At 60.9% G+C, this 54925-nt stretch carries 51 protein-coding genes and 2 pseudogenes; 32 read left to right on the forward strand and 21 right to left on the reverse strand.

Annotated features, from left to right (window positions below; all coding sequences use genetic code 11):
- From nusB to ACIPL2_RS14970, 7 genes are all read left to right on the forward strand, one after another.
- A partial coding sequence (nusB, locus tag ACIPL2_RS14940) for a transcription antitermination factor NusB (protein WP_401357555.1) occupies positions 1–466 on the forward strand: 466 nt, incomplete at its 5' end.
- A 174-nt stretch (positions 467–640) separates the two neighbouring features.
- The gene (thiL, locus tag ACIPL2_RS14945; protein WP_401357557.1) at positions 641–1606 is read left to right on the forward strand and encodes a thiamine-phosphate kinase; all 966 of its coding nucleotides are present in this window, start codon (positions 641–643) and stop codon (positions 1604–1606) included.
- Positions 1603–2106, forward strand: a complete 504-nt coding sequence (locus ACIPL2_RS14950) for a phosphatidylglycerophosphatase A (RefSeq protein WP_401357559.1) — start codon at positions 1603–1605, stop codon at positions 2104–2106. The genes thiL and ACIPL2_RS14950 overlap by 4 nt, the downstream gene beginning before the upstream one ends.
- A gap of 22 nt (positions 2107–2128) precedes the next feature.
- Positions 2129–2866, forward strand: coding sequence for a substrate-binding periplasmic protein (locus tag ACIPL2_RS14955; RefSeq protein ID WP_401357561.1), 738 nt, complete (start codon positions 2129–2131; stop codon positions 2864–2866).
- A gap of 232 nt (positions 2867–3098) precedes the next feature.
- Positions 3099–3716, forward strand: coding sequence for a GTP cyclohydrolase II (ribA, locus tag ACIPL2_RS14960; RefSeq protein WP_045057501.1), 618 nt, complete (start codon positions 3099–3101; stop codon positions 3714–3716).
- Positions 3713–4132: an MFS transporter gene (locus tag ACIPL2_RS14965; RefSeq protein WP_401357563.1), complete on the forward strand. Its 420-nt coding sequence runs from the start codon at positions 3713–3715 to the stop codon at positions 4130–4132. Before ribA ends, ACIPL2_RS14965 begins: the two co-directional genes overlap by 4 nt.
- Complete coding sequence (locus ACIPL2_RS14970; protein ID WP_401357565.1) at positions 4132–4932, forward strand: cobalamin-binding protein; 801 nt, start codon at positions 4132–4134, stop codon at positions 4930–4932. Before ACIPL2_RS14965 ends, ACIPL2_RS14970 begins: the two co-directional genes overlap by 1 nt.
- 127 nt (positions 4933–5059) lie before the next feature.
- Here the strand turns inward: ACIPL2_RS14970 and ACIPL2_RS14975 are convergent.
- Positions 5060–6154 (reverse strand): annotated as a pseudogene (locus ACIPL2_RS14975) (TonB-dependent receptor domain-containing protein); the annotation flags it as partial.
- Here ACIPL2_RS14975 and ACIPL2_RS14980 point away from each other — a divergent pair.
- Positions 6153–6890 (forward strand): annotated as a pseudogene (locus ACIPL2_RS14980) (TonB-dependent receptor); the annotation flags it as partial. The pseudogenes ACIPL2_RS14975 and ACIPL2_RS14980 overlap by 2 nt on opposite strands.
- 127 nt (positions 6891–7017) lie before the next feature.
- Here ACIPL2_RS14980 and dxs read toward each other — a convergent pair.
- From dxs to ACIPL2_RS15000, 4 genes are all read right to left on the reverse strand, one after another.
- Positions 7018–8916, reverse strand: a complete 1899-nt coding sequence (dxs, locus tag ACIPL2_RS14985) for a 1-deoxy-D-xylulose-5-phosphate synthase (protein ID WP_401357567.1) — start codon at positions 8914–8916, stop codon at positions 7018–7020.
- A gap of 92 nt (positions 8917–9008) precedes the next feature.
- Positions 9009–9896: a (2E,6E)-farnesyl diphosphate synthase gene (gene ispA, locus ACIPL2_RS14990; RefSeq protein ID WP_401357569.1), complete on the reverse strand. Its 888-nt coding sequence runs from the start codon at positions 9894–9896 to the stop codon at positions 9009–9011.
- Positions 9893–10135 (reverse strand): exodeoxyribonuclease VII small subunit, encoded by a 243-nt coding sequence (locus ACIPL2_RS14995; RefSeq protein ID WP_007894317.1) that lies wholly within the window; start codon positions 10133–10135, stop codon positions 9893–9895. Before ACIPL2_RS14995 ends, ispA begins: the two co-directional genes overlap by 4 nt.
- Before the next feature lie 95 nt (positions 10136–10230).
- Positions 10231–11400, reverse strand: coding sequence for a Fic family protein (locus ACIPL2_RS15000; RefSeq protein ID WP_401357571.1), 1170 nt, complete (start codon positions 11398–11400; stop codon positions 10231–10233).
- Between the two features lie 277 nt (positions 11401–11677).
- Between ACIPL2_RS15000 and ACIPL2_RS15005 the strand changes: the two genes are divergently transcribed.
- From ACIPL2_RS15005 to ACIPL2_RS15030, 6 genes are read left to right on the forward strand one after another with little or no spacing between them, the layout of a single operon-like run.
- The gene (locus ACIPL2_RS15005) at positions 11678–12469 is read left to right on the forward strand and encodes a YfaP family protein (RefSeq protein WP_401357573.1); all 792 of its coding nucleotides are present in this window, start codon (positions 11678–11680) and stop codon (positions 12467–12469) included.
- A 37-nt stretch (positions 12470–12506) separates the two neighbouring features.
- Positions 12507–14219: a DUF2138 domain-containing protein gene (locus ACIPL2_RS15010; RefSeq protein ID WP_401357575.1), complete on the forward strand. Its 1713-nt coding sequence runs from the start codon at positions 12507–12509 to the stop codon at positions 14217–14219.
- Positions 14204–14854: a DUF1175 domain-containing protein gene (locus ACIPL2_RS15015; protein ID WP_401357577.1), complete on the forward strand. Its 651-nt coding sequence runs from the start codon at positions 14204–14206 to the stop codon at positions 14852–14854. The genes ACIPL2_RS15010 and ACIPL2_RS15015 overlap by 16 nt, the downstream gene beginning before the upstream one ends.
- On the forward strand, positions 14851–19407 hold the full coding sequence (locus ACIPL2_RS15020) for an alpha-2-macroglobulin family protein (RefSeq protein ID WP_401357715.1): 4557 nt from the start codon (positions 14851–14853) through the stop codon (positions 19405–19407). The genes ACIPL2_RS15015 and ACIPL2_RS15020 overlap by 4 nt, the downstream gene beginning before the upstream one ends.
- A gap of 1 nt (position 19408) precedes the next feature.
- A complete protein-coding gene (locus tag ACIPL2_RS15025) occupies positions 19409–21028 on the forward strand; it encodes a DUF2300 domain-containing protein (protein ID WP_401357578.1) in 1620 nt (539 codons plus the stop codon).
- Positions 21029–21031: 3 nt separating this feature from the next.
- Positions 21032–21838 carry a YfaP family protein gene (locus ACIPL2_RS15030; protein ID WP_401357579.1) on the forward strand — a complete coding sequence of 269 codons (807 nt, stop codon included), beginning with the start codon at positions 21032–21034 and terminating at the stop codon, positions 21836–21838.
- A gap of 71 nt (positions 21839–21909) precedes the next feature.
- Here ACIPL2_RS15030 and ACIPL2_RS15035 read toward each other — a convergent pair whose 3' ends face one another.
- The 11 genes from ACIPL2_RS15035 to ACIPL2_RS15085 all read right to left on the reverse strand — a co-directional run bounded on the left by ACIPL2_RS15035 (position 21910) and on the right by ACIPL2_RS15085 (position 32333).
- Positions 21910–22212: a type II toxin-antitoxin system RelE/ParE family toxin gene (locus tag ACIPL2_RS15035; RefSeq protein ID WP_401357581.1), complete on the reverse strand. Its 303-nt coding sequence runs from the start codon at positions 22210–22212 to the stop codon at positions 21910–21912.
- Positions 22202–22441, reverse strand: coding sequence for a type II toxin-antitoxin system RelB/DinJ family antitoxin (locus tag ACIPL2_RS15040; protein ID WP_054616768.1), 240 nt, complete (start codon positions 22439–22441; stop codon positions 22202–22204). The genes ACIPL2_RS15035 and ACIPL2_RS15040 overlap by 11 nt, the downstream gene beginning before the upstream one ends.
- A 474-nt stretch (positions 22442–22915) precedes the next feature.
- Complete coding sequence (locus ACIPL2_RS15045) at positions 22916–23668, reverse strand: S24 family peptidase (protein ID WP_401357583.1); 753 nt, start codon at positions 23666–23668, stop codon at positions 22916–22918.
- Positions 23669–23889: 221 nt separating this feature from the next.
- Positions 23890–24417 (reverse strand): inorganic diphosphatase, encoded by a 528-nt coding sequence (ppa, locus tag ACIPL2_RS15050; RefSeq protein WP_028620880.1) that lies wholly within the window; start codon positions 24415–24417, stop codon positions 23890–23892.
- Positions 24418–24690: 273 nt separating this feature from the next.
- Positions 24691–25503, reverse strand: a complete 813-nt coding sequence (locus tag ACIPL2_RS15055) for a zinc-dependent peptidase (protein WP_401357585.1) — start codon at positions 25501–25503, stop codon at positions 24691–24693.
- Positions 25504–25509: 6 nt separating this feature from the next.
- On the reverse strand, positions 25510–26166 hold the full coding sequence (locus ACIPL2_RS15060) for a DedA family protein (RefSeq protein WP_401357587.1): 657 nt from the start codon (positions 26164–26166) through the stop codon (positions 25510–25512).
- Positions 26167–26442: 276 nt separating this feature from the next.
- Complete coding sequence (locus ACIPL2_RS15065; protein ID WP_401357589.1) at positions 26443–26904, reverse strand: GNAT family N-acetyltransferase; 462 nt, start codon at positions 26902–26904, stop codon at positions 26443–26445.
- Positions 26905–27016: 112 nt separating this feature from the next.
- Positions 27017–27841, reverse strand: a complete 825-nt coding sequence (eutC, locus tag ACIPL2_RS15070; protein WP_401357591.1) for an ethanolamine ammonia-lyase subunit EutC — start codon at positions 27839–27841, stop codon at positions 27017–27019.
- 8 nt (positions 27842–27849) lie between these two features.
- Positions 27850–29244 (reverse strand): ethanolamine ammonia-lyase subunit EutB, encoded by a 1395-nt coding sequence (locus tag ACIPL2_RS15075; protein WP_401357592.1) that lies wholly within the window; start codon positions 29242–29244, stop codon positions 27850–27852.
- A gap of 98 nt (positions 29245–29342) precedes the next feature.
- The gene (gene eutH / locus ACIPL2_RS15080; RefSeq protein WP_401357593.1) at positions 29343–30623 is read right to left on the reverse strand and encodes an ethanolamine utilization protein EutH; all 1281 of its coding nucleotides are present in this window, start codon (positions 30621–30623) and stop codon (positions 29343–29345) included.
- A gap of 189 nt (positions 30624–30812) precedes the next feature.
- Positions 30813–32333 carry an aldehyde dehydrogenase family protein gene (locus ACIPL2_RS15085; RefSeq protein ID WP_046055564.1) on the reverse strand — a complete coding sequence of 507 codons (1521 nt, stop codon included), beginning with the start codon at positions 32331–32333 and terminating at the stop codon, positions 30813–30815.
- Positions 32334–32653: 320 nt separating this feature from the next.
- Here ACIPL2_RS15085 and ACIPL2_RS15090 point away from each other — a divergent pair, with 320 nt between their 5' ends.
- The 4 genes from ACIPL2_RS15090 to ACIPL2_RS15105 all read left to right on the forward strand — a co-directional run bounded on the left by ACIPL2_RS15090 (position 32654) and on the right by ACIPL2_RS15105 (position 37008).
- A complete protein-coding gene (locus ACIPL2_RS15090) occupies positions 32654–34567 on the forward strand; it encodes a sigma-54-dependent Fis family transcriptional regulator (RefSeq protein WP_401357595.1) in 1914 nt (637 codons plus the stop codon).
- Positions 34568–34752: 185 nt separating this feature from the next.
- A complete protein-coding gene (gene mpl / locus ACIPL2_RS15095) occupies positions 34753–36102 on the forward strand; it encodes a UDP-N-acetylmuramate:L-alanyl-gamma-D-glutamyl-meso-diaminopimelate ligase (RefSeq protein WP_401357597.1) in 1350 nt (449 codons plus the stop codon).
- Positions 36099–36731 (forward strand): flavin prenyltransferase UbiX, encoded by a 633-nt coding sequence (ubiX, locus tag ACIPL2_RS15100; RefSeq protein WP_401357598.1) that lies wholly within the window; start codon positions 36099–36101, stop codon positions 36729–36731. The genes mpl and ubiX overlap by 4 nt, the downstream gene beginning before the upstream one ends.
- Positions 36724–37008, forward strand: a complete 285-nt coding sequence (locus ACIPL2_RS15105) for a YceK/YidQ family lipoprotein (protein WP_401357600.1) — start codon at positions 36724–36726, stop codon at positions 37006–37008. The genes ubiX and ACIPL2_RS15105 overlap by 8 nt, the downstream gene beginning before the upstream one ends.
- A 145-nt stretch (positions 37009–37153) precedes the next feature.
- Here the strand turns inward: ACIPL2_RS15105 and ACIPL2_RS15110 are convergent, their stop codons facing one another.
- The 3 genes from ACIPL2_RS15110 to ACIPL2_RS15120 all read right to left on the reverse strand — a co-directional run bounded on the left by ACIPL2_RS15110 (position 37154) and on the right by ACIPL2_RS15120 (position 40100).
- Complete coding sequence (locus ACIPL2_RS15110) at positions 37154–37795, reverse strand: oxidoreductase (RefSeq protein WP_401357602.1); 642 nt, start codon at positions 37793–37795, stop codon at positions 37154–37156.
- A 27-nt stretch (positions 37796–37822) separates the two neighbouring features.
- Entirely contained in the window at positions 37823–39541 is a 1719-nt protein-coding gene (locus ACIPL2_RS15115) for a C13 family peptidase (RefSeq protein ID WP_401357604.1), read from the reverse strand.
- A 103-nt stretch (positions 39542–39644) separates the two neighbouring features.
- The gene (locus ACIPL2_RS15120) at positions 39645–40100 is read right to left on the reverse strand and encodes a MaoC family dehydratase (RefSeq protein WP_401357605.1); all 456 of its coding nucleotides are present in this window, start codon (positions 40098–40100) and stop codon (positions 39645–39647) included.
- Positions 40101–40300: 200 nt separating this feature from the next.
- Here ACIPL2_RS15120 and ACIPL2_RS15125 point away from each other — a divergent pair, with 200 nt between their 5' ends.
- From ACIPL2_RS15125 to ACIPL2_RS15135, 3 genes are read left to right on the forward strand one after another with little or no spacing between them, the layout of a single operon-like run.
- Positions 40301–40663: a CidA/LrgA family protein gene (locus ACIPL2_RS15125; protein WP_059402109.1), complete on the forward strand. Its 363-nt coding sequence runs from the start codon at positions 40301–40303 to the stop codon at positions 40661–40663.
- Entirely contained in the window at positions 40660–41376 is a 717-nt protein-coding gene (locus ACIPL2_RS15130; RefSeq protein ID WP_401357607.1) for an LrgB family protein, read from the forward strand. Before ACIPL2_RS15125 ends, ACIPL2_RS15130 begins: the two co-directional genes overlap by 4 nt.
- Before the next feature lie 10 nt (positions 41377–41386).
- A complete protein-coding gene (locus ACIPL2_RS15135; RefSeq protein WP_008152802.1) occupies positions 41387–41977 on the forward strand; it encodes an LON peptidase substrate-binding domain-containing protein in 591 nt (196 codons plus the stop codon).
- A gap of 167 nt (positions 41978–42144) precedes the next feature.
- On the opposite strand, the gene ACIPL2_RS15140 is transcribed toward ACIPL2_RS15135, so the two are convergent.
- Both ACIPL2_RS15140 and ACIPL2_RS15145 read right to left on the reverse strand, forming a co-directional pair.
- Complete coding sequence (locus ACIPL2_RS15140; RefSeq protein WP_401357609.1) at positions 42145–43461, reverse strand: bifunctional DedA family/phosphatase PAP2 family protein; 1317 nt, start codon at positions 43459–43461, stop codon at positions 42145–42147.
- Positions 43462–43655: 194 nt separating this feature from the next.
- Positions 43656–44354, reverse strand: coding sequence for a DNA-3-methyladenine glycosylase (locus ACIPL2_RS15145; protein WP_401357610.1), 699 nt, complete (start codon positions 44352–44354; stop codon positions 43656–43658).
- Positions 44355–44531: 177 nt separating this feature from the next.
- Here ACIPL2_RS15145 and ACIPL2_RS15150 point away from each other — a divergent pair, with 177 nt between their 5' ends.
- The 11 genes from ACIPL2_RS15150 to lipB form a co-directional block, all read left to right on the forward strand.
- A complete protein-coding gene (locus ACIPL2_RS15150; RefSeq protein WP_401357611.1) occupies positions 44532–45803 on the forward strand; it encodes a glutamate-5-semialdehyde dehydrogenase in 1272 nt (423 codons plus the stop codon).
- Position 45804: 1 nt separating this feature from the next.
- Positions 45805–46494 (forward strand): nicotinate-nucleotide adenylyltransferase, encoded by a 690-nt coding sequence (gene nadD / locus ACIPL2_RS15155; protein ID WP_401357613.1) that lies wholly within the window; start codon positions 45805–45807, stop codon positions 46492–46494.
- A gap of 73 nt (positions 46495–46567) precedes the next feature.
- Positions 46568–47062, forward strand: coding sequence for a ribosome silencing factor (gene rsfS, locus ACIPL2_RS15160; protein ID WP_401357614.1), 495 nt, complete (start codon positions 46568–46570; stop codon positions 47060–47062).
- A 9-nt stretch (positions 47063–47071) separates the two neighbouring features.
- Positions 47072–47539 (forward strand): 23S rRNA (pseudouridine(1915)-N(3))-methyltransferase RlmH, encoded by a 468-nt coding sequence (gene rlmH, locus ACIPL2_RS15165; protein WP_007937439.1) that lies wholly within the window; start codon positions 47072–47074, stop codon positions 47537–47539.
- A 10-nt stretch (positions 47540–47549) separates the two neighbouring features.
- Positions 47550–49445 carry a penicillin-binding protein 2 gene (mrdA, locus tag ACIPL2_RS15170; RefSeq protein WP_401357615.1) on the forward strand — a complete coding sequence of 632 codons (1896 nt, stop codon included), beginning with the start codon at positions 47550–47552 and terminating at the stop codon, positions 49443–49445.
- A 31-nt stretch (positions 49446–49476) separates the two neighbouring features.
- Complete coding sequence (rodA, locus tag ACIPL2_RS15175) at positions 49477–50580, forward strand: rod shape-determining protein RodA (protein ID WP_046055582.1); 1104 nt, start codon at positions 49477–49479, stop codon at positions 50578–50580.
- A 17-nt stretch (positions 50581–50597) separates the two neighbouring features.
- The gene (gene mltB, locus ACIPL2_RS15180; RefSeq protein ID WP_401357616.1) at positions 50598–51608 is read left to right on the forward strand and encodes a lytic murein transglycosylase B; all 1011 of its coding nucleotides are present in this window, start codon (positions 50598–50600) and stop codon (positions 51606–51608) included.
- A complete protein-coding gene (locus ACIPL2_RS15185) occupies positions 51608–52618 on the forward strand; it encodes a septal ring lytic transglycosylase RlpA family protein (RefSeq protein ID WP_401357617.1) in 1011 nt (336 codons plus the stop codon). The genes mltB and ACIPL2_RS15185 overlap by 1 nt, the downstream gene beginning before the upstream one ends.
- Positions 52619–52799: 181 nt before the next feature.
- Positions 52800–53957, forward strand: coding sequence for a D-alanyl-D-alanine carboxypeptidase family protein (locus ACIPL2_RS15190; protein WP_059402098.1), 1158 nt, complete (start codon positions 52800–52802; stop codon positions 53955–53957).
- A gap of 80 nt (positions 53958–54037) precedes the next feature.
- Positions 54038–54313 (forward strand): DUF493 domain-containing protein, encoded by a 276-nt coding sequence (locus tag ACIPL2_RS15195; protein WP_008152827.1) that lies wholly within the window; start codon positions 54038–54040, stop codon positions 54311–54313.
- Positions 54313–54925 (forward strand): lipoyl(octanoyl) transferase LipB (gene lipB, locus ACIPL2_RS15200; RefSeq protein ID WP_401357618.1); only part of this gene is annotated, 613 nt, incomplete at its 3' end. The genes ACIPL2_RS15195 and lipB, both read left to right, overlap by 1 nt.

Consider the following 54925-nt stretch of genomic DNA (forward strand, 5'->3'; position numbering starts at 1 on the left):
CGATCCAAAGCCTGCGGATGCCGGCAAGCCATCGAAAAGCGTCAAGCGTCGCGAAGCCCGTCAGCTCGCGACCCAGGCGCTGTACCAATGGCACATGGCCAAGCAGTCGCTGAACGAGATCGAAGCGCAGTTTCGGGTCGATAACGATTTCAGCGATGTCGATGCTGCCTACTTCCACGACATCCTGCACGGCGTTCCGGCCCACAAGCCTGAGATCGACGCTGCACTGACGCCGTGCCTGGACATCACCATCGAAGAGCTCGACCCGGTTGAACTGGCGGTTCTGCGCCTGTCCACCTGGGAACTGCTCAAGCGCGTCGACGTGCCGTACCGCGTTGTGATCAACGAAGGTATCGAGTTGGCCAAGGTCTTCGGTTCCACCGACGGCCACAAGTTCGTCAACGGTGTACTCGACAAACTGGCCCCGCGTCTGCGTGAAGCTGAAGTGAAGGCGTTCAAGCGCTGATTGGCGCTTGCAGTGTCCTGTCTCGCCGATACGTTCGTTTTTTAGCGAGTGGCTGGTGTTGCCAGACAAGGCGCCGCGACAAGTCATAGCTGGCTATGGCGAGGAGCGGCAACGCAGTATGGCGACACCAGACGCCGCTAAAAAATGAACAGTATTGGTGAGACAGGACACCCAATGGGCGAGTTTGAGCTGATCCGCAATTTCTTCGCCGCCGCGCCTTGTGCGCAGGGCGGCGAAGGCGTTGCCCTCGGAATCGGCGATGACTGCGCCTTGCTGGCTGTTCCTCCCGGGGAGCAGTTGGCGATTTCCACCGACACGCTGGTTGCCGGTGTGCATTTCGCCGATCCCTGCGACCCGTTTCTGCTCGGTCAGCGCTCGCTGGCCGTGGCGGTCAGCGATCTGGCTGCCATGGGCGCCACCCCCATCGCCTTTACCCTTGCCCTGACCTTGCCGACGGTGACCGCCGATTGGCTGAATGCCTATGCCCGTGGTTTGAACGTGATGGCGCAGAGCTGTGGCGTGGCGCTGGTGGGCGGTGATACCACCCGTGGGCCGTTGAGCCTGACGATGACCGTATTGGGGCGCGTCCCTGCTGGCAAAGCGTTGACGCGTAGCGGCGCACAGCCGGGCGACTTGCTGTGTGTCGGCGGCGAGTTGGGCAATGCGGCCGGCGCTTTGCCGCTGGTGCTGGGTCAACGCACCGCGGATGCGGCCATCGGCGATCCGCTGCTGCGGCATTACTGGTCGCCGCAACCGCAGCTGGGTCTGGGCATGGCATTGCGCGGCAAGGCGACCTCGGCGCTGGACATCTCTGACGGCTTGCTCGCCGACTGCGGGCATATCGCCCTCGCGTCGCAGGTCGGCATTCAGATTGAACAGGGCAGGTTGCCGCTGTCGAATGCGTTAGTCGCTTTCCTTGGTCAATCCGGCGCCGAAGCGGCCGCGTTGAGCGGCGGTGACGATTACGTTCTGGCCTTCACCTTGCCGCCCGGCGAGTTACCGGCGTTGCTGGCGGACGGTTGGCCGATCCAGGTGGTCGGGCGTGTGGTCACGGGGCAGGGCGTGGTTCTGCTGGATGCTTCAGGGCAAGACATCACCCCGCAAACCCGGGGTTATCAACATTTTCGGGAGACACCGTGACAGATCATCCCAACCAGGTTCCGGCGGAATTCGTACCGCCGTCGGTCTGGCGCAATCCCTGGCATTTCCTGGCGTTCGGCTTCGGCTCGGGGACCTTGCCAAAAGCACCGGGCACCTGGGGTTCGTTGGTTGCGCTACCCTTTATTCCGTTGTGGCAGATGTTGCCCGACTGGGGTTATTGGCTGATGCTCGGCGTCACCATGCTGTTCGGTTTCTGGTTGTGCGGCAAAGTGGCCGACGATTTGCGGGTACACGACCACGAAGGCATCGTCTGGGACGAAATGGTCGGCATGTGGATCACCCTGTGGCTGGTGCCGGAAGGTTGGTACTGGTTACTGGCCGGGTTCCTGATGTTCCGCTTCTTCGACATTCTCAAGCCGTGGCCCATTCACTGGATCGACCGGCATGTGCACGGCGGGGTCGGGATCATGCTCGATGACGTGTTGGCCGGGGTGTTCGCGTGGCTGGGGATGCAGGGATTGGTGTGGTTTTTCGCATGATGGGCATAGCAGGAGGCTAGGGATGGCTCGGCGCTGGTTGATGGGGATGGTTCTCGCGCTGTTTTGTTCACTCGCCCAGGCGGGAGAGGCTGCGCCGACTCCGTCAGTGATTCATCTGGCCAGCGAAGAGTGGGAAGACTACACCGCTGCCGATGGCCATGGATTGGGCTGGGACGTGTTGCGGGAAGTCTTCGAGCCCGTGGGTGTCAAAGTGGACTTCCGTATCGAACCGTACACGCGCTCCATCGGCCTGGCACAGCGCGGCGAAGTGGACGCCTGTGTTGGCGGTTATCGTGATGAAGTCAGCGATCTGCTGTATCCGCGCTGGAATTACGATACCGATCACATTTATGCCTTGGGCCTGGCGACTAATCCGGCACCGACCGCGCAAACCCTGGGCAACTATCGACTGGCCTGGGTTCGTGGTTACAAGTTCGAGGCTTATTTGCCGAACGTGCAGCGCTTCAACGAAGTGGTGCGGCGCACCGGGATTCTGTCGATGCTGACCCACAACCGTGCGGACTACTACATCGATGCGCTGACCGAGGTGGATTACATTGTCCGCCGGGCCAAGGATCCGACCCAGTTCCGTCGCACCCATATCGCGGAATTACCGCTGTATTTGTGTTTCGCCAATACGCCCAAGGCCCGCGCATTGATGGCGCTGTACGACCAGCGTATGGAACTGCTGGTGAAAAGCGGCCGGTTGAAGCCGATCTTCGAACGCTGGAAACAACCTTATCCGTTCGACACCCACTGACCACGGTCAATGTGGGAGCGGGCTTGCTCGCGAAGGCGGTGTATCTATCGACATAGATGCCTGCTGACACACCGCCTTCGCGAGCAAGCCCGCTCCCACAGGGGTGGTGCGCGGACAGCGATCTAACTTTTTGATCGTTATGCCCCATAATTCAGCCTAAGCGTCTGTCGGAACCTGCTGTTACAATGCCGCGTCTGCGAATCTCCAGTACTTATTGATCAGGAGCACACCGGTGCCTGTCGTTTTTGTCGCCGCTTCCAAGCTGCCAACGCCTTTTGCGCAATTCACCATGCACGGCTTTCTCGATGAAGAAAACGGGCGCGAGCACGTTGTGCTGAGCCTGGGTGAATTCGACGATGGTGCCCCGGTACTCGGCCGGTTGCACTCCGAATGCCTGACCGGCGACGCCTTGTTCAGCCAGCGTTGCGACTGCGGTTCGCAGCTCGAGGCCGCCTTGCAGGCCATCGCCCGTGAAGGCCGTGGCGTCTTGCTTTACTTGCGTCAGGAAGGCCGTGGCATTGGCCTGCTGAACAAGATCCGCGCCTATGAATTGCAGGATGGCGGCGCCGATACCGTCGAAGCCAACGAGCGTCTGGGCTTCGCCGCTGACCAGCGCGACTACGCCATGTGCCTGCCGATGCTCGAGCATCTGGGCGTGAAATCCCTGCGTCTGATGACCAACAACCCGCGCAAGGTCAAAGCCTTGACCGACATGGGCATCGTCGTTGCCGAGCGCGTGCCGCTGCACACTGGCCACAATCCGCACAACAAACTCTACCTGGCGACCAAGGCCAGCAAGCTCGACCACATGATGGGCAACGAGCATCAGGGCGAGGCAGACCGGGCGTGACCCGCGGTCAGGTGCGGCGGCGGCTGTTGGTCAACTGGTGGCAATACCTGGCGCTGGCCTTGTTGCCGCTGTTCGTGATCAACGGCGTATTTGGCCAGAGCGAAGCGATTCTGCCGGTGCTGGCGATGCCGTTGTTCATCGCCGGTGTGGCATCGATGTTTGTCAGCCTGAAGTTTTTCGGCGGCTACAAGCACGCGCTGATCGCGACGCAAAAAGCCCTCGACACCCCTGAAGAACCTGGCGCCTGGATCGATTTGGCCGCCAAACGCCGCACCGCGTTCCTCGTCGCTGCTCTGCCAGCCTGGGTGGGTGCGCTGGCGGTATTCGTCGGCCTGGAAGCGGTGCCGCTGGTGCTGCTGGGCTTGTCGACCCTGGTGCTGTTCTACCTCTACCGTATCCCGCGTCAACTCGGCTGATGCCTCGCGCCTGGCTGGCGGTTTTGTTGCTGGCCGTCAGCGGCTCGGCGTTGGCGGTCGAGCGTGTTGTCAGCCTCGCGCCGTCTCTCTCTGAAATCGTCGTTGAGCTGGGTTCCGCCGACCTGCTGGTGGGCGTGCTGGATGCTGGCGAACGTCCGATCGAACTCAAAGACCTTCCTTCCGTTGGCCGTTATGGCCAGTTGGACATGGAGCAATTGCTCAGCCTGAAACCCGATTTGCTGCTGCTGTGGCCCGGCAGTGTGGGTCCGGCCCAGCGTGAACAACTCAAGCGCTTGAACATTCCCACCTACGTTGCCGAACCTCACAATCTTGAACAACTCACCGCGCAGATCGAGGCGATCGCCGCGCAACTCGGCAGGCCTGAGCGCGGTGTTCCATTGGCTACTGACTTGCGTCAGCGACTGGATTCACTGCGCCAGCGCTATCGACGGAATGAGCCGTTGCGGGTGTTTTATCAGGTCTGGGATCGGCCGTTGTACACCGTCGGCGGCGGGCAGATCATCAGCGATGCGCTTGAAGTGTGCGGGGCGCGCAATGTGTTTGCCGACCAGACACTGCCCGCCCCGCAAGTCAGCGTGGAGGCGGTGTTGCAGCGTAATCCCGAGGTGATTCTGGCCAGTGATCAGGCACAGCTCGATGCGTGGAAGGCTTGGCCACAGGTGGCCGCCGTGGTGCAGGGGCAGTTGCTATTGGTGACGGATAAAGGCCTGGAGCGGCCGAGTGGGCAGATGATTGAGGCGACGGCCAAGCTCTGCCGATTGATCGCGCCCGACCGTTGAGACCGAGGTGCGGCCTTCGCGAGCAAGCCCGCTCCCACATTTGACCGGCGTTGCCTGGATGAACGCGGTCAAATGTGGGAACGGGCTTGCTCGCGAAGAGGCCAGCCCAAACACTACAAAACCCGGATCAGATTTCAGGCGTCCAGGTCACCCCAAACATCCACGCCCGACCTTCCTCGCGATACCCAAACTGACTGCCGTCATGGCTGTACAACGCCCGGCTGTACCCCTTGTCCAGCAGGTTATCGACCTTCAGCTCAAGCTTAATCTCGCGATTCAATTCCCAACTGCTGCGTAGTCCCAGCAGCGCATACCCGCCCAACGGCTGCTGATTGTTCTCGTCGTCATAGCTGCTGCTCACCGCTTGCCAACTGGCTCCAAGCCCCAGGCGATCGAACTGCCGATCCAGGTCAAGGCTCAAGGTCCGCCGCGCACGACGCGCCAGGGTATGGCCGCTGTCGCGATCCCGTGGGTCGATGATCGCCACCCCAAGGTTGCTCTGCCAGCCGAACAATTCCTGCTTCAACGCCGCTTCGAAACCGTTGATGCGTGCCGACGCGACGTTCTGCGGCCGTGAGTTGCTGCCGAAAATAATCGCGTCTTCCAGGTCCGTGCGATACAGCGACGCTTCCAGGCGGCTGCTGTCGGTCAATTGGCTGCGCCATTGCAGCTCATAGCTTTTCGAGGTTTCAGGCTTGAGGTCCGGGTTACTGAAATCGGGGTAATACAGGTCGTTGAAGGTCGGCGCGCGAAAGCCTTCGCTGTAGGTCAGCAGCACGTCGTTGTTCGGGTTCAACGGCAGGGTAAAGGTGCCGCTCCAACTGTTCTGCCCGCCGAACTGCTGGTTCTGATCGCGGCGCAGGCCCAGCTCCGTGGAAAAACTATCCGCCTGGTAGCGATGCTGAACAAATGCCGCGCGGTTCCAGCGGCTGTCTTCATCAAACGGCGTGCTGCTGTTTATCCGGTCTTCGTACCAGTCGCCGCCGAGGATCAGGCTGTTGCGTTCATTCAGAGTCAGGTCGTTCTGCCAGTTCACCGAATCGCGATACGTATTGAACACGCTGCGCTCATCGCTGAGCTGGTCGAGGGTCTTTTCGCGGTTCTCGCTGTGACCGAATTCAATGCGGGTTTTCCAGCGTTCATTCACCCGCGCATCGACGTAACTGCTGACGCTGCTCACATCGAATTCGCTGTAAGGCTGCTGCTGGACCGACTCGAAAGTGGCTGACACTTTTGAACGCGATCAAGCCCTGAAGCTTCCCGACGTGCTGATCAGCGCCAACCGCCAGGTTGAAGCGCGCAACGACAGCAGCGCCGCCAACACCGTGTTCACCCGCGACGACATCGACCGCCTGCAGCCGAACAGCGTCACTGACCTGCTGCGTCGCGTGCCGGGTGTGCAAGTCGGGCAAACCGGTGGGCGCGGCAGCCTGCCGGGGGTTTACATCCGTGGCACCAAGTCGGCGCAGAGCCTGGTGCTGGTGGATGGTCAACGGATCGGCAATTCCACCTCCGGCGACAGCAACCTGCAACACATCAACATTGAACAGGTCGAGCGCGTGGAAGTGCTGCGCGGCTCCCGTTCGGTGATTTACGGCAGCGATGCGATTGGTGGGGTGATCCAGATTTTCACCCGGCGTGGCGATGAACCGGGCCTGCAACCGCGCCTGCACGTGGGTTTCGGCAGCAACCAGACGTGGGAACGCAGCCTCGGGTTGTCCGGCGGTGATGAAAAAACCCGCTTCAATCTCGGCGCCAGCCTCGATGAAACCGCCGGGATCAACCGCACCCACGCGTCCTATCCCAGTGACGGCGATCACGACGAATACCGCAATAAATCGCTGAGCCTGAGCGTAAGTCACGCCCTCAGCGACGACATCGAAATCGGCGCCAACCTGCTGGATAATCGCGGCAAAAGCGCATTCGACAACCCGTTCGGTCGCTTCGACATGGACTCAAGTTTTTGAAAGGCACACAAATCAAATGTGGGAGCGGGCTTGCTCGCGAAAGCGGTGTGTCAGTCAATATTGATACCGACTGACACACCGCTTTCGCGAGCAAGCCCGCTCCCACAGGGTTTTGCGTTTAAATATTCAGGAGTTGCAGACGCTGACGAATCGACGCCTTGATCCCGGCCTCATCCAACCCGCACTCAGCCAGCATTTGCGCCGGCTTGGCGTGTTCGACGTAGCTGTCCGGCAAGCCCAGGTGCAGCATCGACTTGAGGATGTTCTCGCGAGCCAGGAACTCGCTGACCGCGCCACCGGCGCCGCCCATGATCGCGTTCTCTTCGAGGGTCACCAGCAACTCGTGGCTGCCAGCGATGTCGCGAACCAGTGCTTCATCGAGGGGTTTGACGAAGCGCATGTCGACCACGGTCGCGTCCAGTTTCTCGGCGACTTTCAGCGCCTCGGCCAGTTGCACGCCGAACACCAGCAGAGCGACTTTAATGCCCTCACGGCGAACGATGCCTTTGCCGATTTCGATCGGGTCGAGGTTTTTCTCGATGACCGCGTTCGGCCCCGAGCCTCGCGGGTAACGCACCGCCGCCGGACCGTTGAACAGGTGGCCGGTGGTGAGCATTTTGCGCAGTTCGTTTTCGTCGCTCGGGGTCATCACCAGCATGCCCGGGATGCACCGCAAGAACGACAGGTCGAAGCTGCCCGCATGCGTCGGGCCGTCCTCGCCCACCAGACCGGCGCGGTCGATGGCGAACAATACATCGAGGTTTTGCACCGCGACGTCATGGATCAGTTGGTCGTAACCGCGTTGCAAGAACGTCGAGTAAATCGCCACCACCGGTTTTGCGCCTTCGCAGGCCATGCCGGCAGCGAGGGTCACGGCGTGTTGCTCGGCAATTGCCACGTCGAAATAGCGCAGCGGGAAGCGCTCGCTGAAGGCCACCAGGTCGGAGCCTTCCTTCATGGCCGGGGTGATCCCGACAAGGCGCGAATCAGCAGCGGCCATGTCGCACAGCCATTCACCGAACACTGCGGAATACTTCGGCCCGCCCGTCTTTTTCGGCGCGGCGGCCGGGGCGTCCAGGGGTTCGAGCTTGGTGATCGCGTGGTAACCGATCGGGTCGACTTCCGCCGGAGCGAAGCCTTTGCCTTTCTTGGTGACGACGTGCAGGAACTGCGGGCCCTTCAGATCGCGCATGTTGCGCAGGGTGGCGATCAGGGTCGGCAGGTCGTGGCCATCGATCGGGCCGATATAGTTCCAGCCCAGCTCTTCGAACAGCGTGCCGGGAACCAGCATGCCTTTGGCGTATTCTTCGGTGCGACGGGCGATTTCCCAAGCGCCGGGCAAGCGCGACAGGACCTTTTTGCTGCCTTCACGCATGCTCGCGTAAGTGCGGCTGGACAGAATCTTCGCCAGGTAATTCGACAGCCCGCCGACATTGCGCGAGATCGACATGTCGTTGTCGTTGAGGATCACCAACATGTTGGCGTTCACTTCCGGCGCATGGTTCAGCGCCTCGAACGCCATGCCGGCGGTCAACGCGCCGTCGCCGATCACCGCGATCGCCTTGCGATCACTGTTCTGCAGGCGGGCGGCAATCGCCATGCCCAGCGCTGCGCTGATCGAGGTGCTGGAGTGGCCGACGCCAAAGGTGTCGTACTCGCTCTCGGAACGACGCGGGAAGGCGGCAACACCGTCCTTCTGGCGCAGGGTGCTCATGCGCTCGCGACGTCCGGTGAGGATTTTATGCGGATAGGCCTGATGACCCACGTCCCACACCAGCCGGTCGTCCGGGGTGTCGAAGACGTAATGCAACGCGATGGTCAGTTCGATGACGCCCAGGCCTGCACCGAAATGCCCACCGGTCTGACCGACCGTGTAGAGCAATTCCAGGCGCAACTCATCGGCCAGGGTTTCCAGCTCGGCTTCGCCTAACCGGCGCAGGCCGTCCGGCGTGTTGGCACGGTCGAGCAGGGGCGTGGTCGGGCGCTTGCGGGGAATCTCATGAAACGTCGTGGGCATCAGGCGAATCGTTATAGGTATAAAAGATGCGGCAGTTTACCTGATGCATCGTCCCCTGCCCACGCGTTGGTTTTAACTTGGCGGATACGCCATCAGCTGCGCCGGTCGACGATATAGCGGGCCAGGTCGCGTAACGGCTCGGCGGCCGCGTCAAACGGTCGCAGGGCGTGCAGGGCCTGATCGCGCAGTTCCAGGGCGTAAGCCTTGGCCGCGTCGAGGCCAAGCAGGGCCGGGTAAGTCGGCTTGTCGCGCGCGATGTCCGCGCCCTGGCGCTTGCCGAGGGTTTCGGTATCGCTTTCGACGTCGAGAATGTCGTCCTGTACCTGGAACGCCAGGCCGATGGCCAGGGCGTACGTCTGCAAGGACTTCAGTTCGTCTTTTTCGGCACGGCCACTGGCCAGGGCGCCGAGCTTGACGCTGGCCTCGATCAGCGCGCCGGTCTTGTGCCGGTGCATGTACTCAAGTGCTTTTTGATCGAGCTTCAAACCGACCGAGCCGAGGTCGATGGCCTGGCCGCCGACCATGCCGGCCGGACCTGCCGCCAACGCCAGGGCGCTGACCATCTGCAAGCGGATTTCTGCGTCCAGGGTACTCAGGCGCGGGTCGAGCAGGGCGCTGAACGCCAGACTCTGCAAGCCGTCACCGGCGAGAATCGCGCAGGCTTCATCGAATTTTTTGTGCGTCGTCGGCTGGCCGCGACGCAGATCGTCGTCGTCCATCGCCGGCAAATCGTCGTGCACCAGCGAATAAGCGTGGATCAGCTCCACCGCACAGGCTGCGCCGTTGGCTTGTTCCGCCTGGCCGCCCAGCGCTTCGCACGCCGCGTAGGCCAGCAGCGGACGCACGCGTTTGCCGCCATTCATCACGCTGTAGCGCATAGCCTCGTACAACCGCGCGAGCTCAGGGCCCGGCGCGATGAACAGGCTTTCCAGTGCAGCGTTGACGCGGGCCTGGCTGGTCGCCGAATACGCTGCAATCATTCTGGCTGATCCGCGTCGAAGGGTTCCTCGGCGAGCTCGCCATCACGCTCGAGCAGCACCTGAACCTTTTGCTCGGCCTGGGCCAGCGCCGCCTGGCAATCACGGGTCAGACCGATGCCTTGCTCGAAAGCGGTCAGCGAGTCTTCCAGCGACAGTTCGCCATTCTCCAGACGCTCTACCAGCGTTTGCAGGTCAGCGAGGGATTGTTCGAAATCCAGTGCAGCTTTTTTGCGGGCCATGGCGGCGATTTCCGGTTGACGTTAAACCGGCGCGACACTAGCAGACATGGGGGTTATGGGCAAATGAACAGGGTGTTTCGGCCATTGCAGCTGCGTTACGGCTTCGGGCTTTCGGCGTCCTGCCATTTTGCATCTTCGGGATAGCTGACTTGGTACCGAGTACTGCGTCCGCCACCGGGTAAGCGTTTCAGGCAGCCTTTTTCCAGCAATTCAGCTAGATGACGAGTCGCGGTGGCTTTGGATACTTTCGCCACTGACTGATATTGCGCCGCGCTGATTCCGTCTTCGAAACCGCGTTCCCCGCCATCGAGCAAGCGGTTCAGCACTTTTATCTGCTCGGTCGACAGGTCGGACGCCCGATGCGCCTGCCAGAAACGCGCCTTATCTAACACCGACTCGATTCGCGTCATGGCTTGCATCAAGCTGCGCAACAAGGTTTGCAGGAACCACTCCAGCCAGTCAGTGATATCTGCGGTCGCCTTCTGGCTGGTTTCCAGCACCCGGTAATAGCCAGAACGGTCCTCGAGAATGCTCGCTGACATGGCGTAAAAACGGATTGACTGTGCCTCGCCCTGAGCCAGCGCCAGGTCGGTAATGGTGCGCGTCAGGCGACCATTGCCGTCGTCGAAGGGGTGCAGGGTGACGAACCAGAAGTGCGCAATGCCGGCCCGCAGCAACGGATCGAGGCCAGCCTGATTTCGACTGGCTTCAAACCAGTTGAGAAAGGTCTCGAGTTGTCGCTCAAGGCCTTGGCGGGGCGGAGCTTCGAAGTGCACGGTAGGTCTGTCGAGTCGTCCGGAAACCACTTGCATCGGCTCGTCGCCGCGCAATGCGCCAACCCGGATCGAGCGGGAAGCAAGGTCAGTGTGCTGATCAGGAAATAGCCATTCATGCCATTCCAGCAGCCGCTCCAGCGTCAGTGGTTCAGCGAAATGTTGAGTGGCATCGAGCATCAGTTGCGCCAGCCCTTCACTGCGCTGGTTGACGTTTTCGCCATCGTCCAGCTCCAGCCCCAATCGCCGTGCCAATGAAGAACGAACCGAACCGACATTCAACTGCTCCCCCTCAATCGCCGACGAGGTCACGATGTTCTGCAGCAGCGCATCCAGCTCGCTTTGCGCACTCAGTGAACTCCCCACCGAACGGGCCATGCCCATGAGTTGGCCCTGCGCCCGTACGCACTCGCGCAGCAGTGGCGCCAAACGCTCGGCTTGCCAGTTGAAGTTCGGCCAATCAGGCCGCTGCCAGATCCAGTGAGGCGCCATAAATACAGTGCTCTTGAGTGAGTGAGCCGAATAAAAATGCTATTCGGCTCATTGGGTGAGCCGAATATGACGCTTATTCGGCTCACCGTCCACCGCATCGCCGTGATGCCTACCGCAAATCGCGAAGCCTGCGATTGTTAATAAACCGCCAACTGGCTACCCTTCGCGCCTCTACGACCCCATAGTCACGGGTCTTTCAGACGAAACGCAGTTTTTGCATCTGTAACGCGCCGAGGATCGGGCGCAAGGTTTCGTCAGGCATGGCAGGAGGCGTCACATGCGTTCATTTCTTCTAGTGCTGATGGGGCTGGTCTGCGCGGCTGCGGCGTGGGCCGAGCCGTCGGCCGAGTTGTCGGAACCGGTGGGCGGTTGGCGTTACTCAGGCCTGCTCGACCGCAGTGAAAACCCGCAAGTCGCCTATCCCACGCCGCCCATCGACCGTGGCGTGCAGCGCAACCGCACGATGATCGAAGGTCAGCTCAAAGCCATCGGCACGCAACGCGGGCCGCACACGCTGGCGGTCAATGGCAACCCTTTGAATTTGTACACCGACGACCAAGGGCGTTTTGCCCGGCCGTATGCGTTCGGCGCCGGTTCCAATAGCGTCGAAGTGCGCAGTGCCGAAGGCCAGTCGCTCAAGCGCGTTCAATTCTATGAAGCCAACAACCTGCGCACCCCGGCGCGGATCCGCGTCGTGCTGGGTTGGGACGACCCGAAAGCCGAACTCGACCTGCACATCATTACGCCTGACGGCCAGCACGCGTTTTTCGCCCACACGGCGTTGACCAACGGCGGCGGTCTGGACCCGGATGGCGTCGATGGCCCCGGCCCGGAAATGTTCACCATGACCGCGCCGATGCATGGCACCTATCTGGTTTACGTGAACTATTGGGGCAACTTCGGCAGCGAAGGCTATAACTTCGATGAGACCAGCAACCAGAACGAGGTGATCACCTCGCAGATCAACCTGGTGCTCAACGAAAACACCGTCGACGAAAAACGCGAGACCTTCATCGTGCCCCTGCGCGCGATCGGTGACCTGCTGCTGGTCAAGACTTTCAACTATTGAACATCCCGCTCCACGGATGACATCGGGTTTTGTGAACATGAGCGATAACACTGTTTCTCCGGCCGCCGAAACGCCTGCAGCCAAAACTCCTCGCCGCTGGCCGGTGCTGCTGGTCGGGCTGGTCCTGGTGGCCGGCGTCGCTGGCGGGTTGGGGTGGTTCCTGCACAAACCCAAGGCGCCGCCAGCGGAATTGGCCAGCGACAAGCTGGGCATGAGCCGCCCGGACGGTCTGCTGGAAACCCATTCCTTGAGTCAATTGCCCAAGGACTTGCTGGCCGTGCCGTTCCTCAAGGAAACCCTGACCGAGGATTTCGTCTTCTATTACGAAACCCATGCGGATCGCCTCGGCTTGATCGGCAGCCTGCGACGGATCATTTACGAACATGACCTGAAATTGCAGGACAGCCTGATCGAGCAGCTTTTCGATCAACCAGCGGACGTGGCGCTGTGGCGTGGGGCAGATGGTCGCCTGAAAGACTTTTTGTTGGTGATGGATCGCGGCGGTCTGGCCAAAGTGCTGGAACCGTTGGCGAAAGTGGCGCTGGATGATTCGCAGCTGAGCAAAGTCGCCGATATGAAAGTCGGTGCCGACGACGTAGCGCTTTACCAACTGAGCTACAACGCCAGCAAGGCGCTGCTGTTCGCCTCCCATGGCGACAAACTGGTGGTGCTGTCCAATCCGTCGAAACTCTACGACCCGGAAAGTGGTTCTTTAGAAGAGCCTGGTAGCGTCTCGACCAAAGCCATCGCGGCACTGCTCAACGGCGACAAACTGTTCCCTGAGGCCTTCGGTCTGCCACCGCGCGCGCCCGAGGTGAAGCAACGCCTGTCGGTCAACTCCAGCGTCCTGGCCATGGGTTACCAGCGTTTCATCCCGAATTTCGCCGGCCTGCGTTTTGACATGGACGACAAGGGCTGGCACAGCTTTCTCGCCATGGATGAACTGGAGAACCAACCGGACTTCGACTTCAAACCGATCTGGCAAGCCATGCCGATGGGCGCCAGCGCCTGTGTCGCCTTGCCGCTGCCCGCCGAACAGCAAAAACCCTTGCTGGTAAAACTTGGCGCCGAAGAAAAAGTGGCCCAGGCCCTGACCGAACACATGGCCGGTGCCGCTGGCCTGTGCTGGTACGCCGATTCGCGGCTGTACACGCCGTTGCTGGTGGCCAGCCTGAACGACAAGGACAGCGCCAGACTCGACGGTGACCTGGGCACGCTGTTCGGCTCGATGGTCGGCGCCTATGAAGGCAACGTCGAAGAACATGCATTTCCGGTGGTCGAGAAACAGGAAGGTGAAACCCATCAATGGCAACGTCAGGTCAGCTCCAACTTCGGTCCATACAACGCCAAGGACGCCGAGAACCCGGACGCGATCACCGGCAAGGCGTTCATGAAAGTGAGCCTGGCGCGCCACGGTTCCACGCTGCTGTTCTCCCTCGACGACAAACTGCTCGACAAGGCCCTCGGCACCCTTGATAAACGCTTCCCGCCCATGGCGGATGTGGTGCCCAAAGACCTGTTGATGCCGGTCTACTTCGGCCCGGATTCCATGGCGCAGCTGATGCAGCAGGAAACCCTCGACAGCCTGCCGCAAGACATGGAACCGGTGTTCTACAACGCCGCGCAAACCTACTTGATCCCCAAACTGCGCAAGCTCGGCGGTTACGGCAAATACGCGCTGACCTTGCCCGAAGGCAGCGAACCCGACGGCCATTGGCAGTGGCTGCCGCTGGAATGGAAAGCCCTGTGACCGCACTCATCCGAGGCCTTGGCTTGCTGGCAATGCTGCTCGGCAGCCGGGCATTTGCCACTGACGCGCCGCCGCTTGATGTGCAGCAATCCCAGGTGTTCCGCGCCTGGTTCGTGCGCATTGCCCAGGAGCAGCTGACCCAAGGCCCGAGCCCGCGCTGGTATCAGCAGGACTGCGCCGGCCTGGTGCGTTTTGCCGCCAACGAAGCGCTGAAAGTCCATGACGACAAATGGCTGCGCAGCAACGGCCTGTCCAATCGCTACCTGCCGCCGGAACTGCAACTGAGCGACGCCCAGCGCGGCCTCGCCCAGCAATGGCAGCAGGGCGGCGGCAAGGTCGGGCCGTACGTCAACGCGATCAAACTGATCCAGTTCAACAGTCATTTGGTTGGCCGCGACTTGGCGCAAGCCCGCCCCGGCGACCTGATGTTTTTCGATCAGGGCGACGACCAGCACTTGATGATCTGGATGGGCCGCTACATCGCCTATCACACCGGCACCACCACCCCCACCGACAACGGCATGCGTTCCGCGAGCCTGCAGCAACTCATGACATGGAAGGACACCCGATGGATACCCGACGCAGCCAACCCCAACTTCATCGGCGTCTATCGACTGAATTTTCTCTCCCAATGATCGGTGCCCGCATGCTGCGTTTTCTATCTGTGCTGTTGGTGTTGGTGCTGCCTTTTTCGCTGGTCAACGCCGAAGACACCGTCGAGCCGAGCGGCTACACGCCGGTGGCCGGTGAAAGTTTTTTCCTGCTGGCCGACAGCAGTTTTGCCAGTGATGAGCAGGCGATGGTGCGCCTCGAAGCACCGGGCCGTGACTATCGGCGCTTTCGCATGGAGCCTTACGGCGGCGCGGACATTCGCGTGTATCGCATCGATAAACCACTGGATTTCCTCAAGCGCCAGAAGAACCTGCACCGCGTGGTCAGCGACGGCCAATTCAAGGGCGAAGGCCTGTCGAACACCCTCGCGTACCTGTGGGACAACTGGTATCGCAAATCCCGTCGGGTGATGCAGCGGGCGTTTTCCTACGAGTCGCGTAAACACGTCACCGAGGAAGTGCCGGAACTGAAGATGGGCACGGCCATCGCCGCGCCAACGCCCTACGACGCACAACCGCAATTTGCCTTGATTCCGGGCCTGCCAATGGTCAGCCAATTCCGTTATCCACTGTGGGAAGCCAAACCGATCCAGCCGCCCGCCGGCGTTAACCTGGCCGGTTCTTCCAGCGAGTTCGTCAGCGTTGCACCGGGCAACGTGTACATCCCGTTGGGTAACCTGAAGCCGGGTCTGTACCTGGTGGAAGCGCTGATCGGTAAGTACCGGGCGACGACCATGGTGTTCGTCTCCAACACCGTGGCCGTGAGCAAGATTGCCGGTGATGAACTGGTGGTCTGGGCCGCGCGCAAACACCAGGGCAGTTCGGTGCCGAAGGTCAATGTGCTGTGGACTGACGGCCTCGGCGTGATGAGCAGCGGAGCTACCGACATCGATGGTTTGCTGCGCCTGAAACACGTCAGCCCCGAGCGTTCGTTCGTGATTGGCGAGGACGAAGAGGGCGGGGTTTTTGTCTCCGAAAACTTCTATTACGACAGCGAAATCTACGACACCAAACTCTATGCCTTCACCGATCGGCCGCTGTATCGGCCGGGGGATTGGGTATCGCTGAAAATCGTCGGTCGCGAGTTCAAGAATGCCCGTGATTCGGTGTTGCCGACCGCTGCCGACGTCAACGTGACCGTGCTCGATGCCACGGGCACCGCGCTGCAATCGCTGGCGCTGAAACTCGATTCCAAGGCCGGCACCCAAGGCCGTTTCCAGTTGCCGGACAACGCAATGGCGGGCGGCTATGAGCTGCGTTTCAGCTACAAGGATCAGGCCTACAGCAGCGCGTTCCGCGTTGCCGAATACATCAAGCCGCACTTCGAGATTTCGCTGAACCTGGCCAAGCAGGATTACCGCACTGGTGAGCCGGTCAAGGGCAGCCTGGTGTTGCTGTACCCGGACGGTAAACCGGTGGCGAACGCCAAGTTGAGCCTGAGCCTGCGTGCCCAGCAACTGTCGATGGTCGACAACGAGCTGCAATACCTCGGGCAGTTCCCGGTAGAGTTGACCAGCACTGAATTGACTACCGATTCGAAGGGTAACGCAACGCTCGACCTGCCGGCCGCCGACAAACCAAGTCGCTACATGCTCACCGTTTTTGCCAGCGATGGCGCGGCGTATCGGGTCAAGACCACCAAGGAAATCCTCATCGACCGTGGTGCCGCGAATTTCCGTCTGAGCGCGCCGCAACGGTTCAGTGCCGTTGGCGATAAGGTTGCGTTCAGCTACGCCAACGAAGATGGCAGCGAGCCGGTTACGCCGAGCAGCTATGGCTGGGTTCGACTGGAAGACCAGACGACGGGCGAGGGCAAACTTGCAGCCACCGATAAAGGTTTTACCCTGGCCTTCGAGCGGCCGGGCACTTACAACCTGACGCTGAAGGATGATCATGGTCGAGCGCTGGGTGCGACGGGGCATTCGGTCACCGGCGACGGCGTCAAAGCCGTGCCCGGCACCGTGGAAATCGTCCTTGATAAACCCGAGTACAAGGCCGGCGATGAAGCCCTCGCATTGATCACTTTTCCTGAGCCGGTCAGTGATGCATTGCTATCGCTGGAGCGGGACAAGGTCGAGGCCACCGCGCTGCTGTCCAAGGGCGGCGACTGGCTGACGATGGAAAAACTCAGCGAGACCCAATACCGCGCGCGGATCCCGGTGAAGGACAGCTTCGCGCCGAACCTGACCTTCTCCGTGCTCTACACCAAGGGCGGTCAGTACAGCTTCCAGAACGCGGGCATCAAGGTGATCGCGCCGCAGATCGACGTGGCCATCGCTACCGATAAAGAGTCATACCAGCCGGGCGATACCGTGTCGGTTGACCTGACCACTCAGTTCGCCGGCAAGCCGATCCCGGCGCACCTGACGGTCAGTGTGGTCGACGAAATGGTCTACGCGCTGCAGCCGGAAGTCGCACCGACCATCGACCAGTTTTTCTACCACCCACGTCGCAACAACGTGCGCACCAGCGCCAGTCTTTCGTTCATCAGCTACGACGTGGCGTTGCCGGGCAGCCCAGGCGCGCCGGGCAAAGCCAACCGCAGCGAGCGCGGCGTGAAAGTGCTGGAGCGCCCGCGTCGAGAAGACGTCGACACCGCCGCCTGGCAGCCTGAACTGGTGACCGACGCCAACGGCAAAACCCGCTTCACCTTCAAGATGCCCGACTCGCTGACCCGCTGGCGCATCACTGCCCGGGCCATCGCCGATGACGGTCAGGTCGGACAGAAAAAGCAATTCGTGCGCTCGGAAAAGCCGCTGTACCTGAAGTGGAGCGGCCCGACCAAATTCCGTGCGGGCGACAAACCCGATCTCGGTGTGTTCGCTTTCAGTCAGGCCGAAACGCCGGTGAAAGCCGAGCTGGTGATTCACTACGCGGGTGCCGAGCAACGCGTGCCGGTGACGCTGAACAACGGCATCAACTACCTCGCACTGCCGGGGTTCGCCCTGACCAATGGTGAATGGGCCGCCGAGCTGGTGCAGGACGGCAAAACGGCTGACGCCTTGGCCGTGCGCCTGACTGCGACCGGTGATGGCTGGCAGGTGACGCAGAGTCAAAGCCTGGACGTGGCCAGCGGTGATACGCCGCTGACGTTGCCGGCGGATGCCACGGACATTCGCCTGCGTCTGGATGACAGTCCGCAAGCGTTATTCCGTTCGGCACTCGATGATTTGCTGAGTTATCCGTACGGCGGCGTCGAACAAACCGCCAGTCGATTGCTGCCGTTGAGCATCGCGTACCCGACGCTGTCATCGAATCCGCAGATCCGCGATCGCCTGCGCCTGATCATGCAGAACAGTCGTCTGCGGTTGGTGCAAATGGCCGGGCCGTCGGCGAGTTTCACTTGGTGGGGCATGGACGGCGAGCCTGACGCGTTCCTTACCGCTTACGCCTATTACGCCGACTGGCACGCCAGCAAAGCACTGCAACTGAGCCTGCCGCCGGAGCATTGGCAGCGGGTGCTGGAGGTGTATGCAAAGCAAGCCAAGAACACGCCGTTGTTGCAGCGAGCGCTGATTCTGTCGTTCGCCAAACAGATGCAATTGCCGGTCAATACCTTGCTCAGCGGTTTGATGGACGACCTGGCGAAAGCAGGCGAGGGCAATGCTGCGAATCTGATGGAGGACGGTGAAGACAGTATGGTCATGAGTGATCCGGATTCGGCGTTGGGGCTGGCGGCGGCGCGTGCGTTGACGGCCTCGTTGGCTCACCAGTCCAAAGTGACTTTGCCGGATGCCGTCAACCGTCAATTGCCCGATGCGCAGCAACGTTTGGCCGTCAGTTCCCAGCCGTTCGCCGAAGCGTTGAACCTGTCGCTGCAACCCTTCGATCAGGCTCACGCGACAGCATTGTTGCAGCGTCTGCTGCCACAGCAATCGACGCTGGAACGCGCGTTGGCGCTGACTTGGCTGCAACGCAGCATCGAACAGGCTTCGCCGACCATCGCCCTGGCACCGGGTGAAGGCTGGAAGAAACAGTACGGTGATACCGGCGAGACGTATTGGACGTGGCAGGGCGTGACGCCTGTACCGGCAGCCTTGTCGCTGACGGGGACGCAAGAACGCCCGCTTCGCGCCGCGCTGAGCTACCAGACCCAGCAACCGCCAGTCGAACCGATGGCCGTGACCATCACCCGGCGCCTGTCGCGTCTGGTGCCGGGCGACGAAGCGTTCACCTTCAAACTCGAAGCGGTCGGCAGCAAGCCGTTGTCCAGCGACAGCCTCTATCTGGATGAAGTGATCATCACCAGCAAAGCGGCGAAACCGCTGCGCTACGGCATGCTTGAAGTGCCGCTGCCACCGGGTGCCGACGTCGAGCGCACCACGTGGGGCATCAAACTCATGGGCAAGGCTGGCACTGAACCGAGTGCGCTGGAGAAGGCCCGCTTCGAACCGGGGCAAATGGCTTATGCGATTCCAGTGGATGCCTTGAGCGGCGAACTGCGCTTGCGGCATCTGGTGCGCTTCTCGCAGAAAGGTCAGTTCAACGTGCCGCCAGTGCGCTTCACGCAGGTCTACGCGCCACAGCATCAGGCTCAGGAACAGAAACCGGCCCTCGGCCAGGTCACGGTCAACTGACATGACCCGACCTCTGGTCTGGTTACTGCTGTGCTTGATCCCTGCGCTGGCCTCAGCGCAGGACGAGCCGTTGCGCCTGGGCTTCAAGGGTGAACTGATTGCCTTGAGTCGGACGCAAGTGCTGTCTCGCGAGCCATTGCCTGCCGATTTGCAGACGCCGCTGGGCAGTCTGTGGAAGTTGTTCGTCTATGGCTGGCTGGTGGATACCGGCGCGCGTGAGCCGGCGTATGAATGCCGCGGGCAGTCGAAAGAGGAAGTTTATTGCTGCACGGCGGGCGGCAAGATTGAGCGCGATCAGGCGTTGGTGAAGTCTTGCGGGTTGTATTTTGAGCCGGCGCGGTTGGGCATTGCAGAGGCGGATTGGCGTCAGTATTGGCAGGCACGACAGGCGCCGGAGTGGCTGCTGGACTTGGCGTCGCTGCAGCCTGCTACACGAGTTTCCGTGACCGAGTTGCTTAAGGTGTTGGCCATGATGCCGTCGCAACAGCAGACACGGCGGGTGCTGCTGGATGTGATGTTGAACGCGGCCGACGGCAATGTCGTGGGAGAACTCGGTGGCCGGCTGCGGGTGAAAACCTGGAGCTGGTTGGACGATCAGGATCCTACGGCGCGACAGGGCGGATTCGCCGGCTGGACGGCGGACGGTACGCCGATCTGGGCCGGTGGGCGCGGGACCAGTCAAAGGGTGCTTCGTCATTACGGCGCAGCGTTGGCTTCCGTACTGCCGGTTGATTGGCCTTTGGATGCGGGACGCTGTGTCGAGGTGGGTCTGTTTTCACGCTATCCGATTGCACGTGTTTTGGCCGGGGATCGAGTTGTTTCTTCCGGACCGATGCAGGGCGACTACCGCGTCGAATTCACCAACGGCAACCAACTCGATATCCACAGCGACGGCGAATTGTTTTTACTCGAAGACAAACTTGTCGCCCGCCTGGACCGCGAAGAATACGTTGCACGCGTCCTCCAGCGCGAAGCCAAATCCGAACCCGTCGAAGCCGCCAAAGCCCTGGCCATCGCCGTCCGCACCTACCTTCTGCAAAACGCCAGCCGCCACGGCGACTGCCTGAGCATCGACGACAGCAGCAGCCGCCAACGCGTCGCGCCGCGTCCAGCCTCCGCCGAATCACGCAACATCGCTGCGTGGACCAGCGACCTGGTTATGGCCGGCAGCACCGTCACCTACCACTCCGACCAACCCGGCCCGGACAAACTCTCCTGGCAGCAAGCCGTCGAACAAGCCGACGCCGGCCAACGCTACGACGCGATCCTGCTGCACGCCTACCCACGCGCCAGCCTCAGCCGCTGGGACAACCCGGTCGCTTCCTGCGAAGCATTGCCCGCCGCCCAGGACTGGCTGCAAACCCAACGCCGCAGTTGGCGCCAACGCCTCGAAAGCGAAACCGGCTACAACGACGTCAGCACCTTCGCCGTCTGCCGCCTGGCCTTCGGCCGCCCCTACGTCGACCGCGAACGCCAACGCCTCTACGTGCGCGGCGTGCTGTCCCTGCAAGACCGCCTCGACCTGACCCACGAATACCTGCACCTGGCCTTCGAAGCACACCCCAACGGCCAGGACGAAACCTACATCGAAGGGCTCGCCCGCCACCTCTTGCTGGAATAGGCCATGAAACTCCGTTATCCACAGGTCTTCCTGTTCCTCTGCACCGTTTGCACATGGCCGACGACGTACGCCGCCGTCAACCTTGACACCCCTGTCGGAGGCTGGCGTACCGGCGCGGTCGAAGGCGAAGGCGAAAACTTCCGCCAGACCGTGAACTACCCGGCCTCTTCGGTGAATACACCGGCAGGACAGGCCAACACCGCGCGCATCTCCGGACAAATCAAAACCACACCCAAATCCACCGAGCCCGGCCGATTGATCGTCAACGGCGTAAGCATGCCACTGAAAATCGACCCCGCCGGCCGCTTCGATCGCCCGTTCTCATTCCCGAACGGCAGCAACAGCGTCGAAGTCCGCAGCCCCGATGGCCAACAACGGCATCGCACGCAATTCCTCAATGCCAGCGGCGGAGCGACACCCGCCAAGTTGCGGGTGCTGCTGTCCTGGGATAGTGACGGCACTGATCTGGATCTGCACCTCATCACCCCGGATGGCGCCCACATCTGGTACGGCGACCGCGTCGCGCCGAATGGTGCGGCACTGGATGTCGACGTGACCACTGGCTACGGCCCAGAAATCTTCGCCATGCCTGCGCCGATCAAAGGGCAGTATCTGGTGTACGTGAACTACTTCGGCGGTGGGTATCGCAGTGATGAGGAAGGCCAAGAGGACGCGGTTCAGCCGTTGACGACGGCGCAGGTGACGGTGATTACGGAGGAGGGGACGCCGAACGAGAAGATGGAGACGTTTCTGGTGCCGATGCGGGCGGTGGGGGAGTTGACGTTGGTTAAGGGGTTTAGTTATCCGTGAGGGGGAGATGTCGCAACGGCACTGCCACTAATCGCTCTTGATTTGTCGTAGCAGTGCTGCAACTAATCGAATTAGTCAGCAGGTAGATGACCGATTCGGTCCTGTGCATCTTGGTATACGACTTCACGCTCGCGCTTTCCGATAGCAACCACGAAAACGACGACCTCGTGATCCAGAACCTGATAGATCAGTCGGTAGCCGGCGCTTCGGAGTTTCAACTTGTAGCAATCCGGCAGTTGACGAAGCCGATTGGCTTCAATGCGAGGATTCTCGAGTACTTCAGCAAGTTTCTTCTTGAACTGTTGGCGCAACGTATCGCCCAGTTTGTTCCACTCTTTCAGTGCGCGACGATCAAATTCAAGGCTATAGGTCATCCAGACTTACCTTGACTCGCTGAGGTGCGGCAAGACGTTCGGTGACCACAGCGATGAGAGCTTCATCCTCTTCGCTGAGTAATGCAGCTTTAAAAGGCAGCTTGCCGCGCTCTGCGACGTACTGAAGGGTTTGGCGCAGCAGCTCGGAAGGCGTTACCCCGAGTTTTTCCAGCTCGGCGAATGAGCGCTGCTTCAGGTCATCGTCGATGCGGATGTTGATGGAAGCCATGATGAAATACCTGTAATGACGTTTGTCGTTACGTTAGCAATGGCTCCCTTGCATGGCAACACCGGCTCAGCATTTTCAGACGATGGGTATGGTTTCTTCCAGGCATTAAAAAGCCGGCTTGTGGCCGGCTTCTCGGGGACTGGCTTGGTTCATTTTTGGTAAACCGCGCCAGCCTTCAAAACGTACACCCGGATCTTGCGTCCGGCTGTGGGACTTGGCGAGAACGTGATCTGCCTTGTCGGTGCGATCTGAGCCTTGGGAAGGGTCGATGCGCAAATGTGGGGCGCAGCATACTGATTTTTTTGAGGAATTCCCAGTGTGGTGTGCGCAATAGAGCCATAGGGTTGCTTTGGACTGAACGCAAACCGGGGTTCTGATGGTGAATGTTCAATCACCTTCGCGGGCAAGCCCACTCCCACAGGGTTTGTGCGATGCCCGTGAGAGTGGTTTGTCCGGGTAGAAAGCGGTGTGGTGCTACAGGAATGGGATGGGTGGCCTGCGTTTGTTGAGGGTTGACCACCAGAACACCCAGCCCAATACCCTGATGTTTTGTTCTTCGATTTGCGCGGCTCTGAAAATTTCATCCGGGTATTCGGCGCTGTTGTGGCTGCGCATGCGTATTGCGTTGCCCGGTACTCGATGCAGGTATTTGATCCGCAGCATTCCGTCATGCTCGATCGCGTAGATTTCCCCATCGACAATTTGCGTTAGCCCGCGGTCGATGGCGAGGATGGAGCCGTCTTCGATCTTTTCGCTCATGCTGTTGCCGATCATGCGCGCGCAGATGGCGTCGGCGTGGTTGATTTCCAGAGAGTCGAGATCACTACGCAGCAAGCGTATGGATTGGCCGGGGTCTTTGATGACATGGGTTTTGTTGGCGCCGGGTGTGATGACTGTTTCTTTGAAGAAGGGCAGTTCGACATCGGTCGGCTCAATCACCCTGTAGGTGCCGCGGATCGATTCGGCGTCGAAGGTGTTGCCGGACTCGTCGCGCAGACGCAAGTCTTTAGCGTCTTTCGGGCCTTCGCCGATTTTCAGCCATTCAGTGTTGACGGACAGTCTTCTGGCAACATCTTCCATGCGGTAGTCAGGGACTCCGCGGGTATACCAGTTATGGACAGTCTGAGGGTCGGAAACACCCAGGAATTCGGCAAATCTCGTTGTCGTGATATTTAACTCTTTCAGGAGCATTCTGAATCGTGGGCCGCAGGTTTTATTCTTTTTCATAAACACGAGTCTAGCCGTGCGGCATATGGCTTTTATTCAACAAATCGTTCAAATCTGGCGTGAAATTTAAGTCCTGATGTAAGACGTCTTTTGTAAAAATTAAACAAGGAAAAACCGGTTTGTCCGCCAGTTAAATGTGCTGTTGAGCTTGATATTCAGACGCCCACAAAAAAACCCGGATCAACCGGGGTTTTTCTTGAAGCTGATCGCTGCCGCGGCTATCAGCCTTTGTAAGCAGCAACCGACTTCATGATCTCGGTGCGAGCGGCTTCTGCGTCGCCCCAACCTTCGATCTTCACCCATTTGCCTTTTTCGAGGTCTTTGTAGTTCTCGAAGAAGTGCTTGATCTGCTCCAGCAGCAGCGGCGGCAGATCGGTGTATTCCTTCACGTCGACGTACAGCTGGGACAGCTTGTCGTGTGGGACTGCGATGACTTTGGCATCGCCGCCGCCGTCGTCGGTCATGTGCAGGATGCCGACCGGACGAGCGCGGATCACCGAGCCTGGCGCAACCGGGTAAGGGGTCACGACCAGCACGTCGAGGGGATCACCGTCGTCAGCCAGGGTGTTCGGGATGAAACCGTAGTTGGCCGGGTAAAACATCGGGGTGGCCATGAAACGGTCAACGAACAGGCAATCGCTGTCTTTGTCGATTTCGTATTTGATCGGAGCGTGGTTGGCCGGGATCTCGATCGCGACGTAGATGTCGTTCGGCAGGTCTTTGCCAGCCGGAATCTTGCTGTAGCTCATTGGGCGGTGCCCCCGTTAGTTGACCAAAAACACTTGGCCGGATTGACCAAAAAGTGGCGGCGATTATAGGCATATTCCGCCACCGTTGCTATGTGCCAGAGGTCGTAGAGACCCTGGCGTCCTGTCTTACCGATACTGTTGCTTTTTGACGGCGTCCGTTGCGGCCATGCTGCGTTGCCGCTCCTCGCCATAGCCAGCTATGACTCGTCGCGCCGCCTTGCCTGACCACAACGGCCACTCGTCAAAAGAGCAACGTATCGGTAAGACAGGACACTAGTCGTGTGCCTGATAGACCGGGTTCTCTGCCAGAAGTTGCTGCAACCGGGCCAACGGATCCTGTCGGTAAAACAGCTTCAGCTGCTCGTAGACCTGAGGATACGCCTCGTGCAGCAAATCCGGGGCGCTGAAGAAGTATTCGCTGGTGACCGCGAAAAACTCGGCGGGGTTTTCCGCCGCGTAGGGATCGATGGCGGTTTCAGCGTCTGGATTGCGCTCCAGTTGCCGGTCGAGGTCGTCGTAGGCTTCTTGCATGATCTTGGCCCAGTCGCTGACGCGCATGTCGGCGTGCAGCGGCGGCAGGCCGTTGGCGTCGCCGTTGAGCATGTCGAGTTTGTGTGCGAGTTCGTGGATCACCAGGTTGTAGCCTTCCCAGCCTCCGCTGGCCATCACACCGGGCCAGGCGAGGATGATCGGACCTTGCTGCCAGGCTTCGCCGCTGTGTTCGCCGTCCCACTCGTGCTCGACGCCGCTGGCGTCGCGATGACGCTGGGGGCTGAGGAAGTCGTCGGGGTAGAGGACGATTTCGTGGAAACCCTGATACCAGTTCAGATCGCCCAGATGCAGCAACGGCAATTGGGCCTGGGCGGCGAGCAGCAGGCGTTGCTCCTGGTGGAGTTCAACGCCGCGCAAGGCCGTCAGGTGTTTGTCTTGCAGAAACAGCACGCTGGCTTCGCGCAACCACTGGTCTTCGGCATCGCTGATACCGTCGAGAAAACTCAAGTGATGGCGCACCCGCTGCCACATGTCGTCGGCAATCGGGTGCTTGGCCAAGGTGCGCTGGCGTCGCCAGGCGCTAAGGGACCACATTGTGAATCAGCGCGGGTGGGCTTTTGATGCGGCGTTGCCGAAGCGGCTGCGGACGATGCCGATGATCATCGGTACCAGCGACAGCAGGATGATGCCAACCACCAGCAACGACAGGTTCTGCTTGATGAACGGAACGTTGCCGAAGAAGTAACCGAGAGTCACCAGGCCACCGACCCACAGGATGGTGCCGAGGACGCTGAAGGCGAAGAACCGCGGATAAGGCATTTTCCCCACACCAGCGACGAACGGTGCAAAGGTGCGGATGATCGGCAGGAAACGCGCGAGGGTCACGGTTTTGCCGCCATGCTTGTCGTAGAAGTCGTGGGTTTGCTGCAGATAGTCGCGGCGGAAGATTTTCGAGTTCGGGTTGCTGAACAGTTTTTCGCCCGCCGTTCGTCCGATCACGTAGTTGGTGCTGTCGCCGAGAATCGCCGCCAGCATCAGCAGGCCGCCCAGCAGCACCGGGTCCATGCCGCCGCCGGCCGCTACGGCGCCCGCGATAAACAGGAGGGAATCGCCGGGCAGGAACGGCATCACCACCAGGCCGGTTTCGCAGAAGATCACCAGGAACAGAATGGCGTAGATCCATGGCCCGTAGTTGTTTACCAGCAAGTCGAGGTAAACATCGAGATGCAGGATAAGGTCGAGCGGGTTGAAATCCATGGGGGGCACCTGTGGTGATGGCCCGACTCAGCAGGCCGTGCGGATGACTTCATATAAGACTACAGACGGATGTAGTTTTTCTTACAAGCCGGGAAGATCGGCATTATACGGACTGAAACGTGAAAAGCGTGTCGAGTTTGTAGCGGGGGATTTCGCGCAAAACTGCAGGCGCGAGCTTGCTCGCGATGTGCCTGATAACGCTGCGGGGTGCCAGGCTGCAGCGTTATCCTTGGCGAACATCGCGAGCAAGCTCGCTCCTACAGGTATGCGGTGTGGTCAGAGTTCGTCGCTGATCGGCAGTACGTAGTTCTTGAACTCGGTGTCTTCCTTGAATCCGATGGACTCGTAGGTTTTCTGCGCGACTTCGTTGTTGCTGCTGGTGGAAACCCGCATGCGCACGGCATTGGTTTCCTTGGCCATTTTCTTCGCGGTGCGAATCAGATTGTCGGCCACCAACTGGCGGCGGGCCTCTTCGGCAACGTAAATGTCGTTGAGGATCCACACGCGCTTGAGCGAAAGCGAGGAAAAGCTTGGGTATAACTGACAGAAACCCATCAGTTTGTGGCTGTCGTCATCGGACAGGGCCAGGTAAATCACCGATTCCTTACGACGCAGGCGTTTCTCGAGGAATGCCCGGGACGAGTCCGGATACGGCAGAGCGCCATAAAACTCGCGATATTTGACGAACAACGGGGTCAGCAGGTCCAGGTGTTCGAGGGTCGCTTGAATAATCCGCATGGTTGGTCTCGTCTTCAAGTGGCTGTCTTGCATAGTGACGGCGACGGGAAACTCTGGCGGCCGTGCATCGATCCTGCCTGAAACCGGAACAGAAACGCAATGCGGAAACGGTTCAGGAATTCGGCGGATTCAGTAGGAAATTACCTTTCAAATCCGCACCTGCGTCCGACTCCAGCGTCTGAACCTGGGCTTCGTCCTTCAGATTGACCCCGGACAGCTGCCGCCGACAGGCCTCGCGCATCAAATAAAGCAAACGGTGTGCCGCCATACCATAACTCAGGCCTTCGAGGCGGACATTCGAGATGCAGTTGCGGTAGGCATCCGTGAGTCCGACCTTGGGATCGTAGGTGAAATATAAACCCAGGCTGTCGGGGGAGCTGAGGCCAGGGCGCTCGCCGATCAGGATCACCACCATTTTGGCGCCGAGCAGTTCGCCAATCTCGTCGGCGACAGCGACGCGGCCTTGTTCAACCAACACCACCGGTGAGACGGACCAGCCTTCTGCCTCGATCTGTTCTTCCATACGCGCCAGAAACGGCAGGGTATGGCGATGAACGGCGAGTGCCGACAAGCCATCGGCGACGACGATGGCCAGATCAACCCCGCCAGAATGGGCCAGCGCGTATTCGCGCAGGATTTGCGCCGACTCATCACTCAACTTGCGCCCCAAATCGGGGCGTTGCAGATAACTGTCCCGGTCCTTGGCCGCGCTGTGCACCAGCAAGCTGTCGCGCCCGCACTCCGCCAGTTGCGCGCTAAGCCCAACGTGGTCGAACGGCAAGTGCACCGCATCCCGCGCCTGGGCATGGGCGTACTGGAAATCCAGTTGCGCACTGGTCGGCATGCTAGTGCCGGTACGGCCGAGAGCAATCCGCGCCGGGGTCAGGCGGCGCAGTTCCAGCAATGGGTTCTGCGGATCGACGGGAGGTTTTTCCATAACAATAGTCATCCCAGTTGCGCCATGGCTTGGCGGAAGGCCGGCGGCAGGCTGTTGCCGAAGTGAACTTTGCCATCCGCCTGGGTGAAGATGCCCATTTTGGCCAGCCATTGTTCAAACTCGGGTGCAGGTTTCAGGCCCAGAGTCTGGCGCGCGTAAAGGGCATCGTGGAACGAAGTGGTCTGGTAGTTGAGCATGATGTCGTCGGAGCCGGGAATGCCCATGATGAAGTTGATCCCGGCCACGCCCAGCAGGGTCAGCAGGGTGTCCATGTCGTCCTGGTCGGCTTCGGCGTGGTTGGTGTAGCAGATGTCGCAGCCCATCGGTACGCCCAGCAATTTGCCACAGAAGTGGTCTTCGAGGCCGGCACGGATGATCTGTTTACCGTTGTAGAGGTATTCCGGGCCGATGAATCCTACAACGGTGTTCACCAGGAACGGCTTGAAATGTCGCGCCACCGCGTAGGCACGGGTCTCGCAGGTCTGTTGATCGAGGCCGTGATGGGCGTTGGCTGACAGCGCGCTGCCCTGACCGGTCTCGAAATACATCAGGTTCTGCCCCAGCGTGCCGCGATTCAGGCTCAAACCGGCGTCATAGCCTTCCTGCAGAACGTTCAGGTTGATGCCGAAACTGGCATTGGCCGCTTCGGTACCGGCAATCGACTGGAACACCAGGTCCAGCGGCACGCCGCGATTGATCGCTTCGATCGATGTGGTGACGTGGGTTAATACGCAGGCCTGTGTAGGAATTTCGTAGCGCTGGATGATTGCATCGAGCATTTCCAGCATCGCGCAGATCGAAGCAATGCTGTCGGTGGCCGGGTTGATGCCGATCATCGCGTCGCCGTTGCCATACATCAAACCGTCGAGAATGCTCGCGGCGATGCCGGCCGGCTGGTCGGTGGGGTGGTTGGGTTGCAGGCGTGTCGACAGTCGACCGCGCAGGCCCAGCGTGCCGCGAAATTTCGTGACGACGCGGATTTTTTGCGCCACCAGCACCAGGTCCTGTACGCGCATGATCTTCGATACGGCAGCGACCATTTCCGGGATCAGTCCTGGGGCGAGGGCGCGCAGGCTGTGTTCGTCGGCCGCGTCACTGAGCAGCCAGTCGCGGAAACCACCGACAGTGAGGTGACTGACGACTGCGAAAGCTTGCAGGTCGTGAGTGTCGATGATCAGTCGGGTGACTTCATCGGTCTCGTAAGGAATCAGCACTTCCTGTAGGAAATGAGTCAGCGGAATGTCAGCCAGGGCCATCTGCGCAGCCACGCGCTCGCCATCGTTGAGGGCGGCGACACCGGCCAGAAAGTCCCCGGAGCGCGCCGGGCTGGCCTTGGCCAATACTTCCTTGAGGCTTTCGAAGCGGTAGGTCTGGCTACCGACGGTATGTGAAAAACGTGCCATTTCTGTCTCCGTTTCAAATAGGAAGGTGCGCTGCCCAGTGCCGGCAATTCCTCAGAATGCCACGCCCTGTGTGATCAACGCACTTCAATGCAACACACTCAGGCCGTCGCCTTGATGCCATTCGGTGCAAGGGATTCGGGCAGCGGCAGGCCGAGGTATTCGCCCTCGGCGATGATCCCGGCGGCGCGATCCTGAGCTTCCAGTTGTAAGGCCTTGGGCACCGACAGCCAGTACGCCAGGCCCACGGCAATGAAACCTGCACTTATCTTGCCAATCAGCACCGGCAGGATGATGGTGGGCTGGAAGTTCGCGGTGAACGACAGGTGATCGCCCAGCAGGAACGCGGCGCACACGCCGAAGGCGATGTTGATCACTTTGTCCTTGGGGGGCATGAAGCGCACCAGGCGGAACATGGCCAGGATGTTGGCAATGGTCGCCAGCATGCCGGCACTGCCGACGGCGCTCAGGCCGATTTTGCTGCCCAGGCTTTCCAGCGGTTTACCCAGGTATTTGCGCAGCAGGTAAACCATCGGGAACGCACCGGCCAACATAATGCCGATGTAGCCGGCCGTTTCCAGGGCGCGGGTCTGGTCTTCGGCGTCAGCGATGATCGGATGGAAGCCCCAGCTGTCGAACACCACAGTGAACACGCCGGTGAAGTACTCGACAATGGAGAACACCAACACCAGCTTGATCGCCGCATCCATCGTACGGCCGAAGATGATGAAACCCTTGATCATCAGGTCTGGCAAAAACCGTAGTCCCAAGGCCAGGCCCACGACGAAGATCAGGATCGGCAACAGGTTGGCAAAGATGCTGCCCAGGCCCAAGGCCAATTGATAGGTGGCTTCGCCATTGGTCGACACCAGATCCCGCACCAGCGGGTTACTGAAGGCGAGGATGACGCTGGCGATCAGCACGCCCAACGGGATGGTCAAAATGCCCGACATGATGCCCAGCGCCATGTATTTGTGGTCGCGCTTGTCGAGCATCGCCAGGCCCATGGGGATCGAGAACACGATGGTCGCCCCGCCCATGAAACCGGTGATCAGCGCCATCACCAGCGCTTCTTTGCTGGCGGCCAGCGCCGAGGCCAGGTGATAGCCGCCCATGTCCGAGGCGATGATCATGGTCGCCGCCAGGGCCGGGTCGGCGCCCAGGGAGCTGAAGAACGGACCGAAGGCTTTTTCGATGACCACCGTCAGGTAGGGGATGGACGCCATGATGCCCGCCGCCGGCACGAAGATGTGGCCCGTGGCGTGGATGCCTTCCATGAATTCTTTACCAAGCCCTTCATCGCTGTTGTAGATCGCCGCGAAGGCGCCGAGTACGGCGCAGAGCATGATGAGATAGAGCACGTAATTGCCGATCTGATCCATGCGTTGTGCTTCCTTATTGTTGTTTTTTATGCGCGGACGCTGCGTGCACGACGGGTGCAGTGCCGTTTGGGGATTTGCGGTTGCTGCAATGCATTCGGCTGCTGATGGGCGCCGAATCCGATGCGAAAAAAAGTAGGGGAAACTGATAGTGAAGCGCCTCCCGGCGACCGAAGTCGCCGGGAGGAACAATCAGAAGAAGCCCAATGGATTGATGTCGTAGCTCACCAGCAGGTTTTTGGTCTGCTGATAGTGATCAAGCATCATCTTGTGGGTTTCACGACCGACGCCGGACTTCTTGTAGCCACCAAACGCGGCGTGCGCCGGGTACAGGTGGTAGCAGTTGGTCCACACGCGACCGGCCTTGATGGCGCGGCCCATGCGGTAGGCGCGGTTGATGTCGCGGGTCCACAGGCCGGCACCGAGGCCGAACTCGGTGTCGTTGGCGATGGCCAGGGCTTCGGCTTCGTCCTTGAAGGTGGTGATGCTCACCACCGGGCCAAAGATTTCTTCCTGGAACACGCGCATTTTGTTGGTGCCCTTGAGCAGGGTCGGCTGGATGTAATACCCGGTCGCCAGGTTGCCCTCGAGTTTCTCCACCTTGCCGCCGGTCAGCAGCTCGGCGCCTTCGCCCTTGGCGATTTCCAGGTACGAAAGGATTTTGTCGAATTGCTGCTCGGACGCCTGGGCGCCGACCATGGTGTCGGTGTCCAGCGGGTCGCCACGTTTGATCGACAGGACTTTCTTCATCACCACTTTCATGAAGTCGTCGTAGATCGATTCCTGCACCAGTGCGCGGGACGGGCAGGTGCAGACTTCGCCCTGGTTGAAGAACGCGAGCACCAGGCCTTCGGCGGCTTTTTCGATGAAGGTTTCTTCGGCTTGCATGATGTCGGCGAAGAAGATGTTCGGCGACTTGCCACCCAGCTCCACGGTGGACGGAATGATGTTTTCGGCGGCGCATTTCATGATGTGCGAGCCGACCGGGGTCGAGCCGGTGAAGGCGATCTTGGCGATGCGTTTGCTGGTGGCCAGCGCTTCGCCGGCTTCTTTGCCGAAACCTTGCACGACGTTGAGCACGCCGGGCGGCAGCAGGTCGCCGATCAACTCCATCAGCACGGTGATACCCAGCGGTGTTTGTTCGGCTGGCTTGAGCACCACGCAGTTACCGGCGGCCAGGGCCGGAGCAAGTTTCCACGCGGCCATCAGGATCGGGAAGTTCCACGGGATGATCTGCCCGACCACGCCCAGCGGTTCATGGATGTGATAAGCCACGGTGTTGCCGTCGATCTCGGCGGCGCTGCCTTCCTGGGCGCGGATGCAGCCAGCGAAGTAGCGGAAATGGTCAGCCGCCAGCGGGATGTCGGCGTTGAGGGTTTCACGCACGGCTTTGCCGTTGTCCCAGGACTCGGTGATCGCCAGGACCTCGAGGTTTTGTTCGATGCGGTCGGCGATTTTCAGCAGCACCAGCGAGCGCGCCTGGGCGGACGTGGCGCCCCAGGCATCGGCGGCAGCGTGGGCAGCGTCCAGGGCCTTGTCGATGTCTTCGGCAGTGGAACGCGGGAATTCGGCAATCGGTTGGCCATTCACTGGCGACGTATTGGTGAAGTACTGACCTTTGACAGGCGCGACGAACTCGCCGCCGATGTAGTTACCGTATTTGCTCTTGAACGAAACGATAGCGCCTTCAGTACCGGGGTGAGCGTAACGCATGGTGATTTCTCCTTGGCTTTTGTGCTTATAAGGGAGAGCGCATGTGCGCTTGCTATAAGCGTAGAGCAAAGGTCGGGCCACTGCCTTGCAGGTCAGGCAAATCAAGGCCTTGCGCGATTTTTGTCGGACAAGCGGGGTGCGCCTGTGACGGTTTCGGTACAGCCCCTGTGACACTTTGTACCGCTTGTGGCACAACGTGTGACCGGCCGGTCTTGCCAGCATTGCAATGCACGCCGGGCTGGAGGATGCTCGGCCTCACGTGAACGCATCGCATCTGCTACACGGACGCGAGCCAGATCCTGCGGGGAGAATAATAAGAGATGCACGACAATCATTTGAGTCGCCATGCCCAGCAAGTGCTGACCGTGACCCAAGGTAAATCGCACCTGCACGGCCCTGGCAGCGATCCGTCGATTGCCCGTTCCTGGCTGCGCTGTCTTGAGGACTATCACCTCGACCCGGCTCTTGCCATGGCGCCGACGGTGCTGGAACACGGCCGCGTGCTGGAAAGCCGCGAGCGTTTGCAGCAAGTGCTGCACATCGCCGGCAACGAAATGACCAGCCTGCATCAGCAACTCTCCGGCGCCGGCCATGCGGTGCTGCTGACCGACGCGCGCGGGGTGATCCTCAACTGCGTCACCGCCCCCGCCGAACGCAAGATCTTCGAACGTGCCGGCCTCTGGCTCGGCGCCGACTGGAGCGAAGCCTGCGAGGGCACCAACGGCATCGGCACCTGCCTGGTGGAACGTCAGTCGCTGACCATCCACCAGGACGAACACTTTCGCGGCCGCCACACCGGCCTGACCTGCTCGGCGAGCCCGGTGTTCGATCCGCACGGTGAACTGCTGGCGGTGCTTGATGTGTCTTCGGCGCGGCATGAGGTCTCGCGTCAGAGCCAGTTCCACACCATGGCGCTGGTCAATCTGTCGGCGAAGATGATCGAGAGCTGCTACTTCCTGCGTTACTTCGACAATCAATGGTTGCTGCGTTTTCACTTGCAAGCCGAGTCCGTCGGGCTGTTCAGCGAAGGGCTGCTGGCGTTCGACGGGGAAGGGCGCATCTGTGCGGTCAACCAGAGCGCACTGAACCTGCTGGGGCATGTACGCGGCGGGTTGCTGGGCAAACCGGTGGAGGCGTTTTTCGATTGCTCGCTGGACGAACTGCTCGGTCGCGCGAGCGTGAACGCCAGCGCCAGTTGGCCCCTGCGCACCCGTGACGGGCGGAGTCTGTTTGCAGTATTGCGTGGGCAGCCGCGCAGCATTCCAGTGCCGGTGGTGCACAGTCCGGGGATTGCAGCGCGTTCGCGCCTGTCCGGCATCTGCCTCGGCGACACGGCGTTGCAGGAAGATTTCCGCAAATCCCTGCGGGTTTTCGAGCGCGACGTGCCGCTGCTGATCAACGGCGAAACAGGGTCCGGCAAAGAGGCCTTCGCCAAAGCCGTCCACCAGGCCAGCCAACGGGCGGAAAAAGCTTTCGTCGCCCTCAACTGCGCGGCCATCCCGGAAAGCCTGATCGAGAGCGAGTTGTTCGGCTATCGCGGCGGCAGTTTCACCGGCGCGCGCAAGGAAGGCATGCGCGGCAAGTTGCAGCAGGCGGATGGCGGCACCTTGTTCCTCGATGAAATCGGCGACATGCCCCTGGCCTTGCAGACGCGGCTTCTCCGGGTGCTGGAAGATCGTCAGGTGGTGCCGATCGGTGGCGAGCCGGAAGCGGTCAACGTACGAATTATTAGCGCGACGCACCGTAATTTGCTGGAAAGGGTGCAGGACGGCAGCTTTCGCGAGGACTTGTATTACCGGCTCAATGGGCTGGAAGTCGCCTTGCCGGCGTTGCGTGATCGCACGGACAAGTCGCAGTTGCTCGACTTTTTGCTGGCCGAGGAGGCGGGCGGGGAAACGGTGCTGATCGACGGGCCGGCGCGCCAGGCCTTGCTCGGTTTCGCCTGGCCGGGGAACGTTCGGCAGTTGCGCAACGTGCTGCGGACGTTGGCGGCGTTGTGTGACGGTGGGCGGATCGGGCTGGAGGATTTGCCTGCGATGATTCGACAGGCCCGACCGGCGGTGGCGCTGGCGGTTGAGGAAGCATCCGAGCACCCGCTGGAGGATGCCGAACGGTTGGCGTTGTTGAATGCACTGGAGCAGACGCGCTGGCATATGACCCATACGGCTGAACAGCTGGGGGTCAGCCGCAATACCCTTTATCGCAAGCTGCGCAAGCACGGTATCGCCCGGTAGGCACGCCGGATCCCGTAGGAGCGAGGCTTGCCCGCGAAGAGCGATAACGCGGTCCACCCCTTGGACCGCGTGATGGCCTTCGCGGGCAAGCCTCGCTCCTACAGGGGGCGGCGGTGATACTTAAACACTGAGTGCGATTTTTTCCTCCCTACGCTAACCTGCGGCCATGTTTTACGAGGTCGACTATGCACATTCATATTCTTGGTATCTGCGGCACTTTCATGGGTTCGATGGCGGTTCTGGCCAAAGAGCTGGGCCATCACGTGACGGGCTCCGATGCCAACGTCTATCCGCCAATGAGCACTCAGCTTGAGGCGCAGGGCATTCAGTTGACCCAAGGTTACGACCCGGCGCAGCTAGACCCGGCGCCCGACCTGGTGGTGATCGGTAATGCCATGTCGCGCGGCAACCCGGCCGTTGAATACGTGTTGAATAAAGGCCTGCCGTACGTCTCCGGCCCGCAATGGCTGGCGGATCACGTGCTGCAAGGTCGCTGGGTGCTGGCCGTCGCCGGTACTCACGGCAAGACCACCACCAGCAGCATGCTCGCCTGGGTACTGGAACACGCGGGCATGAGCCCGGGTTTCCTGATCGGTGGCGTGCCGCAGAACTTCTCGGTGTCGGCGCGCCTCGGTGACACGCCGTTCTTCGTGATCGAAGCCGACGAGTACGACAGCGCTTTCTTCGACAAGCGCTCCAAGTTCGTTCACTACCGCCCGCGCACGGCGATCCTGAACAACCTGGAATACGATCATGCCGACATCTTCCCCGATCTGTCGGCCATTGAACGTCAGTTCCACCATTTGGTGCGGACCATCCCGAGTGAAGGCCTGGTGATCCATCCAACCACCGAACCGGCCTTGCAGCGCGTCATCGAGATGGGCTGCTGGACCCCGGTGCAGACCACCGGCGCTGGCGGTCAGTGGCAGGTCAAATTGCTGAGCGAAGACGGTTCGAAATTCGAAGTGATGTTCGACGGTGTGGCCCAAGGCGTGGTCGAGTGGGACATGACCGGCCAGCACAACGTCGCCAATGCCCTGGCCACCTTGGCGGCTGCGCGCCACGTCGGTGTGGTGCCGTCCATAGGCATCGCAGCGTTGAGCGCGTTCAAAAGCGTGAAACGACGGATGGAGAAAGTCGCGGAAGTGCGTGGTATCACCATTTACGACGACTTCGCTCACCATCCGACTGCCATCGCCACCACCCTCGACGGCTTGCGCAAGCGGATCGGCGATGCGCCGTTGATCGCGATCATCGAGCCGCGCTCGAATTCGATGAAGCTCGGCGCTCACCGCGACGGCTTGCCGGAAAGCGTGGTCGATGCCGATCAGGTGATCTGGTACGCGCCGGCCAACCTCGGTTGGGACCTGGGCGCTACCGCCGCGTTGTGCACGGTGCCATCGATTGTCAGCGACTCGCTGGAAGGCATCATCGAACGGGTGAAAAGCCAGGCTCAACCCGGCACTCACGTGGTGATCATGAGCAATGGCGGCTTCGGCGGCCTGCACGGCAAACTCGCCGAGGCGCTGCAATGAACAACGGCCCGGAACGCATCACGCTGGCGATGACCGGCGCTTCGGGCGCCCAGTATGGCTTGCGCCTGCTGGATTGCCTGATTCGCGAAGACCGCGAGGTGCACTTCCTGATTTCCAAGGCAGCGCAACTGGTGATGGCAACCGAGACGGACGTTACGTTACCGCCGAAACCCCAGATGATGCAGGCCTTCCTCACCGAATACACCGGCGCTGCCGCTGGGCAGATTCGCGTGTATGGCAAGGAAGACTGGATGTCGCCGGTGGCTTCGGGCTCCGGCGCGCCGGCGGCGATGGTGGTGGTGCCGTGCTCCACCGGGACGCTGTCGGCCATCGCGTCGGGCGCCTGCAACAACCTGATCGAGCGCGCTGCCGATGTGACCTTGAAGGAGCGCCGTCAGCTGATTCTGGTGCCGCGTGAGGCGCCGTATTCGAGCATTCACCTGGAGAACATGCTCAAGTTGTCGAACATGGGTGTGACGATATTGCCGGCCTCGCCGGGCTTTTATCACCAGCCGCAAACCATCGATGATTTGATCGATTTCGTTGTGGCGCGGATTCTCAACCTGCTGAACATTCCACAAGACATGCTGCCGCGTTGGGGCGAACACCATTTGACCAGCGATGAATAAGCTATTGGCGATTCTGCTGGCGCTGCAGCTAGCTGGCTGCGCTACGGCGCGCACGCTCGATGCCGCCAAGCCTGGGGCACCCGTGGTGTACTCGGGGACCCGGCTGGATTTGTATGCGATGAACGGTGGGTGCTGCGCGATGGACCGTTTTGGCGCAGAAGCGCCGAGCTATCCTGGGGTCGACCTGCCGGCCAGTGCATTGCTCGATACGCTACTGTTGCCGTTGTCGGTGCTCACGGTGCTGGGAGTAGGGTTTCAGGCGACGGGTGGGTTGTAGCGTTCGGCGTTCGATCGGTGTCGTGTCCTTCGCGAGCAAGCCCGCTCCCACATTAGATCTCCAGCGAACACAGAATATGTGAACACCGCCGATCAAATGTGGGAGCGGGCTTGCTCGCGAAGGCGCCCTGTCAGACGCCACGGAATTATTTGCCTAACTTACGCAACTCATCCGACTCGACAATCCTCACCCCATCCTGCTCTTCCAGCGCCAGTCGCCACATCGCGCGGGCCAGTTGGCAGGCTTCGATGCCGCGGTATTTGCCCGGGATCAAACGGGATAACGGCCCGGCGAATTGCTCGGCCGGACGCGGCTCAAGGCGATCGCCCAGCAACAGCGAAGGGCGGCAAATGGTCAGCTGCGGCCAATCCTGCGCGCGCAATGCGTGTTCCATCTCGCCTTTGACCCGGTTGTAGAAAATCGGCGATCGGCGATCAGCGCCCAAGGCACTGATCACGATCAGGTGCCGTGCGCCCATCTCCCGCGCACGTTTGGCGAACGCCACCACCATGTCCAGGTCCACCGCGCGAAACGCCTGCTCCGAGCCGGCTTGCTTGATGGTGGTGCCCAGGCAGCAGTAGGCGATGTCGACGCGACCGTTGAGTTTCGGCAGAAACTCCGCCGGGTCACCGACCGGGTTTTCAAGATGGGGATGCTCCGCCAGTGGCCGGCGTGAGGGGGCCAATACCCTTGAAATCGTGGGCTCATTGAGCAAACGGTCAAGCAGATGTTCACCGGTCAAACCGGTAGCTCCGGCAAGCAGTACGTGCTGAGGCGTCAAGTACATAGTGTTTCCCCCTTGATACTATTCAGCTTAGTTGCTCTTTGCGTCCTTGCTGCCGATAGAGACACTTTGTAGCGCTTTGCGTGCCTGCTGTTTGCGTAACAGCTGCCAGTGGGAGAGGACGGTTTTGGGTGCCCAGATCTGCGGTTCAGACGCTTCGAAGCTGTCCGCCAGTTCGCGTTCGGCCACGGTGGCCTTGGCCAGTTTGAAGGCATGCTCCAGGTCGTCGGTCTGGTTCAGCGCCTGGGCGAACAGGGCGTCGCCGAAGTAGGTGAAGTTGGCTTCTTCCGAGCAGCCGAAGGACACTCGGTCTGCGCGCGAGGCGGTCATGATCAGGGTGCGTTCGTCCTTGAGAGCGGGGATGAAGCCGCCGGAGTAGCAGGACGAAATCACGATGATCTTGTCGCGACTTTTCAGCGGCGCGAGGACGGCGGCGAGTTCGTCGGCCGGCAGGTCGGACAGTTCCATGCGTGGCTGGTCGAGTACCAATTCGTGTTCGCTGGTGCCATGGCTCGTCAGGTAAATGAAGATCAAGTCTTCCGGTCCGCTGCGTTCAGCCAGGGTCTGGGCAGCGCGGCGCAGATTTTCCCGGGTGGCCATCGGCCGGTCGACGAGGTGGTCGCGATGGTTCACCAGGCGGATCTGGCCAAACGCACCGAAGCGGCTGCTGAGCATGTTGCTGACGTAGTCGGACTCGCGCAGGAACACGCTTTGCTTGCCGTCACCGCCGAGGGTCAAGGTGTACAGTTCAACCGCCGGGGTCGAGGCCGGCACGTTGAACAGCGCGTCGTCGAGCAAACGGCCCTGGGCCAGCAAGCCGAGTTCAAGGGAGTCGGGCAGCAGCTTGCCGTCAGCGTCGCGAACGCGCTGGCCGTTGATCCACGTACCTTTTTGCACCGTCCCGTCGGTCAGCACGAGCGTGCCGCGACCGGAATAGCTGTCGCCGTCGAACTGGCCGATGTAGAAACTGCCGTCGGGCAGGTTCAACCGGCCCTGACCGGTAAATCGCCAATCGCTGAACTGGCCGATGTAATGGCTGCCATCGGCGCCGATCAATTCGCCCTTGCCGTTCAGCGAGCCTTCCTTGAACTGGCCCAGCCACACGTCGCCGTCGGCGTTCTCGTAGCGGCCCTTGCCGTGCAGTTGATTGTTCTTGAAGCCGCCGACGTAGATGTCGCCATCGGCGCTGTTGAAGGTCCCGTTGCCTTCCAGCTGGCCGTCGGCGAAATGCCCGGTGAACTGATTGCCGCTGGCGTCGCCGCGCTGGCCTTCGCCGTTGGGTTTGCCGTGGGCGAACTGTCCCTGGTACGAGCTGCCGTCGTCGAGTTCGAGACGACCGAGCCCTGAATATTGATCGGCCTTGAATTCACCGCGGTAGGTCATGCCGTTTTCTTTGAGGGTGCCTTCGCCGTCGCGCCGGCCCAGTTTGAAACCGCCGGTGTAGCTGCTGCCGGGGGTGGTCAGCGTACCCTGGCCGTCGAACAGCCCTTGATTGAATTGACCGCGATAGACCTCGCCGTTGCTGCCATGCCATTCACCCTGACCGTGCCATTGACCCTTGTCGAAGTCGCCGGCGTACCAGCTGCCGTTCGGGTAGTCGATGCGGCCCTGACCTTGCAGCAGCCCGTTGACCAGGTCACCACGATAGCGTCCGCCGTCCGGCAGGCGGGCGTCGGGGGGCAACAGCGATTCTCCATCGCCGCAAGCGGTGAGCAACAGGGTCAAAGCGAGGAGAGCAAGTGAGCGCATAGCGGGATCCGGGCAATTAGGCGACCGAGTATGCCGCAGCTATGTGTCGTATATATAGAGAGACGGCGCGAAACAGCATGAGCTGCTTCGCATCCGGGATGGTTTACACGAAGCAGAGGGACAGCGGCTCGGCGATATACGCCGGTTTGTCCGACCCTTCGATCTCAAGCGTGGCGGTGGCCTTGAGCAGCCATTGGCCGGGTTTCTTCTCGGTGACTTCGTTCATGTCGACCTTGAGACGCACCCTGGAATTGACCTTCACTGGCTGGATGAAGCGCACGCTGTCCAGGCCGTAATTGACCACCATCTTCGCCCCTTCAGGCAGGATGAGGATGTCTTCCATCAGTTTGGGAATCAGCGACAGCGACAAGAAACCGTGTGCAATGGTGCTGCCAAATGGCGTTTGCGCGGCTTTGACCGGGTCGACATGGATGAACTGGAAATCCCCTGTGGCTTCGGCGAACAGGTTGATGCGCTCCTGATCGATGGTGAGCCATTCGGAACGTCCCAGTTCCTTGCCGACATAATCTTTGAGCTTTGCTACGGGAACAAAGGGCATTGAGGTTCTCCTTGGGTTCATCGGTTTTTTTTTAGTTTTGAGGTGGGGGGATTTGACCTCCCGGATTACCACTTTAGATCAACATGGCAAATCGCTCCGGTCAACTGAACATGCTTTTGGCGAATGCCGATCCATAGCGTCGACGTGTTTATAATGCTCGGCCCGCCACTGCGGGAGATGGTTTTTGCGGGAGAGGAAGGATGTTGTTACGTGGCCTGACCTGGCTGGTGCTGTTCCAATTGCTCGGCACCGCGATCAATCACTTGTTTTTACCGATACTGCCGGGGCCGATTGTCGGCCTGCTGCTGTTGCTGGTGTACCTGATCAGCCGTGGCCAGGTCGGTGAGCCCCTGAGCCTCGCGGCTAGCAGTTTATTGCGTTACTTGCCGTTGCTGCTGGTGCCGCCGGCCGTGGGCGTGATGGTTTACGCCAAGGACATTGCGGCGGATTTCTGGGCCATCGTCGGCGCGCTGGTGTTGTCGCTGTTGCTGTCCATGGCCTTCGCGGGCGTGCTGATGCAGCGCATGGTCAAGCGTCACGCGCATCGCGGAGAGGGCCAATGATCCTCGATTGGCAGGGTGCCGTGGACTCGGTGGTCCACCATCCCTTGTTCGGCATCGGTGTAACCTTGGGCGCGTATCAACTGATCCTGGCGGCGTTCGAGAAAACCCGCTGGATCTTTTTGCAGCCGGTGCTGGTGTCGATGTTGCTGGTGATCGGTGTGTTGCTGGGCTGTGGCCTGACCTACGCCGAGTACCGCAAGAGCACCGAGATCCTCAGCATCTTGCTCGGCCCGGCGACGGTTGCACTGGCGGTGCCGCTGTATCTCAACCTACGACGGATTCGGCAGTTGTTCTGGCCGATTTTTACTACGCTGGTGATAGGCGGAGTGGTTGCCACGGGCATGGGCGTGTTGCTGGGCTGGTCGTTCGGCGCCGAACACATGATCCTGATGACCATGGCACCGAAGTCGGTGACCTCGCCGATTGCCATGCTGGTGGCCGAGCAGATCGGTGGCGTCGCGGCGTTGGCGGCGGTGTTCGTGTTGATTACCGGGGTGATCGGGGCGATCTTCGGGCCGGCGCTGTTGACCCGGCTCGGTGTCCACAGCCCTGAAGCACGCGGCATGGCGCTGGGCATGACGGCCCATGCGGTCGGCACGGCGGTGGCCATGCAGGAAAATGAAGAATGCGGCGCCTTCGCGGCGCTGGCAATGAGTCTGATGGGTGTGGCCACGGCGGTCTTCCTGCCGTTGGCGGTGTCGATGATGGTGTAAGGAAATGTCTATGAGCCTGCCGCTTTTTCCGCTGAACACGGTGTTGTTTCCTGGCTGCATCCTCGACTTGCAGATCTTCGAGGCGCGCTACCTGGACATGATCAGCCGCTGCATGAAACAGGGCGGCGGCTTCGGTGTGGTGTGCATCCTCGACGGCGAAGAAGTCGGCATCGCCCCGGCGGGTTATGCGCTGGTCGGGTGCGAAGCGCTGATCACCGATTTCAAGCAGCAGGACAATGGCCTGCTGGGGATTCGGGTGCAGGGCGGCCGGCGTTTTCACGTGTTGCGTACCGAGATCCAGCGCGATCAGTTGACCGTCGCCGAGGTCGAGTGGCTGGAAGACGAGCCGGAGCAGCCGTTGCAGGATGAGGACGCCGACCTGGTCGCGCTGCTCAAGGCCCTGGCCGAACATCCGATGGTCGAAGCGTTGAACATGGGCACCGAGGCGACCGGGCAACAGTCGCTGGCCAACCAATTGGCGTACCTGCTGCCCTTTGCCGAAGTGGACAAGATCGACCTGCTGCAACTCGATGACCCACAGCAACGGCTGGACGCGATTCAGGCGTTGTTGGATGAGCTGCAAGGCGAATTATTCGCCTGACTTGTCGCGGCGTGTAGCAGCTGCCGAGCCTGCGAGGCTGCGTTCGGCGGCGAAGCCGTCGTGAAATCAGCCACCACGGTGTGTCAGAAGAAACTCGCGTGCAGGGTTTACGGCGGCTGCGCCGCCGAACGCAGCCTCGCAGGCTCGACAGCTGCTACAAAGCAGTGTCAGTAGGCATACCGCAACATCGTATGCGGCAAATGCCTCAGCGCGAAGAACCCGAACAACGCCACCATCGCCGGCAGCACCAGCCACCAGACCTTCGGCGGCATGGCGTTGAGTGACGTCTGGCGCTGGCTCAGCCACAAACTCGCCGCACACACGCACGCCGCCAGCATCGCGCCGGCCAGCACATCCGTCGGCCAGTGCGCCCCCAGATATACCCGCGACAGGGCAATCGCCAGCGCCGGCAAGCAACCGACCAGTAGCCAGGTCAGGCGCATCCGTGGCGGTTGTCCACGGCCAGCCAGTACGGCGAGGGTCAGGAACAGCGCGAAGGCGCCCGACGCATGGCCGCTGGGCATGCTGAAGCTGGTCAGCGGATCGGTCAGCACTTCCGGGCGCACGCGGGCAAAAAAGTGTTTGGTCACGGTGTTGGCCAGCGCGGTGCAGAGCATCGTGCCGCCGGCGAAAATCGCCTGGCGCCATTGGCGAGTGAGCAACAGCAGGACTGTCAGCAGGGCGCTGAAGATCAGCATGTTGCGGAACTCGCCGATCAGCGTGAACACAACGGCCACTTCATCGAGCATCGGGCTGCGGTGTTCCTGCACCAGCGTCATCACCCCTTGATCAAGGGCCGTCAGGTGTGGATAACCGATGAACAGCCCCGCCAGAATCATCAGGCTCATGCCGGTAATAAACACGGTGGCCTTGCGATGGCGACGCAGGCTGCTGGTTGCGCTGAGCCCCACCATCACCGCGATGCTGCCGGCCACAATCCCGGCCTCAGGCCAGAAGCCTTCCGGCAAGGGCAAGCGAATCGCCGCGCCGGTGGCCCAGCCCGGCAGCAGGTAGGCCACGCTCCAACCGGCGGCGGCCAACAGGCTGACGGCGACGAAGCGCGGGAAGGGCATGTCGAACATCCCGGCGACCATCGGCAGCATGGGGCGCAGCGGGCCGATGAAGCGCCCGACCAACAGGCTGGCGATGCCGTAACGCTGGAAATACGCCTCGGCGCCGGCAATCCACTCCGGGTGATGGCGCAACCCCGGCAGGCGCCGGATGTTCTGATGGAAATGCCGTCCAATGAAGTACGAAACAATGTCGCCCAGTACACCGGCGAGAAAGCCCAGCAACAGGGTTTCCCCCAACGGCAGTGCGCCGCTGCCCGCCAGCACCGCGACGGCAAACAGCAGCACCGTGCCGGGCACGATCAACCCGGCAATCGCCAGGCATTCCACAAACGCCACAATGAACACCGCCGCCGCCAGCCATTGCGGGTTGACCGTCAACCAACCGGTCACGCTATCGAGCCATGGGCCCATAAAAACCACTCCATTGAATGTTCAATTGGCCCAAGGGCCGAACGCAATCTTCAAAACGCTATAAATCCCCTGTGGGAGAGGGCTTGCTCGCGAAAGCGGACCTCCAGTCGACATTGATGGCGCCTGACACTCCGCTTTCGCGAGCAAGCCCGCTCCCACATTAGATTCCCGTTTGCATCAAGTCCGGGCGCATGTCAGGGCAGTAAAAAATAATCGCGACCTTCGACCTGCCCCCGTCGCAGCGGGTTCCGCGTGCAATACGGGGCGTAGGCCGCGTCGACGAAGCGGTACATCAAGTGTTCATCTCTTCCATGGGGAATGCCCAGTCGCGTGGTCTGGATGATATGAATCGGTGCCGGGCCGACATCTTCCACCAGCAACACTTCATGATCGAAACGCTTGGCGTCCCAGACCGGCACTTTCAAACCCATGGCCTTGCACAGCAACGTCTGCCCGGCGCAGAGCTTTTGCGATGGGCGAGGGCGGCCCTGCGCATCCGGGTTGTTCAAGAGCATCTGCGCAAGGCTCGCCGGCCCGCTCAACTCATCGACCCACGGGTAGGCGGATTTGATCAGCACGGCGTTGCCCGGCCCTTGTGCACTGAAGTTCAGGGAATCGCCACCTCGGGCGTAATACATATAGATGTGACCGCCATCCAGAAACAAAGCCTTACGTTTTTCTGTGTAGCCGAGGGAGGCATGGCTGCCTTTTTCTTCGCAGTAATAGGCTTCGGTTTCGATGATTCGGGCGCTGAGCCACAGCTCGCCGACCCGGTGACGGATGACTTTGCCGAGTAAATCCCGGGCCAGTGTCTGGGCATCGCGGTCGAAAAAAGCGTCCGGCAGCCCGGTGGGCAGGCTTGAAGCAGACGCACGAACAGTCAGATTGGACATGATGAACGGCATTAATCAGGGCTGATTGAGTCGTGATGATAACAATTTGCAGCTTAATCCCGGCTGAACGTCGGCAAATTGCCCTCCATTTCGACCATCCGCCCGTCACCGCTGTTAGTCCAGAGACGCGACAGCTATAATCTGCCGCTTTCCTCTTTGCCAAGACCCCAGCAGACAATGACTGAGTCCGTTCTTGACTACATGACCCGCCTGGGTCGCGCTGCCCGCGCAGCTTCCCGCGTCATCGGCCGTGCCAGCACCGCGCAGAAAAACCGCGCCTTGCAGGCGGCTGCCAATGCGCTGGACGCTGCACGCGCCGAATTGACCGCCGCCAATGAGCTGGATCTGGCGGCTGGCCGCGCCAATGGTCTTGAACCTGCTCTGCTGGAACGTCTGGCGCTGACGCCGGAGCGCATCGACGGGATGATCGTCGGTCTGCGTCAGGTCGCAGCGCTGCCGGACCCGGTCGGCGCAATCCGCGACATGAGCTACCGCCCGTCGGGCATCCAGGTCGGCAAGATGCGCGTGCCGCTGGGCGTGATCGGGATCATCTATGAGTCCCGGCCGAACGTCACCATTGATGCGGCAAGCCTGTGCCTGAAGTCCGGTAACGCGACCATCCTGCGGGGCGGCTCCGAGGCGATTCATTCCAACCGTGCCATCGCCGCCTGCATCCAGCGCGGCCTGGCCGAGGCCGAATTGCCCGCCGCCGTGGTGCAAGTGGTCGAGACCACGGATCGGGCCGCCGTTGGCGCGCTGATCACCATGCCAGAATACGTCGACGTCATCGTGCCCCGTGGCGGCCGAGGCCTGATCGAACGGGTCAGCCGCGACGCTCGCGTGCCGGTGATCAAGCACCTGGATGGCATCTGCCACGTCTACGTCAGCGCCCACGCCGACCTGCCGAAAGCCCAGCGCATCGCCTTCAACGCCAAGACTTACCGTTATGGCATCTGCGGTGCAATGGAAACGCTGCTGGTCGATCAAACCGTTGCTAAAGATTTCCTGCCGGCGATGGCGGCCCAGTTCCGCGAAAAAGGCGTTGAGCTGCGCGGTTGCGAGCGGACCCGGGCGATCATCGAGGCCGTTGCGGCCACCGTAGAAGACTGGAACACCGAATACCTGGCGCCGATCCTCTCGATCCGGGTGGTCGACGGGTTGGACCAGGCCATCGAGCACATCAACACGCACGGCTCCCATCACACCGATTCGATTGTCAGCGAAAACCTCGCCGACACCCGGCGTTTCGTGGCTGAAGTCGATTCGTCGTCAGTGATGATCAACACCCCGACGTGCTTCGCCGATGGCTTTGAATACGGATTGGGTGCCGAGATTGGCATTTCTACTGATAAGCTGCACGCCCGCGGCCCGGTGGGCCTCGAAGGTCTGACCTGCGAGAAGTACATCGTGGTCGGTGATGGCCAGTTGCGCGGCCAGGCGTCAGTCTGACTTGGGCGACCTCGACGTGTCAGCCCAGGAATCCGCCAGCGAGCCTGCGCCTCGGCGCATTGGCATGCTGGGCGGGACCTTCGACCCGGTGCACATCGGCCATCTGCGCGGTGCACTGGAAGTCGCCGAATCGCTGGCGCTCGATGAGTTGCGCCTGACACCCAGTGCCAGGCCGCCGCATCGCGGTACGCCGCAGGTGTCGGCGAAAGACCGTCTGGCGATGGTCGAGTGCGCGGTGGCCGGTGTGGCGCCGCTGGTGGTGGATGCCCGTGAATTGCAGCGGGACAAACCGTCCTACACTGTTGATACCCTGGAGTTGATGCGCGCCGAACTGGCCGCCGAGACCCAGGTTTTTCTACTTTTGGGCTGGGACGCATTTTGCGGCCTGCCCACTTGGCACCGCTGGGAAGAGTTGCTCCAGCATTGCCACATCCTGGTGCTGCAACGCCCGGATGCCGACAGCGAACCGCCGGATGCCTTGCGCAACCTGCTGGCAGCGCGCTCGGTGAGCGACCCGCTGGCCCTCAAAGGGCCGAGCGGACAGATTGCATTCGTCTGGCAGACGCCGCTCGCGGTTTCCGCCACCCAGATCCGTCAACTGCTGGCCAGCGGTAAGTCGGTACGTTTCCTGGTGCCCGACGCGGTCCTGGCCTACATCGATGCGCACGGTCTGTACCGTGCGTCGAACTGAAAAGAGGGCACGCTTCCAGGCACGAAATGACGTGTATTGAAGCGCCCGAACATACGAGCAAAACGAGTTTTATATGACTGACAAAGACGTAACTAAAGTAAAGCGCAAAGGCACGTTCAAGAGCGCCCCGCTGCCAGTAGAGGCTCCAACCGGCGCGCCACTGGTTGGCGAAGAACTGGTCAAGGTTGCCGTAGCTGCCCTGGAAGACGTCAAGGGCCAGGACATCCAGGTCATCGACGTTCGTGAAAAGCAGAGCATCACCGACTTCATGATCATCGCCACCGGTACCTCCAACCGCCAGATCGGCGCGATGCTGGACAAGGTCCGCGAAGCGGTCAAAGCCCTTGGCGTCAAGCCTCTGGGTGAAGAAGGCAAGGGCGACAGTGACTGGGTTCTGCTGGATATGGACGACGTCATCGTGCACATGATGACCGCCTCGGCTCGCCAGTTTTACGACCTCGAGCGTCTGTGGTCCGGTGCAGAACAGAGCCGTGCTCTGAACGCGGCTCACCACAGCCCGGAAAACACCCATGAGCACTTCGTCAAGCTCAACAAAGACCAGCAATAAGGGCCCGCTGTGCGACTGCGACTGATCGCCGTCGGTTCACGCATGCCCAAGTGGGTGGAAGAAGGCTGGCATGAATATGCCAAGCGTCTTCCGTCCGAGCTGGCGCTGGAACTGGTGGAAATACCGCTCAACACCCGTGGCAAGAACGCCGACGTGGCGCGCTTTATCCGTCAGGAAGGCGAAGCCATGCTGGCCAAGGTCGGGCCGAACGAGCGGGTTGTCACCCTCGAAGTCCACGGCAAGCCCTGGAGCACTGAGCAACTGGCGGTCGAACTCGATCGCTGGCGGCTGGACTCGCGCACGGTGAATTTCATGGTCGGCGGCCCCGAAGGGCTGGCGCCGGAAGTCTGTGCCCGGGCCGATCAGCGCTGGTCGCTCTCGCCGTTGACGTTGCCGCACCCGCTGGTGCGAATCCTCATCGGCGAACAGCTGTATCGTGCCTGGACAGTGCTGTCCGGCCACCCTTACCACAAGTAGTTCTGCCCTCATGTCCCAGCCGATCCGCATCAAGGACCACGAAAAAGACGCCCGTCTGGTGCGTGGCCGCGTCGTGTTCGGGGCAATTGCGGTGGTGACGCTGATCTGCGTGCTGATCGCGCGGTTGTATTTCCTCCAGGTGATCCAGTACGAGTACCACTCGACCCTGTCGGAAAACAACCGCGTCCATGTGCAGCCGATTCCGCCGACGCGCGGGCTGATCTTCGACCGCAATGGCGTGGTGGTGGCCGATAACCGGCCGAGCTTCAGCCTGAGCATGACCCGCGAACGCTCCGGTGACTGGCAGCAAGTGCTCGACGTGATCGTCGAAGTGCTGGAGCTGACGCCGGAAGATCGGGTGATCTTCGAGAAACGCATGCGCCAGGGGCGTCGGCCGTTCGAGCCGGTGCCGATCCTGTTCGAGCTGACCGAAGAGCAGATCGCCCGCATTGCGGTGAACCAGTTCCGTCTGCCCGGCGTGGAAGTGGTCGCGCAGCTGGTTCGTCACTATCCGCAGGGTGCGCACTTCGCGCACTCGGTGGGTTACATGGGGCGGATCAACGAGAAAGAGCTGAAGTCACTCGACCCGGTCAATTACAGCGGCACCCACCACATCGGCAAGACCGGCATCGAGCGTTTCTACGAGCCAGAATTGCACGGCCAGGTGGGTTACGAAGAAGTCGAGACCAACGCTCGGGGCCGCGTCTTGCGCGTACTCAAGCGTACCGATCCGATTCCCGGCAAGGACATCGTCCTGAGCCTGGACATCAAATTGCAAGAAGCGGCCGAGGCCGCACTGGGCGGTCGCCGTGGCGCGGTGGTAGCGCTGGACCCGAAAACCGGCGAAGTGCTGGCGATGGTCAGTCAGCCGAGTTTCGACCCGAACCTGTTCGTCACCGGTATCAGCTTCAAGGCTTATTCCGAATTGCGCGACTCCATCGACCGGCCGCTGTTCAACCGTGTCCTGCGGGGCCTGTACCCGCCGGGCTCGACCATCAAGCCTGCGGTGGCGATTGCCGGCCTGGATGCGGGCGTCGTGTCGGCGTCGAGTCGGGTCTACGACCCCGGCTATTACCAGTTGCCGAATTACGACCACAAGTACCGCAACTGGAACCGTACCGGCGACGGCTATGTCGATCTGGACACGGCGATCATGCGTTCCAACGACACCTACTTCTACGACCTGGCCCACAAGCTGGGGATCGATCGGCTGTCGGCGTACATGGGCAAGTTCGGCATTGGCCAGAAGGTCTCGCTGGACATGTTCGAAGAATCGCCGGGGCTGATGCCGACGCGCGAATGGAAGCGCGCAACCCGCCGTCAAGCCTGGTTCCCGGGTGAGACGCTGATTCTGGGGATCGGCCAGGGCTATATGCAGTCGACCCCGTTGCAGTTGGCCCAGGCCACGGCGCTGGTGGCCAACAAAGGTGTGTGGAACCGTCCGCACCTGGCCCGCACCGTCGAAGGCGAGAAACCCAAGGATGACAATCCGATGCCGGACATCATCCTGCGCGACCCGTCCGACTGGACCAAGGTCAACCACGGCATGCAGCAGGTCATGCACGGTGCCCGGGGCACCGCGCGCAAAGCGGCGATCGGTTCGCAATACCGGATTGCCGGCAAGAGCGGTACGGCCCAGGTGGTCGCGATCAAGCAAGGCGAGAAGTACGACCGCTCCAAGGTTCAGGAACGCCACCGCGACCACGCCTTGTTCGTCGGTTTCGCGCCGGCCGACAACCCGCAAATCGTAGTGTCGGTGATGGTCGAGAACGGTGAGTCCGGTTCCGGCGTCGCCGCGCCAGTGGTGCGTCAAGTCATGGACGCCTGGCTTCTGGACCAGGACGGCCGACTGAAAGCCGAATACGCCAGCCCTATCAGTGCGGAGGCTACGGCCCGTGAAGAGTAATTTCGATCGCATCCTCTCCAGTGAGGATGTCATGCGTCGCCGTGCGACGCTGTTGCAACGCATGCACATCGACGGCCCGTTGCTGATTCTGCTGCTGACCCTCGCCGCCGGCAGCCTGTTCGTGCTGTATTCGGCCAGCGGCAAGAGCTGGGACCTGCTGGCCAAGCAAGCCACTTCGTTCGGCATCGGCCTGGTCTCGATGATCGTCATCGCGCAGTTCGAGCCGCGTTTCATGGCGCGCTGGGTGCCGGTCGGCTATGTGCTCGGCGTGCTGTTGCTGGTGGTGGTGGACGTCATGGGCCACAACGCCATGGGCGCCACGCGCTGGATCAACATTCCGGGCGTGATTCGCTTCCAGCCTTCGGAGTTCATGAAGATCCTGATGCCGGCGACCATCGCCTGGTACTTGTCCAAGCGCACGTTGCCGCCGCAGCTCAAGCATGTGGGGGTCAGCCTGTTTCTGATTGGCTTGCCCTTCATCCTGATCGTGCGCCAGCCGGACCTCGGCACCTCGCTGCTGATCCTCGCCGGCGGCGCGTTCGTCTTGTTCATGGGCGGCCTGCGCTGGCGCTGGATCATCAGCGTGATCGCCGCCGCCGTGCCGGTGGCCGTGGCGATGTGGTTCTTCATCATGCACGACTACCAGAAGCAGCGAATCCTGACGTTCCTCGATCCGGAGAGTGATCCGCTGGGCACCGGCTGGAACATCATTCAGTCGAAAGCCGCGATCGGTTCCGGCGGTGTGTTCGGCAAGGGCTGGTTGCTCGGCACCCAGTCGCACCTGGACTTCCTGCCGGAAAGCCATACCGACTTCATTATTGCGGTCATGGGCGAAGAATTCGGCCTGGTGGGCATCTGCGCACTGCTGCTGATTTACTTGCTGTTGATCGGTCGCGGGCTGGTGATTACCGCCCAGGCCCAGACATTGTTCGGCAAATTGCTCGCGGGCAGCCTGACCATGACGTTTTTTGTTTACGTTTTCGTCAACATCGGTATGGTCAGTGGCCTGTTGCCGGTCGTGGGGGTGCCTTTGCCGTTCATTAGCTACGGAGGAACTTCGCTGGTGACGCTACTGTCAGCGTTTGGGGTTTTGATGTCGATCCATACCCATCGTAAGTGGATCGCACAGGTTTGAATAAGGTGAAGATTTCAATGCAAGTAATGCGTGGCTGGGCGACTCGAAATGCGCCATGGGTCGGCCTGGTAAGCATCCTTGGCACAGCGCAGGACGCGTTGGCCGGCGATTACGAAGGCTCACCCCAGGTGGCCGAATTCGTCGGTGAAATGACCCGCGACTACGGTTTTGCCGGTGAACAGCTGATGGGCGTGTTCCGCGAAGCCGAGCGCAAGCAGGCGATTCTGGACGCGATCTCGAAACCTGCGGAGCGGGTCAAGCAGTGGAGCGAATATCGGCCGATGTTCATCACCGACGCGCGCATCGCCCGTGGTGTGGATTTCTGGCGCCAGCATGAGGCGGTCCTGGCCCGTGCCGAGCAGGAATACGGTGTACCGGCGCAGGTGATTGTTTCGATCATCGGCGTCGAGACCTTTTTTGGTCGCAATACCGGCAACTACAGGGTCGTCGACGCCTTGTCGACCCTGGGTTTCGACTATCCTCCCCGTGCCGAATTCTTCCGCAAGGAATTGCGTGAATTCCTGCTGCTGGCCCGGGAAGAGCAGGTCGATCCGTTGACCCTCAAGGGTTCATACGCCGGCGCCATGGGCTTGCCGCAGTTCATGCCGAGCAGTTTTCGTGCGTATGCGGTGGATTTCGACAGTGACGGCCACATCAATATCTGGACCAATCCGGACGATGCCATTGGCAGCGTCGCCAGTTACTTCAAGCGTCATGGCTGGGTGGCGGGCGAACCGGTGGTCAGTCGCGCCGATGTGCGTGGCGAGCAAGTGGACGCGGGTTTGACCACTGGCATCGAACCGACTAAAACCGTCGGGGAGTTGCGGGCTCTAGGGTGGTCAAGTCATGATGCGCTGCGCGATGATATGCCGGTCACGGCGTTCCGCCTGGAAGGTGACAATGGTCCTGAATACTGGATGGGCCTGACGAATTTTTACGCGATCACGCGTTATAACCGCAGCGTGATGTACGCCATGGCCGTACATCAACTGTCTGAACAGCTGGTTCAAGCACGGGGCGTCAAGTAATGCGGGCATTGCCTATGAATAAACCCCTGAAGCTGATGGCATTTGCCGCGTTGGCAGTGCTGGTCGCCAGTTGCTCGACCAGCCGCTCGCCGACTCAGAAGTCCTCGACCGCCGTGCGCTCTGCGCCGGGGCTGGACATCAACCGCGCGCACAAAGATGGCGCGCCTTGGTGGGACGTCGATGTTTCGCGCATCCCGGACGCCACACCAACCCTGCACTCCGGTCCTTATAAGGCCAACCCGTACACCGTGCTGGGCAAGACGTATTTCCCGCTGCAGGAGTCCAAGACCTATGTGGCCTCGGGCACTGCGTCGTGGTACGGCACCAAATTCCATGGTCAAAACACCGCCAACGGCGAAGTCTATGACCTGTATGGCATGAGCGCTGCGCACAAGACCTTGCCACTGCCGAGTTACGTCCGGGTGACCAACCTGGACAACAACAAGAGCGTGATCCTGCGCGTCAACGACCGTGGGCCGTTTTACTCGGACCGGATCATCGACTTGTCCTACGCCGCCGCCAAGAAACTCGGCTATGCCGAAACCGGTACGGCGCGGGTCAAGGTCGAAGGCATCGATCCGCAGCAATGGTGGGCCGCCAAAGGCCGTCCGGCGCCTTTGATGCTCAACGAGCCACAAGTCGCGCAGAATAACGCCCCGGTGATTACGGCCTCGGCCGGCACCGTCGAACAATGGACCCCTCCGCCGCAGCAACACGCGGCGGCCGTGGTGCCCGTGCAGATCGATGCAAAAAAAAACGCTTCTGTACCAGCCTCTGGCCAGTATCTGCAGGTGGGCGCGTTCGCCAACCCGGACGCTGCAGAACTCCTGAGATCGAAGCTGAGCGGGATGGTGAGCGCTCCGGTGTTCATCAGTTCGATCGTGCGCAACCAACAGACACTGCATCGGGTGCGCCTGGGGCCGATCGGCTCGCAGGGTGAAATCCAGCAGGTGCAGAACAGTGTGCGAATGGCCAATCTCGGTTCACCGAGCCTGGTTACCGCCGAGTAATACGTAGTACTTGATTGAGGGTTCACTTGCGGTTTGGGGGGGGAACCTGGTTGTTGGCTCGTTAAAGAACAAAAGCCCGGCAAGGGTTCTGAGTGAACAACTGAACACGCGATGGCCCGTTAGAAGGTCATCTGATTAGTTTTGCCCTTGGGCAGTTTCCATTAGCGATTTCGAGAGACGGATGAACATCACCACCTTTGCCAAACGACTGTGCCTGCTAGTACCGCTGCTCCTCTCGCCTGCCGCTTTCGCGGTCGAGATGATGCCGTCGCCACCACAACTGGCCGCTAAATCCTACGTGCTCATGGACGCCAGCAGCGGCAACGTGCTGGTCGAGAACAATGGTGACCAGCGTCTGCCGCCGGCCAGCCTGACCAAGCTGATGACCGCGTACATCGCGACCCTGGAAATCCGTCGTGGCCAGATCGGTGAAAACGATCCGGTGACCGTCAGCGAAAACGCCTGGCGTACCGGCGGTTCGCGGATGTTCATCAAAGTCGGCTCGCAGGTAACTGTCAGCGACTTGCTGCACGGCATCATCATTCAGTCGGGTAACGACGCCAGCGTTGCGCTTTCCGAGCACATCGCCGGCAGCGAAGACGCGTTCGCCGACATGATGAACAAAACCGTGGCCGATCTGGGCATGACCAACAGCCACTTCATGAACCCGACCGGCCTGCCGAACCCGGAGCACTACTCGTCGGCTCACGACATGGCCGTGCTGGCTCGCGCAATCATCCACGAAGACCCGGCTCACTATGCGATCTACTCGCAGAAAGAGTTCTTCTGGAACGGCATCAAGCAACCTAACCGTAACCTGCTGCTGTGGCGCGACAAGACGGTCGATGGCCTGAAAACCGGTCACACCGACGAAGCCGGCTACTGCATGGTGTCTTCGGCCGTACGTGACGGCATGCGCCTGATCGCCGTGGTGTTCGGCACCAACAGCGAAGTGGCACGTGCGTCTGAAACCCAGAAGCTGCTGACCTACGGTTTCCGCTTCTTCGAAACCCAGACCTTCTATCAGAAAGGCGCCGAGCTGGCTCAGGCTCCTGTCTGGAAAGGCACCACCAACCAAGTCAAGGCCGGCCTGGCTGAAGACCTGACCATGACCCTGCCGAAGGGCCAGCTGAAAAAGCTCGCCGCCAGCATGACCATGAACCCGCAACTGGTTGCGCCAATCGCCAAGGGCGACGTGATCGGTAAAGTCGAAGTGAAACTGGACGACAAGGTGGTGCACAGCGCTGACCTGATCGCTCTGGACGCGGTCGAGGAGGGTGGTATCTTCCGTCGCATGTGGGATAGCATCCGTCTATTCTTCTACGGCTTGTTCAACTGAATTAGTGTGGACTTGCATGGCGTCGCTCCAATCCGGAGCGGGGCCATGTCCGTTGCCACGGCTTACGAGGCCGTTACGCCATGACAGACACCGAAGTAAAGGCGCCAAAGATCGAATTCCCCTGCGCGGATTACCCGATTAAGGTAATCGGCGACACGGGTGTGGGTTTCAAGGACAAGATCATTGCGATCCTTGAGAAACACGCCACCGTTGACCACAAGACCCTGGCCGAACGCCAGAGTACCAACGGCAAGTACACCACTATCCAGTTGCACATCATCGCTACCGGCCAAGAACAGCTGTACGACATTAACAGCGAGTTGCGGGCGACCGGTTTCGTGCACATGGTGCTGTGATGTCTGGCACGCTGGGCTTTCGCGAGCTCGGCCAGATGGCCTACGAGCCGGTCTGGCATGCCATGCAGCGCTTCACCAACGAACGCGGCAGCGATGCCGCCGACGAGATCTGGCTGGTCGAGCACCCACCGGTGTTCACCCAGGGCCAGGCCGGCAAGGCCGAGCATTTGTTGTTGCCGGGAGATATTCCGGTGGTGCAGGTCGATCGGGGTGGTCAGGTGACTTACCACGGGCCAGGCCAATTGGTCGCGTACCTGTTGCTCGACGTGCGCAAGCTGGGTTTCGGCGTGCGTGACCTGGTCAGCCGCATGGAGCTCTGCCTGATCGAGTTGCTGGCCAGCTACGGCGTCACCGCCGCGGCCAAGCCGGACGCGCCGGGCGTTTACGTCGACGGGGCGAAAATCGCTTCGCTGGGTCTGCGGATCCGCCACGGTTGTTCCTTTCATGGCCTGGCCCTGAACGTGGACATGAACCTGGAACCGTTTCGACGGATTAATCCCTGCGGCTACGCCGGGCTGGCAATGACCCAGCTGAGCGATCACGCAGGATCGATTGAATTTGCCGAGGGAAGTGCCCGGCTGCGCGCGCAGCTCGTCAAACACCTCGACTATG

It is taken from the genome of Pseudomonas sp. NPDC086251, from assembly GCF_044746405.1.
Taxonomy (GTDB): domain Bacteria; phylum Pseudomonadota; class Gammaproteobacteria; order Pseudomonadales; family Pseudomonadaceae; genus Aquipseudomonas.

Bases quoted from the DNA above. Each gene is read 5' to 3' on its own strand.
- ACIPL2_RS15035 (WP_401357581.1), bottom strand. From the start codon at position 22,212: ATGACCTATAGCCTTGAATTTGATCGTCGCGCACTGAAAGAGTGGAAC.
- ACIPL2_RS15075 (WP_401357592.1), bottom strand. From the start codon at position 29,244: ATGGCACGTTTTTCACATACCGTCGGTAGCCAGACCTACCGCTTCGAA.
- dxs (WP_401357567.1), bottom strand. From the start codon at position 8,916: ATGCCCACGACGTTTCATGAGATTCCCCGCAAGCGCCCGACCACGCCC.
- ACIPL2_RS15005 (WP_401357573.1), top strand. From the start codon at position 11,678: ATGCGTTCATTTCTTCTAGTGCTGATGGGGCTGGTCTGCGCGGCTGCG.
- ACIPL2_RS15090 (WP_401357595.1), top strand. From the start codon at position 32,654: ATGCACGACAATCATTTGAGTCGCCATGCCCAGCAAGTGCTGACCGTG.
- ACIPL2_RS15055 (WP_401357585.1), bottom strand. From the start codon at position 25,503: ATGTGGTCCCTTAGCGCCTGGCGACGCCAGCGCACCTTGGCCAAGCAC.
- ACIPL2_RS15085 (WP_046055564.1), bottom strand. From the start codon at position 32,333: ATGCGTTACGCTCACCCCGGTACTGAAGGCGCTATCGTTTCGTTCAAG.
- ACIPL2_RS15030 (WP_401357579.1), top strand. From the start codon at position 21,032: ATGAAACTCCGTTATCCACAGGTCTTCCTGTTCCTCTGCACCGTTTGC.
- ACIPL2_RS14955 (WP_401357561.1), top strand. From the start codon at position 2,129: ATGGCTCGGCGCTGGTTGATGGGGATGGTTCTCGCGCTGTTTTGTTCA.
- ACIPL2_RS15195 (WP_008152827.1), top strand. From the start codon at position 54,038: ATGACAGACACCGAAGTAAAGGCGCCAAAGATCGAATTCCCCTGCGCG.
- ACIPL2_RS15190 (WP_059402098.1), top strand. From the start codon at position 52,800: ATGAACATCACCACCTTTGCCAAACGACTGTGCCTGCTAGTACCGCTG.
- thiL (WP_401357557.1), top strand. From the start codon at position 641: ATGGGCGAGTTTGAGCTGATCCGCAATTTCTTCGCCGCCGCGCCTTGT.
- ACIPL2_RS15060 (WP_401357587.1), bottom strand. From the start codon at position 26,166: ATGGATTTCAACCCGCTCGACCTTATCCTGCATCTCGATGTTTACCTC.
- ACIPL2_RS15130 (WP_401357607.1), top strand. From the start codon at position 40,660: ATGATCCTCGATTGGCAGGGTGCCGTGGACTCGGTGGTCCACCATCCC.
- ubiX (WP_401357598.1), top strand. From the start codon at position 36,099: ATGAACAACGGCCCGGAACGCATCACGCTGGCGATGACCGGCGCTTCG.
- ACIPL2_RS15150 (WP_401357611.1), top strand. From the start codon at position 44,532: ATGACTGAGTCCGTTCTTGACTACATGACCCGCCTGGGTCGCGCTGCC.
- mrdA (WP_401357615.1), top strand. From the start codon at position 47,550: ATGTCCCAGCCGATCCGCATCAAGGACCACGAAAAAGACGCCCGTCTG.
- rsfS (WP_401357614.1), top strand. From the start codon at position 46,568: ATGACTGACAAAGACGTAACTAAAGTAAAGCGCAAAGGCACGTTCAAG.
- ACIPL2_RS15135 (WP_008152802.1), top strand. From the start codon at position 41,387: ATGAGCCTGCCGCTTTTTCCGCTGAACACGGTGTTGTTTCCTGGCTGC.
- ACIPL2_RS14995 (WP_007894317.1), bottom strand. From the start codon at position 10,135: ATGGCCCGCAAAAAAGCTGCACTGGATTTCGAACAATCCCTCGCTGAC.
- ACIPL2_RS15010 (WP_401357575.1), top strand. From the start codon at position 12,507: ATGAGCGATAACACTGTTTCTCCGGCCGCCGAAACGCCTGCAGCCAAA.
- eutH (WP_401357593.1), bottom strand. From the start codon at position 30,623: ATGGATCAGATCGGCAATTACGTGCTCTATCTCATCATGCTCTGCGCC.
- ACIPL2_RS15120 (WP_401357605.1), bottom strand. From the start codon at position 40,100: ATGCCCTTTGTTCCCGTAGCAAAGCTCAAAGATTATGTCGGCAAGGAA.
- mltB (WP_401357616.1), top strand. From the start codon at position 50,598: ATGCAAGTAATGCGTGGCTGGGCGACTCGAAATGCGCCATGGGTCGGC.
- ACIPL2_RS15015 (WP_401357577.1), top strand. From the start codon at position 14,204: ATGGAAAGCCCTGTGACCGCACTCATCCGAGGCCTTGGCTTGCTGGCA.
- ACIPL2_RS15020 (WP_401357715.1), top strand. From the start codon at position 14,851: ATGATCGGTGCCCGCATGCTGCGTTTTCTATCTGTGCTGTTGGTGTTG.
- ispA (WP_401357569.1), bottom strand. From the start codon at position 9,896: ATGATTGCAGCGTATTCGGCGACCAGCCAGGCCCGCGTCAACGCTGCA.
- ACIPL2_RS15110 (WP_401357602.1), bottom strand. From the start codon at position 37,795: ATGTACTTGACGCCTCAGCACGTACTGCTTGCCGGAGCTACCGGTTTG.
- ACIPL2_RS15185 (WP_401357617.1), top strand. From the start codon at position 51,608: ATGCGGGCATTGCCTATGAATAAACCCCTGAAGCTGATGGCATTTGCC.
- ACIPL2_RS15045 (WP_401357583.1), bottom strand. From the start codon at position 23,668: ATGAAAAAGAATAAAACCTGCGGCCCACGATTCAGAATGCTCCTGAAA.
- ppa (WP_028620880.1), bottom strand. From the start codon at position 24,417: ATGAGCTACAGCAAGATTCCGGCTGGCAAAGACCTGCCGAACGACATC.
- ACIPL2_RS15105 (WP_401357600.1), top strand. From the start codon at position 36,724: ATGAATAAGCTATTGGCGATTCTGCTGGCGCTGCAGCTAGCTGGCTGC.
- ACIPL2_RS15115 (WP_401357604.1), bottom strand. From the start codon at position 39,541: ATGCGCTCACTTGCTCTCCTCGCTTTGACCCTGTTGCTCACCGCTTGC.
- ACIPL2_RS15000 (WP_401357571.1), bottom strand. From the start codon at position 11,400: ATGGCGCCTCACTGGATCTGGCAGCGGCCTGATTGGCCGAACTTCAAC.
- ACIPL2_RS15125 (WP_059402109.1), top strand. From the start codon at position 40,301: ATGTTGTTACGTGGCCTGACCTGGCTGGTGCTGTTCCAATTGCTCGGC.
- ACIPL2_RS15065 (WP_401357589.1), bottom strand. From the start codon at position 26,904: ATGCGGATTATTCAAGCGACCCTCGAACACCTGGACCTGCTGACCCCG.
- ACIPL2_RS15025 (WP_401357578.1), top strand. From the start codon at position 19,409: ATGACCCGACCTCTGGTCTGGTTACTGCTGTGCTTGATCCCTGCGCTG.
- ACIPL2_RS15145 (WP_401357610.1), bottom strand. From the start codon at position 44,354: ATGTCCAATCTGACTGTTCGTGCGTCTGCTTCAAGCCTGCCCACCGGG.
- ACIPL2_RS15140 (WP_401357609.1), bottom strand. From the start codon at position 43,461: ATGGGCCCATGGCTCGATAGCGTGACCGGTTGGTTGACGGTCAACCCG.
- rodA (WP_046055582.1), top strand. From the start codon at position 49,477: ATGCGTCGCCGTGCGACGCTGTTGCAACGCATGCACATCGACGGCCCG.
- mpl (WP_401357597.1), top strand. From the start codon at position 34,753: ATGCACATTCATATTCTTGGTATCTGCGGCACTTTCATGGGTTCGATG.
- ACIPL2_RS15040 (WP_054616768.1), bottom strand. From the start codon at position 22,441: ATGGCTTCCATCAACATCCGCATCGACGATGACCTGAAGCAGCGCTCA.
- ACIPL2_RS14970 (WP_401357565.1), top strand. From the start codon at position 4,132: ATGCCTCGCGCCTGGCTGGCGGTTTTGTTGCTGGCCGTCAGCGGCTCG.
- eutC (WP_401357591.1), bottom strand. From the start codon at position 27,841: ATGGAAAAACCTCCCGTCGATCCGCAGAACCCATTGCTGGAACTGCGC.